The 56,706-nt window shown below is 64.3% G+C and carries 53 protein-coding genes and 1 tRNA gene (2 of these 54 running past the window's edge); 35 read left to right on the top strand and 19 right to left on the bottom strand.

What is annotated here, in order from left to right:
- The 3 genes in view from KBB36_RS02260 to dnaQ are tightly spaced (each overlapping or abutting the next) and all read left to right on the top strand, a layout consistent with a single transcriptional unit that may run on beyond the window.
- Positions 1–158, top strand: the final stretch of a protein-coding gene (locus KBB36_RS02260) for a type II toxin-antitoxin system VapC family toxin (protein WP_290976260.1). The gene continues 214 nt to the left of window position 1, outside the view; 158 of the gene's 372 nt are visible here — the last part of the coding sequence; its start codon lies off the left edge, out of view; the stop codon is at positions 156–158.
- The gene (gene coaE / locus KBB36_RS02255) at positions 155–778 is read left to right on the top strand and encodes a dephospho-CoA kinase (RefSeq protein ID WP_290976257.1); all 624 of its coding nucleotides are present in this window, start codon (positions 155–157) and stop codon (positions 776–778) included. Before KBB36_RS02260 ends, coaE begins: the two co-directional genes overlap by 4 nt.
- Complete coding sequence (dnaQ, locus tag KBB36_RS02250) at positions 775–1,479, top strand: DNA polymerase III subunit epsilon (RefSeq protein WP_290976256.1); 705 nt, start codon at positions 775–777, stop codon at positions 1,477–1,479. The genes coaE and dnaQ overlap by 4 nt, the downstream gene beginning before the upstream one ends.
- Positions 1,480–1,756: 277 nt before the next feature.
- Here dnaQ and KBB36_RS02245 read toward each other — a convergent pair whose 3' ends face one another.
- Complete coding sequence (locus KBB36_RS02245; protein ID WP_290976253.1) at positions 1,757–2,404, bottom strand: PAS domain-containing protein; 648 nt, start codon at positions 2,402–2,404, stop codon at positions 1,757–1,759.
- 35 nt (positions 2,405–2,439) lie between these two features.
- Here KBB36_RS02245 and KBB36_RS02240 point away from each other — a divergent pair, with 35 nt between their 5' ends.
- On the top strand, positions 2,440–4,569 hold the full coding sequence (locus KBB36_RS02240; protein ID WP_290976250.1) for a hybrid sensor histidine kinase/response regulator: 2,130 nt from the start codon (positions 2,440–2,442) through the stop codon (positions 4,567–4,569).
- 18 nt (positions 4,570–4,587) lie between these two features.
- Here KBB36_RS02240 and secB read toward each other — a convergent pair whose 3' ends face one another.
- The gene (secB, locus tag KBB36_RS02235) at positions 4,588–5,043 is read right to left on the bottom strand and encodes a protein-export chaperone SecB (RefSeq protein ID WP_290976247.1); all 456 of its coding nucleotides are present in this window, start codon (positions 5,041–5,043) and stop codon (positions 4,588–4,590) included.
- Between the two features lie 176 nt (positions 5,044–5,219).
- Between secB and KBB36_RS02230 the strand changes: the two genes are divergently transcribed.
- Positions 5,220–5,888, top strand: coding sequence for a Tim44/TimA family putative adaptor protein (locus KBB36_RS02230; protein WP_290976245.1), 669 nt, complete (start codon positions 5,220–5,222; stop codon positions 5,886–5,888).
- A gap of 6 nt (positions 5,889–5,894) precedes the next feature.
- A complete protein-coding gene (locus KBB36_RS02225; RefSeq protein WP_290976243.1) occupies positions 5,895–7,133 on the top strand; it encodes an MltA domain-containing protein in 1,239 nt (412 codons plus the stop codon).
- Here KBB36_RS02225 and KBB36_RS02220 read toward each other — a convergent pair.
- On the bottom strand, positions 7,079–8,554 hold the full coding sequence (locus KBB36_RS02220; RefSeq protein WP_290976240.1) for an oligosaccharide flippase family protein: 1,476 nt from the start codon (positions 8,552–8,554) through the stop codon (positions 7,079–7,081). The two genes, KBB36_RS02225 and KBB36_RS02220, sit on opposite strands and share 55 nt — an antisense overlap.
- Positions 8,555–8,709: 155 nt before the next feature.
- On the opposite strand from KBB36_RS02220, the gene KBB36_RS02215 reads away from it, so the two are divergent.
- Positions 8,710–9,309: a DUF2239 family protein gene (locus tag KBB36_RS02215; RefSeq protein ID WP_290976237.1), complete on the top strand. Its 600-nt coding sequence runs from the start codon at positions 8,710–8,712 to the stop codon at positions 9,307–9,309.
- Positions 9,306–9,818, top strand: coding sequence for an ATP-binding protein (locus KBB36_RS02210; RefSeq protein ID WP_290976234.1), 513 nt, complete (start codon positions 9,306–9,308; stop codon positions 9,816–9,818). The genes KBB36_RS02215 and KBB36_RS02210 overlap by 4 nt, the downstream gene beginning before the upstream one ends.
- Here KBB36_RS02210 and KBB36_RS02205 read toward each other — a convergent pair.
- From KBB36_RS02205 to KBB36_RS02195, 3 genes are all read right to left on the bottom strand, one after another.
- Positions 9,800–10,330, bottom strand: a complete 531-nt coding sequence (locus tag KBB36_RS02205; RefSeq protein WP_290976231.1) for a PAS domain-containing protein — start codon at positions 10,328–10,330, stop codon at positions 9,800–9,802. The genes KBB36_RS02210 and KBB36_RS02205 overlap by 19 nt on opposite strands.
- A gap of 107 nt (positions 10,331–10,437) precedes the next feature.
- The gene (locus KBB36_RS02200; protein ID WP_290976229.1) at positions 10,438–10,968 is read right to left on the bottom strand and encodes a GNAT family N-acetyltransferase; all 531 of its coding nucleotides are present in this window, start codon (positions 10,966–10,968) and stop codon (positions 10,438–10,440) included.
- Between the two features lie 3 nt (positions 10,969–10,971).
- Positions 10,972–11,841, bottom strand: coding sequence for a hypothetical protein (locus KBB36_RS02195; protein WP_290976226.1), 870 nt, complete (start codon positions 11,839–11,841; stop codon positions 10,972–10,974).
- A gap of 223 nt (positions 11,842–12,064) precedes the next feature.
- Between KBB36_RS02195 and KBB36_RS02190 the strand changes: the two genes are divergently transcribed.
- The 11 genes from KBB36_RS02190 (at position 12,065) to gltB (ending at position 25,509) form a co-directional block, all read left to right on the top strand.
- Complete coding sequence (locus KBB36_RS02190; RefSeq protein ID WP_290976224.1) at positions 12,065–12,874, top strand: (Fe-S)-binding protein; 810 nt, start codon at positions 12,065–12,067, stop codon at positions 12,872–12,874.
- 9 nt (positions 12,875–12,883) lie between these two features.
- Entirely contained in the window at positions 12,884–14,317 is a 1,434-nt protein-coding gene (locus tag KBB36_RS02185) for a LutB/LldF family L-lactate oxidation iron-sulfur protein (RefSeq protein ID WP_290976586.1), read from the top strand.
- Between the two features lies 1 nt (position 14,318).
- Positions 14,319–15,026 (top strand): lactate utilization protein, encoded by a 708-nt coding sequence (locus KBB36_RS02180; protein WP_290976221.1) that lies wholly within the window; start codon positions 14,319–14,321, stop codon positions 15,024–15,026.
- Positions 15,007–15,597, top strand: coding sequence for a Smr/MutS family protein (locus KBB36_RS02175; RefSeq protein WP_290976218.1), 591 nt, complete (start codon positions 15,007–15,009; stop codon positions 15,595–15,597). Before KBB36_RS02180 ends, KBB36_RS02175 begins: the two co-directional genes overlap by 20 nt.
- A gap of 3 nt (positions 15,598–15,600) precedes the next feature.
- Positions 15,601–16,446, top strand: coding sequence for an alpha/beta hydrolase family protein (locus KBB36_RS02170; protein WP_290976215.1), 846 nt, complete (start codon positions 15,601–15,603; stop codon positions 16,444–16,446).
- Between the two features lie 71 nt (positions 16,447–16,517).
- Positions 16,518–17,483, top strand: coding sequence for a complex I NDUFA9 subunit family protein (locus tag KBB36_RS02165; RefSeq protein ID WP_290976212.1), 966 nt, complete (start codon positions 16,518–16,520; stop codon positions 17,481–17,483).
- A gap of 36 nt (positions 17,484–17,519) precedes the next feature.
- Positions 17,520–17,885: a hypothetical protein gene (locus KBB36_RS02160; RefSeq protein WP_290976210.1), complete on the top strand. Its 366-nt coding sequence runs from the start codon at positions 17,520–17,522 to the stop codon at positions 17,883–17,885.
- Positions 17,886–18,253: 368 nt separating this feature from the next.
- Positions 18,254–19,699 (top strand): NAD(P)-dependent oxidoreductase, encoded by a 1,446-nt coding sequence (locus KBB36_RS02155; protein ID WP_290976207.1) that lies wholly within the window; start codon positions 18,254–18,256, stop codon positions 19,697–19,699.
- A 13-nt stretch (positions 19,700–19,712) separates the two neighbouring features.
- A complete protein-coding gene (locus KBB36_RS02150; protein ID WP_290976204.1) occupies positions 19,713–20,258 on the top strand; it encodes a DUF2059 domain-containing protein in 546 nt (181 codons plus the stop codon).
- Positions 20,259–20,327: 69 nt separating this feature from the next.
- Positions 20,328–20,870, top strand: a complete 543-nt coding sequence (locus KBB36_RS02145) for a hypothetical protein (RefSeq protein ID WP_290976203.1) — start codon at positions 20,328–20,330, stop codon at positions 20,868–20,870.
- Positions 20,871–20,964: 94 nt separating this feature from the next.
- Positions 20,965–25,509, top strand: a complete 4,545-nt coding sequence (gene gltB, locus KBB36_RS02140) for a glutamate synthase large subunit (RefSeq protein WP_290976201.1) — start codon at positions 20,965–20,967, stop codon at positions 25,507–25,509.
- Between the two features lie 277 nt (positions 25,510–25,786).
- On the opposite strand, the gene KBB36_RS02135 is transcribed toward gltB, so the two are convergent.
- Both KBB36_RS02135 and KBB36_RS02130 read right to left on the bottom strand, forming a co-directional pair.
- A complete protein-coding gene (locus KBB36_RS02135) occupies positions 25,787–26,176 on the bottom strand; it encodes an MAPEG family protein (RefSeq protein WP_290976198.1) in 390 nt (129 codons plus the stop codon).
- Entirely contained in the window at positions 26,173–26,799 is a 627-nt protein-coding gene (locus KBB36_RS02130; protein WP_290976197.1) for a TetR/AcrR family transcriptional regulator, read from the bottom strand. Before KBB36_RS02130 ends, KBB36_RS02135 begins: the two co-directional genes overlap by 4 nt.
- A 105-nt stretch (positions 26,800–26,904) precedes the next feature.
- Here KBB36_RS02130 and KBB36_RS02125 point away from each other — a divergent pair, with 105 nt between their 5' ends.
- The 5 genes from KBB36_RS02125 to KBB36_RS02105 all read left to right on the top strand — a co-directional run bounded on the left by KBB36_RS02125 (position 26,905) and on the right by KBB36_RS02105 (position 32,196).
- Positions 26,905–27,303 (top strand): RidA family protein, encoded by a 399-nt coding sequence (locus KBB36_RS02125; protein WP_290976194.1) that lies wholly within the window; start codon positions 26,905–26,907, stop codon positions 27,301–27,303.
- A gap of 191 nt (positions 27,304–27,494) precedes the next feature.
- Positions 27,495–28,790 carry a hemolysin family protein gene (locus KBB36_RS02120; RefSeq protein WP_290976191.1) on the top strand — a complete coding sequence of 432 codons (1,296 nt, stop codon included), beginning with the start codon at positions 27,495–27,497 and terminating at the stop codon, positions 28,788–28,790.
- Between the two features lie 348 nt (positions 28,791–29,138).
- A complete protein-coding gene (locus tag KBB36_RS02115; RefSeq protein WP_290976188.1) occupies positions 29,139–29,300 on the top strand; it encodes a hypothetical protein in 162 nt (53 codons plus the stop codon).
- 12 nt (positions 29,301–29,312) lie between these two features.
- Positions 29,313–31,229 (top strand): asparagine synthetase B family protein, encoded by a 1,917-nt coding sequence (locus KBB36_RS02110; protein ID WP_290976185.1) that lies wholly within the window; start codon positions 29,313–29,315, stop codon positions 31,227–31,229.
- Positions 31,222–32,196 (top strand): aspartyl/asparaginyl beta-hydroxylase, encoded by a 975-nt coding sequence (locus tag KBB36_RS02105; protein WP_290976182.1) that lies wholly within the window; start codon positions 31,222–31,224, stop codon positions 32,194–32,196. Before KBB36_RS02110 ends, KBB36_RS02105 begins: the two co-directional genes overlap by 8 nt.
- Positions 32,197–32,442: 246 nt before the next feature.
- On the opposite strand, the gene KBB36_RS02100 is transcribed toward KBB36_RS02105, so the two are convergent.
- A complete protein-coding gene (locus tag KBB36_RS02100; RefSeq protein WP_290976180.1) occupies positions 32,443–33,390 on the bottom strand; it encodes a hypothetical protein in 948 nt (315 codons plus the stop codon).
- Between the two features lie 89 nt (positions 33,391–33,479).
- Here KBB36_RS02100 and KBB36_RS02095 point away from each other — a divergent pair, with 89 nt between their 5' ends.
- A complete protein-coding gene (locus KBB36_RS02095) occupies positions 33,480–33,764 on the top strand; it encodes a PqqD family protein (protein WP_290976178.1) in 285 nt (94 codons plus the stop codon).
- The gene (locus KBB36_RS02090) at positions 33,761–34,678 is read left to right on the top strand and encodes a putative 2OG-Fe(II) oxygenase (RefSeq protein ID WP_290976176.1); all 918 of its coding nucleotides are present in this window, start codon (positions 33,761–33,763) and stop codon (positions 34,676–34,678) included. The genes KBB36_RS02095 and KBB36_RS02090 overlap by 4 nt, the downstream gene beginning before the upstream one ends.
- Here the strand turns inward: KBB36_RS02090 and KBB36_RS02085 are convergent.
- From KBB36_RS02085 to fabI, 5 genes are all read right to left on the bottom strand, one after another.
- Positions 34,666–35,445 (bottom strand): class II aldolase/adducin family protein, encoded by a 780-nt coding sequence (locus KBB36_RS02085; RefSeq protein ID WP_290976174.1) that lies wholly within the window; start codon positions 35,443–35,445, stop codon positions 34,666–34,668. The genes KBB36_RS02090 and KBB36_RS02085 overlap by 13 nt on opposite strands.
- 414 nt (positions 35,446–35,859) lie before the next feature.
- Positions 35,860–37,071, bottom strand: coding sequence for an EAL domain-containing response regulator (locus tag KBB36_RS02080; protein WP_290976171.1), 1,212 nt, complete (start codon positions 37,069–37,071; stop codon positions 35,860–35,862).
- A gap of 113 nt (positions 37,072–37,184) precedes the next feature.
- Entirely contained in the window at positions 37,185–37,799 is a 615-nt protein-coding gene (locus tag KBB36_RS02075) for a peroxidase-related enzyme (protein WP_290976168.1), read from the bottom strand.
- Positions 37,800–37,866: 67 nt separating this feature from the next.
- Positions 37,867–38,979 (bottom strand): chorismate synthase, encoded by a 1,113-nt coding sequence (gene aroC, locus KBB36_RS02070; protein ID WP_290976165.1) that lies wholly within the window; start codon positions 38,977–38,979, stop codon positions 37,867–37,869.
- Positions 38,979–39,839: an enoyl-ACP reductase FabI gene (gene fabI / locus KBB36_RS02065; protein WP_290976162.1), complete on the bottom strand. Its 861-nt coding sequence runs from the start codon at positions 39,837–39,839 to the stop codon at positions 38,979–38,981. The genes aroC and fabI overlap by 1 nt, the downstream gene beginning before the upstream one ends.
- A 303-nt stretch (positions 39,840–40,142) precedes the next feature.
- On the opposite strand from fabI, the gene KBB36_RS02060 reads away from it, so the two are divergent.
- Positions 40,143–42,317: a methyl-accepting chemotaxis protein gene (locus KBB36_RS02060; protein WP_290976160.1), complete on the top strand. Its 2,175-nt coding sequence runs from the start codon at positions 40,143–40,145 to the stop codon at positions 42,315–42,317.
- Positions 42,318–42,450: 133 nt separating this feature from the next.
- Here the strand turns inward: KBB36_RS02060 and KBB36_RS02055 are convergent, their stop codons facing one another.
- Positions 42,451–43,677, bottom strand: coding sequence for a hypothetical protein (locus tag KBB36_RS02055; RefSeq protein WP_290976157.1), 1,227 nt, complete (start codon positions 43,675–43,677; stop codon positions 42,451–42,453).
- A 4-nt stretch (positions 43,678–43,681) separates the two neighbouring features.
- Positions 43,682–44,200, bottom strand: a complete 519-nt coding sequence (locus tag KBB36_RS02050; protein WP_290976154.1) for a TIGR00645 family protein — start codon at positions 44,198–44,200, stop codon at positions 43,682–43,684.
- Positions 44,201–44,341: 141 nt separating this feature from the next.
- Between KBB36_RS02050 and KBB36_RS02045 the strand changes: the two genes are divergently transcribed.
- From KBB36_RS02045 to KBB36_RS02010, 8 genes are all read left to right on the top strand, one after another.
- Positions 44,342–44,704 carry a carboxymuconolactone decarboxylase family protein gene (locus KBB36_RS02045; protein ID WP_290976583.1) on the top strand — a complete coding sequence of 121 codons (363 nt, stop codon included), beginning with the start codon at positions 44,342–44,344 and terminating at the stop codon, positions 44,702–44,704.
- Positions 44,705–44,715: 11 nt separating this feature from the next.
- Positions 44,716–45,534: an enoyl-CoA hydratase/isomerase family protein gene (locus KBB36_RS02040; RefSeq protein WP_290976151.1), complete on the top strand. Its 819-nt coding sequence runs from the start codon at positions 44,716–44,718 to the stop codon at positions 45,532–45,534.
- Positions 45,535–45,562: 28 nt separating this feature from the next.
- Entirely contained in the window at positions 45,563–47,044 is a 1,482-nt protein-coding gene (locus KBB36_RS02035; RefSeq protein ID WP_290976148.1) for a HAMP domain-containing sensor histidine kinase, read from the top strand.
- A complete protein-coding gene (locus tag KBB36_RS02030) occupies positions 47,034–48,458 on the top strand; it encodes a hypothetical protein (protein ID WP_290976145.1) in 1,425 nt (474 codons plus the stop codon). Before KBB36_RS02035 ends, KBB36_RS02030 begins: the two co-directional genes overlap by 11 nt.
- Entirely contained in the window at positions 48,455–49,960 is a 1,506-nt protein-coding gene (locus KBB36_RS02025; protein WP_290976140.1) for a sensor histidine kinase, read from the top strand. The genes KBB36_RS02030 and KBB36_RS02025 overlap by 4 nt, the downstream gene beginning before the upstream one ends.
- 135 nt (positions 49,961–50,095) lie before the next feature.
- The gene (locus tag KBB36_RS02020; protein ID WP_290976138.1) at positions 50,096–51,334 is read left to right on the top strand and encodes a pentapeptide repeat-containing protein; all 1,239 of its coding nucleotides are present in this window, start codon (positions 50,096–50,098) and stop codon (positions 51,332–51,334) included.
- A gap of 87 nt (positions 51,335–51,421) precedes the next feature.
- Complete coding sequence (locus KBB36_RS02015; protein WP_290976135.1) at positions 51,422–52,204, top strand: response regulator transcription factor; 783 nt, start codon at positions 51,422–51,424, stop codon at positions 52,202–52,204.
- Positions 52,205–52,246: 42 nt separating this feature from the next.
- Positions 52,247–53,002 carry a hypothetical protein gene (locus KBB36_RS02010; RefSeq protein WP_290976132.1) on the top strand — a complete coding sequence of 252 codons (756 nt, stop codon included), beginning with the start codon at positions 52,247–52,249 and terminating at the stop codon, positions 53,000–53,002.
- Between the two features lie 73 nt (positions 53,003–53,075).
- Here the strand turns inward: KBB36_RS02010 and KBB36_RS02005 are convergent.
- From KBB36_RS02005 to KBB36_RS01995, 3 genes are all read right to left on the bottom strand, one after another.
- Positions 53,076–53,152: transfer RNA gene (locus KBB36_RS02005), tRNA-Arg, on the bottom strand.
- A 165-nt stretch (positions 53,153–53,317) separates the two neighbouring features.
- Positions 53,318–56,251 carry a helicase-related protein gene (locus tag KBB36_RS02000; RefSeq protein ID WP_290976130.1) on the bottom strand — a complete coding sequence of 978 codons (2,934 nt, stop codon included), beginning with the start codon at positions 56,249–56,251 and terminating at the stop codon, positions 53,318–53,320.
- On the bottom strand, positions 56,248–56,706 hold the 3' portion of the coding sequence (locus KBB36_RS01995; protein ID WP_290976127.1) for a PaaI family thioesterase. Its footprint extends 15 nt past the window's final position; only the last 459 of its 474 coding nucleotides appear in the window; its start codon lies off the right edge, out of view; it ends in the stop codon at positions 56,248–56,250. The genes KBB36_RS02000 and KBB36_RS01995 overlap by 4 nt, the downstream gene beginning before the upstream one ends.

Genomic DNA, 56,706 nt, shown 5'->3' with positions numbered 1-56,706 from the left:
TAGAGCTGCCGCATATTGCCGCCTTGCAGACCTTGCCGCCCATCCACCGCGATCCGTTTGACCGCATGCTGGTGGCGCAGGCACGGGTGGAAGCGCTGATCCTGGTGACCAATGATGCCAATATGATGCGTTATGATGTGAAAGTGATGACGGCATGAAGATTGTGGCACTGACCGGCTCGATCGGCATGGGCAAATCCACCGTGGGCGCCATGCTGCAACAGCTCGGCATTCCGCTCTTTGATGCCGATGCCAGCGTGCATACGCTATATGCCCCGGGTGGTGCAGCCGTGGCGCCGCTGGCGGAAAAATTTCCGCAGGCGCTGAAAGATGGCGGCATTGATCGCAGCGTGCTGGCCGCCGAAGTGATCCGCGATCCGGCCTGCCTGAAGCAGATCGAAGCCATCGTGCACCCGCTGGTCGGTGGCATGCGGCAGGATTTTCTGGCCACAGCACGGCAGCGTGGCGAAAGCCTGGTGGTGCTGGATATCCCGCTGCTGTTTGAAGGCCTAAAGGCGCGCGGCCATCGCGCCAGCGATGAAGGCATCGATCATGTGCTGGTGGTGAGTGCGCCGGCCGAGCAGCAAAGCCAGCGTGTGCTGGCGCGGCCCGGCATGAGTGCGGAAAAATTTGCCACCATCCTGGCCAAGCAGGTGCCGGATGCAGAAAAGCGCCAGTTGGCCGATACTGTGATTGATACCGGCACCAGCCTGGCGGATACCGAGGCGCAGCTGCGCGCTGTGGTGCAGCAATTGCGCGGTCAGGAGATAATGCCATGAGCGGCAAGCGCGAAGTGGTGCTGGATACCGAAACCACCGGTTTCCGCGCCGACCAGGATGATCGGCTGGTGGAAATCGGCTGTATCGAACTGATCAACCACCTGCCCACCGGGCGGGTGTTTCACCGCTATATCAATCCCGAACGCGACATGCCGGAGGAAGCCTTCAAGGTGCATGGCCTGTCGAGCGAATTCCTCGCCGACAAGCCACTTTTCGCCGCCGTGGTGGATGAATTCATGGCCTTCATCGGCGATGCGCCGCTGGTGATCCACAATGCCACATTCGATATCGGCTTTCTGAATGCCGAATTGAAACGGCTCGGCCGCCGCGATTATGCCGCCGGCATCCCGCTGGAACGCGCCATCGACACTGTGCGCATTGCACGCGGCAAATTCCCCGGTGCGCAGGTTTCACTGGATGCGCTCTGCCGCCGCTTTGAGATCGATAATTCCGCCCGCACCAAACATGGCGCGTTGCTTGATGCCGAATTGCTGGCGGAAGTCTATCTCGAACTGGTGGGCGGCCGGCAGCAGGGTTTCAGCCTCGCCGGCCTGGATGGCGATGGCGAGGCGGTGGCGGCTTTGCATGCGCCACGCGGCCCGGCCCGCCCGCCGCGCCCGCATCAGCCCAGCGAAGCCGAACTTGCCGCCCATGCCAAATTCGTCGCCAAGCTGAAAGAACCGATCTGGCTCAAGGAGTGAAGCGGGCCGGTTGTGTAGAAGCCGCCAGTAAACTTGTCCTGATCGGCGCCGGCCTCCGATATCTGGTTCAATCAGATCGCCTGGTATCGCCCGCCGAAATCGTCATACCCGCGCAAGCGGGGATCTCATTTTTGTTAAACTTCCTGTAAAAATGGGATGCCCGGGTCTAGCGCCCGGGCATGACGAGTGAGGGGTGTTCGGGCTGAGAGTACCAAGCCGGTTTTTGATATCCGGGCAAATGAATACTGTGTTGCGCAAACCACCAGAAACGCAAACCTCAAGCCGGGTCGACATCGATGATGCAGAACACCATGTCGACATTTGTGCCATCCGAGGATAGCGGCAGCAGCAGGGTGCCGCGTTCATGCAACTGGCCGATATCAAGCGAGCCGACATCCAGCGCCGGGCCGAGAAACTTGTTGTTGTCGTAAACGAAACTGCGTTTGCCGATCACGATCCAGTAATTCAGCAACACCTCGTTGGTGGTATCCACGGCAAGGTGGCGGCCGATGTGATTGCCGGCCACCGGCTTGCCGGTCGGATCGATGCCGCGCATCTGCACCTGGCGGGTGCCCACCAGCCGGTAGCGCAGATAGGGTGGCTCGTTCAGCACATCGGTCAGCACGATATAGGGCAGCAGGTCGGGGATTTCGCTCGGGTTGATATCGCTGCGGGCCGGCATGGCGCGGCCGGCGCGTTTCGCGTCCCAATAAGTATAAGCGCGGCGAATACGCGCCGAGCAGACGGTCAGGAAATCCAGCGTCAGCAGGCGCGGATGGCGCGAGCGCTGGATCATGTCGTCCAATTCCTGGCCCATGCCGGGCAATTCCTGGGTCATGCCTGGATAAAACGCCGGATTTGGCCCCGGCTCAAGCCCTGCCGACAACCTTGGCAGCGGCATGGCTTCCGCGTTTTGCTGCAACATGCTACTTTTTTAAGGTTGCAACTTGTCGGTATCCGATGCGGCTCCCGCGTTTTATTCTGAATTTCGCCATGCTGGCGATCCTGCTGCTGGCGGCGGCCTTGAACGGCTATGTGCATGTTTTCCTGCGCGCCGATGCCGAGGAAGAGGAAATTGCAGTGATGGAGCGGCTGGCCCGCATCCATGGCCAGGATATTGAAAGCACCCTGGCCTCGATCCGCTACTCGCTGGAAAAGGCCGCCCTGCTGCACCGGATCGAAAGCCAGGATGGCCAAGCCTATCATATCGAGCTGAAGCGGCTGGAAAACGAACTGAGCCATGTGCGGGCGATTGGCATCGCCGACATGACCGGCAAGGTGCGGCATTCCTCGCGCAGCTATCCGCCGCCCAATGTGTCGCTCGCCGACCGTGACTACGTCTCGTATTACATCAAGGGCGGCAATCAGCCGTATTTCCTCAGCAGCCCGGTGCGCAATATTGTGGATGGGGGATGGCAGATCAGCATGTCTGTGCCATTGCGCGATGCCGGCGGCCAGACCATCGGCGTAGCCACGGCAGTGATTGATCCGCAGCAATTCGGTCGTGAATTCGGTGCTTCCGCCGCGCAGGGTGATACTGTCACCCTGCTGGATCGCAATTTCCGCATGATCGCCCGCCACCCCTGGCGCGAGGCAGCTATCGGGCAATCCTTTGGCGATATTCCAGCCTATGCCCGCATGCATGCCAACCCGGCCCTGGCCACCCAGAGCGGCCTGTTCAGGAATCCCTTTGTTGGCGACATGCGTTATGCTGCTGTCCGCCGCATCCAGGATGGCGCCCTGGTGGTGTCCACCTCGCGTGCGCAGGCGGTGGCACTGAAAGGCTGGCGCCAGCTGGCCTGGATGATCGGCCTGGCCTCGGCTGCCATTGTATTGCTCGCCATTGCCGCCACCTGGCAGGCGCGGCGCCGGCTTGAAAGCGAAGCGCGCAAGACCGCGTCGCTCGGCTCGCTGAACCGGCAATTGCAGGAACAGACCAACCATGCTGAAAGGCTGGCGGCGGCAAAGAGCGAATTCCTCGCCACCATGAGCCATGAAATCCGCACGCCGATGAACGGTGTGCTGGGCATGGCGCAGGCGTTGCAGGCGATGCCGCTGGATCCGAAGGCGCGCGAAGCCGCCGAGATCATCACCGAAAGCGCCACCAGCCTGCTCGCGGTGATCAATGATGTGCTGGATTATTCGCGGCTGGAGGCCGGCAAAGTGGCGATAACGCCGGCCGCCTTCAAGCTCCGGCCGTTGCTGGCCGGGGTTGAGGCATTATTCACCTCGGCCGCCCAGGCCAAGGGGTTGGAGCTGCGGTTTGACCTGGCGCCCGATGTGCCGGCCGCCATTGTCAGCGATGAATCGCGGCTGCGCCAGATGCTGGTCAATCTGATCGGCAATGCGGTGAAATTCACCGAAACCGGCTTTGTTGCGGTTGGCGTGACCTGCGCCGCCGGCCCGGCCGGTGCAGCGGTGCTGCGTTTTGCTGTGCGCGATAGCGGCCCGGGCATCGCCGCCGAGGCGCAGGCGCGGATTTTTGATCGCTTCACCCAGGAGGATGCTTCCACCAGCCGACATTTTGGCGGTGCCGGCCTGGGGCTGGCGATCACCCGCCGGCTGGCCGAACTGCTCGGCGGCCGCATCGGTTGCGACAGCCGCAAGGGCGAAGGCGCGCTGTTCTGGATCGAATTGCCGCTGCAACCGGCCGAACAGCAGGCAGTGAGCGATGGTCCTGCCGGCGCCCGGGGCCAAACTATACCGGCTGCGTCAGAGGCCACACCCGGCGCGGCGCGGCTGCTCTGTGTTGACGATAATCTGGTCAATCGCCGCACCTTGCAGGCGCTGCTCCAGCCTTTTGGCTTCCAGATCACGCTGGTGGAGAGCGGCGAGGCAGCCCTAGTGGCGGCGCGCAGCAACCGCTTTGATCATGTGCTGCTGGATATCCATATGCCGGGCATGGACGGGTTTGAAACCCTGCGCGCCTTGCGCAAACTGCCCGGCACAGCCAATGCCCGTATCCTGGCGATGACCGCCGATGTGATGCCGGAAGCAGTTTTGCGCTACGAAAGCGCCGGCTTCCATGGCGTGGTGGCGAAGCCGCTGATCATCAAGGATCTGATCAGCGCCCTCGCCCAACCGGCCTGATTATAGCCTGGTCCGGCCTTACGCCTGGCCGCCCTGCTGCGCCTGCAATTCCTTGCTGCGCTGGTATTGCGCCACGAAATCGATCGGATCGAGCATCAGCGGCGGCACGCCGCCATCGCGGGTCACATCGGCAATGATGCGGCGGGCGAACGGGAACAGGATGCGCGGCGCTTCCACCAGCAGCAGCGGCTCAACATGCTCCTCGGGGATGTTTTGCAGCGTGAACAGGCCGGCATAATGCAGGTCGGCCACAAAGGCGGCTTCCTCGCCATGCTTGGCTTCCACCAGCACCCGCAGAACCACTTCAAACAGGTCGTCGGTGACCTTCTGCGCCTGGGTGCCGATATTCACCCCGATCTGCGGCGCTTCGTTGATGGTGAAGGTGCGCGGCGCCATCGGGTGCTCGAAGGACAGATCCTTCACATATTGCACATTGACGCTGAAACGCGGCGCCTGATCGGGTACTTCGCTCATCGTATGGTGTCTCCAGGTTGAGGCGGTGAGCGCTAACATGAATTTGCCGGCCCCACAAGCCGCCCCATCTGCTACAATCCCTCTTGGCGGATTGCCGCGTAAAACCTACATATAGGTTATTCCCGGTGGCCGCTGGCCTGGACCGGGTCCGGCAGAGCGGATAGACTTGAAAAATCATGGGCGATAGCGGTTTCCAGTTTCTCGACATTCTCCTGCTCGGCGCCATTGCCGTGTTCATCGCCCTGCGCCTGCGTGCCGTGCTTGGCCAGCGCACCGGGCATGAGCAGCAGCGCCGCGGCCCGCTGGCCGGCGGCAACGAAAGCCCGGCCGAAAGCGGCGACAATGTGATCGCCCTGCCGCGCCGCGATGGCGCGGAAGAGGCAGAAGCCACGCCGCCTGATGCCAAGGAGGCGCGCATCCGCGCCGCCGATCCCAGTTTCCGCAGCGACGATTTCCTCAAGGGCGCTGCCTGGGCCTATGAAATGGTGGTGGGCGCCTTCGCGGCTGGCGACAAGCCGGCCCTCAAAGGCATGCTGTCGCGCGATGTGTTTGCCGATTTTGAAAAGGTGATCGACGACCGCGCCCGCCAGGGTCAGACCCAGGAAACCACCTTTGTCGGCCTGAAGAATGTTGAGATCGTTGATACCGCGCTGAATGGCCGCACTGCCGAAGTGACGGTGCGGTTCCAGAGCGAACTGATTTCCGCCACCCGCGACCGCAACGGCGCGGTGATTGCCGGCGACCCGCAGGCAGTGGAACAGGTGACCGATATCTGGACCTTCGCCCGCGACACCCGTTCGCGCGATCCGAACTGGACCCTGATCGCCACCTCCAGCCCGGGCTGAGCCGGCTTGCTGCGCAAAACCGCCTTTCTTGCGCTTGCCCTGCTGGCGGCAAGCTGCGCGCCGCGTGTGCCGCAGCAGCAACAGCCGGGTGCTGCCCCCGAACCGCCGAAAGCCCCGGCCATTGCCTTTGCCCCGGCCAGTTTCGCCGATCTGCCCGGCTGGCAGGGCGACCGGCTGACCGAGGCCTTGCCGGCAATCGCCGCTTCCTGCCCGCGCATCCTGGCCCAGGCCGGCAAAAGCGGCCCGGATGGTTTTGCGGTTTATGGCCGGCCTGAGGAATGGCGCCCGTTCTGCGACGCGGTGGCGCGGCTCAAACCGGCTGATGAAGCCAGCCTGCGCCGCCTGATCGAGGCGGAATTGCAGCCGGTGGCGGTGCTCGGCGACGGCAAGGCCGAGGGCCTGTTCACTGGCTATTACGAACCCAGCCTGAAAGGCAGCCGCCAGCGCCGCCCGGGTTATGACGTGCCGCTCTATCGCCTGCCACCCGATCTGGTGCAGGTTGATCTGGGCCAGTTCCGCCCGGAATGGCGTGGCCAGCGCACCGCCGGGCGGGTCGAAAACGGCTTTCTCCGGCCCTATGACGACCGCACCGGCATCGAGGCCGGCAAACTGGCCGGGCGCGGCCTGGAACTGGCCTGGGCGGCCGATCCGGTGGCAGCGTTTTTCCTGCAAATCCAGGGTTCAGGCCGTATTGAACTGGCCGAGGGCGGGGTCATGCGGGTCGGTTTTGCCGGCCAGAATGGCCATGCCTATACCGCCATTGGCCGGGTGCTGATCGAGCGCGGCATCATGAACCGCGACGAGGTGTCGATGCCGGCCTTGCAGGCCTGGCTGAAGGCCAATCCGGCCGAGGCGCCGGCTTTGCTGCGTGAAAACCGCGCCTATATATTTTTCCGTGAATTGCCGGCGCCGGCCCAGGCTGGTGACGGCCCGCCCGGCGCCCAGGGCCTGGCGCTCAAGCCGGGCCGCTCGCTGGCAGTGGATCGCAGCCATGTGGCGCTTGGCCTGCCGCTCTGGCTTGCCGCCAGCTATCCCGCTGCCCAGCCGCCGCATGCCGATCTGCCGCTCAACCGCCTGATGGTGGCGCAGGATACCGGCGGCGCCATCCGGGGCGGTGTGCGCGGCGATGTGTTCTGGGGCCATGGCGCGGCGGCCGAGGCGATTGCCGGCCGCATGAAACATCCGGGCCGCTATTGGTTCCTGCTGCCACGATCCGTGGCGGCGCGGCTTGGCAATCCGGCATAACGCCACAGATCGGCCAGCAGCCGGCGGAACAGCAGGCCGTAAACCAGCGGCAGGCACAGGCCGCAGGCGGCAATATCCAGGCCCAGCCGCCAGGGCGCCGCCAACTCACCCGGCAGCAGAGGACGCAGCGCCAGCAACGCGCCGGCACAGGCCAGTGCCGCCACTGCCCCGGGCAGCAGCCAGAGCAGGATTTTGCCCGGCGCTATGTGCAGCACGTGCACAGCCAGCCGGACATGCAGCAGCAGGAATAGCAGCGCCCCCAAAGCCGCCGCCGCCGCCGCGGCGCGCAGGTCAAAGCGAACCGCCAGCAACAAGGCGGCGCCGCTCACCAGCAGGGTGAAACACTGAATCCGGAATCGTTCGCGCAGCCGCAAAGCGGCTTCATTTAGCATGGCGAAAAAATGCCCGATCATCGCTGCCGCGCCGCCCAGGCAGAGCCAGGGGATAAGCGGCACAGCGGCGTCCCATTGCGGCCCCAGCAAGGTGGCGACCAGTTCAGGGGCCGCCAGCGCCATGCCGGCACAGACCGGCAGCACCACAGCGGCACCGGTTTCCACCAGCGCGGCGGCGGCGCGGCGCAGCCGGTCCAGGTCATGGCGCCATTGCGCCAGGCCGCCAAACAGCACCTTGGTCACCGTGGTGGCCGGCACTTCCAGCGGCAATTGCACCAGCAGATAAGCCCGGTTGAACAGGCCCAGCGCCACCTCGCCCAGGCCCAGGCCGATGATGGCGGCGGGCAGCCGGGCATGCACCACTTCCAGCACAGATGTGCCAGATAGCGACAGGCTGGCGCGCAGGATCGGGTGTGCCGCCGGCAGGTTCAGGCGCCAATGGGGTTGGTGGCCGGCAAACCAGGCCAGCAGCAGGGTCTGCACCGCGCTTTGCGCCAGCATGCCGGCCACGATGGCATAGGCGCCCCAGCCCTGCACAGCCGCCAGGATGGCCACCAGGCCCGGCCCCAGAAACTGGCTTGCCAGATCGGCGGCAGCCAGCCGGCCAAAGGCAAAATGCCGCCGCAGCAAGGCGCGATACAGCGCCGCCAGCGCGCTGCCGGCCAGCAAAGGCGTGCAGGCCAGCAGGATGCCGGCCAGTTGCCCCTGGTAAAAACCGGCCAGGCCCAGCCCGGCCAGCCCGGCCAGGCCGATGGCGCCCAGGCCAGCCAGGCCCAGGCTGCCCCAGAACACGGCGTCCAGCGCGGTTTCCGGCAGCGTGTCTTGCAGCACAAGGGCGCGTTCCAGGCCACCGAACAGGATCATGCTCAGCGGCGCCACCAGCACCAGCGCGCCGGCCACCAGGCCATACTCGGCCGGTGTCAGCAGGCGGGCCATGATCACGGTGGTGCCGACCTGCAACAGGCCGGAGAGCAACGTGGCCATAACGCTGACCCGCACAGCTTTGATGGTCTTGTCGGCGATGCTCAAGGGCCTGCCAATCGCTTGCAGATGAAGCCTTTACCTAGCAGCGCTGATGCAGCATCGGCAATGTGAAACTCCGATGCCTCAAAATAATACCCGGATATAATTGACACGTGATTTTTATCCGGGTAATAACTGCGGCGGATTTCCTGGAGCAGCAGATGACCACCGAACCAACACCAACCTGCACCGCCTTTGTCGGCAACCGCCGCCTGGCCGGTGGCGACCATGAAAGCGTCGCCCTGGCTTTATGGGCTGAATTGCAGCGTGATCCGACCATGCAGCCGCTGGTTTTTGATGATCAGACCAGCGCGCCGCTGGAATTTGACTTGCGCGGCAGCGAGGCCGAGATGCTGGCCCGGCTGCGCGCCGCTGCTGCCGCTGAAACCGCGCCGGTAGCACGGCCGGGTCCGGGCCGGCCCAAACTTGGCGTGGTGGCGCGTGAAGTCACCTTGCTGCCGCGTCATTGGGATTGGCTCAATGCCCAACCCGGCGGCGCCTCGGTGGCGTTGCGCAAGCTGGTGGAGGAAGCCCGCCGCGCGACAGAGGGCGCCGAAAAGCTGCGCCGCGGCCGCGATGCCGCCTATCGTTTCATGGCCGCCATGGCCGGCAATGCACCGGATTATGATGAGGCGGCGCGCGCCCTGTTTGCCGGTGATGCCGCCGGTTTTGCGCGCCGTATCGAAGCCTGGCCGGCCGATATCCGCGCCCATCTGCAAAAACTCGCCCAGGCCGCCTTTGCTGTTGAGAGCAAGCCATGACCCAGCCCCCCACGATCCCGCCGACTTTCCACCTGATCTGCGGCGCTACCGGCGCCGGCAAGACCACCTATGCCCTGCGCCTGCAAGAGCGTATCGGCGGGCTGCATTTCAGTATCGATGAATGGATGGTCGGGTTGTTCAGCCCGGACAAGCCGGCCAGCATGAGCATTGCCTGGATGGTCGAGCGGGTGGCGCGCTGCGAGGCGCAGATTCTGAAGCTTGCCCTGCAATCGGGCCGCCAGGGTCTGCCGGCGATCCTTGATCTCAGCTTCCTGCGCGCCGAATCCCGCGCCCGTTTCACCACGGCTGCTGAACAAGCCGGGCTGGGCTGCGCCCTGCATGTGCTGGATGTGCCGGCTGAAACCCGCTGGCAGCGGGTGGAGCAGCGCAATGCCGGCAAAGGCGAAACCTATTCGCTCCAGGTCACCCGCCCGATGTTCGATTTTATCGAAACCCTGTGGCAGCCGCCCGGCCAGGCCGAACGCGCTGCCTATCCTGCCTTGCCATAATCAAACACCGCCGCGCCCAGGATCATGTCCACCTGGCGGCCATCGCTGGCCAGCGGGGCGTGGAAACCTTCGAAGGCGATGAAGTCGGCATTGCGCCACCAGAAAATCCGGCCTTCGTTGCTGTAGCAGCGTGGTGCCAGGCAAATCTGGTCATACAGCGTGGTGAAAACCGGCGCATAATCGCCGAACATATCCTGCAAGCGTTTGCCGACATGGCCATCGCCATAGATGCCGCTATGCGCCGTGCCCATCAGGCGCACGCGGTAATCATGGCTGCCATCGGGCAGCAAAGCAGCGTCGATCAGGAAAATCTGCGGCAACAGGCCGCGTAATTCCAGCGGGTCGATGGCGGCGCGGCCGGGCAATTGGCCATCGGGGCCGCATTTGCCCTGCCAGTAATCCCGCAACTGCACCAGCAAGGGATGCCGGGGGGCCTCGATCAAGCGTGCCCCACGCAAAGCTGGCGGGGTTACTGCCAGGCCGGGGCGGCGGCCATCCTTGTCGCTGCTCATGCCTGCCTGCCCACTGCGCCTTGCCGAAACATTTCGGTTTTCCCGGCCATGAAAATTACGGGACAGCCTATCAGGCAATCATGAACAGAATCACACGGGAATATTGTTCATACAGGCGGCGTGGTGTCGCCGGCACCGAGCGGCCGCTGCATCAGCACGGAATCCACCCAGCGGCCGAATTTGAAGCCGATGCTGGGCAATGTGCCGATGGTCTGGAAGCCGAAGGCGGCATGCAGCTGGATCGAGGCGGCATTGGCGCTGTCGCCGATCACCGCGATCATCTGGCGATAGCCGCGTGCCGCGCTGGCCTCGATCAGTGCCGGCAGCAGCCGGCGGCCGATGCCGCCGCGCCGCAGATCGTGGCGCACATAGATCGAATTCTCCACCGTGAAGCGATAGGCCGGGCGGGCGCGATAGGCGCCGGCATAGGCATAGCCCAGGATGGCGCCGCCCTGTTCGGCCACCAGATAGGGATAGCCGGCTTCCAGCAGGGCATCATGCCGGCGGGTCATTTCGGCCAGATCGGGCGGGGTTTCCTCAAACGAGGCCAGGCCGGTGGCGACATGATGCGCATAGATGGCCTGGATTTGCGGCAGGTCGGCCGGCGCCACCGGGCGCAGCCTGATGGTTTCGGACACGGCTCAGACATCCTCGTTATGCAGCGGCGCGCGCTCGAAGCTCGCGGTATAGTTCACCATCTGCTCGTCGCGGATCGCCTGCGCCAGCTCGGCCGGCCGCTCAAATTTCAGCGCATGGCAGAAATCGCTGCGATAGCTGTTGCCCAGTCCATCCTGATAGGCCACTGAACCAACCAGATAAAGCCGGTTCTGGCGGCCTTCAATCAGCCCGGCCAGCATATCGGGCGGAAACGGCCCGCCCGGCGCCTGGCTGGCCAGACTGGTGCCGGGGCCGATGGCCGGCAGCGTGGTGTAGGGCCATTCCTCTTCCTCGGTGAAGGCAAAATGCTCGGTGATCGGATAGGGCAGCACTTTCAGCGCCGCGCTTTGCTGAAGCTGCAAGGCCGGGCTGGCGCCGCGGTTGCGCAGGATGAACTGCCCGCTCACCGGGATATAGGGGCCAAGATTGGCAAGCCCGACCGGCTCGATCACCAGGAAAGGCCGTTGCAGCCGCACCAGGCTGTGTTCCAGCTTGTGCAGGGCTTGCAGCAGGTTTTCGGCCTGCTGCTGCGCCTGCCGGCGGCTTTGCCGCCAGGCCAGATAGCCGGCCGCGCCGCCGCCGCCCAGGGCAGCCATCATCAGCAGCAGCCCGGCCCCGCCGAGCCACCAGATCGCCCGCTGCTGGCTCTGCTGTGCCGCCAGCAAAGCGGCGGCATCGGCCCGCGCTGCCAGGTCAGCCGCCTTGATCTGTTCATCCAGTTGCAGCCCCAGCGCCAGCAGGTCGAGGGTGAAATCCTGGCTGGCATTCTGCGCCCATGTTTGCCGGCTGGCAGCAAAGCCCAGCAAAACAACAGCCAGTAAAGCGGCAAAAATCAGGCGAGAAAATCCAGACATCCTGTGCAGTGCATCCCCCGGTAGCAAGGCCACGATAATATTGTGCCGGCCGGCGCTTGTCTTGCTTGCCGTGGCGAAAAAGCGGTGCCGGCCCGGGCTTGCCGCCAGACTTGCATTTTTGCCGCTGCTGGCCGACAACCAATGCAAACGGCGCGGCAATGTTTCAGCCGCCCGGCAGCCCGGGAGTGCCCCACACCATGCCCGCTTACGCCGAGTATCTCTGATGACCCAGCATGCCTTCCCCGCCGCGCCGGCCGAGCGGCCGCAAAATCCGCGTGTGGCGCTGTTTGTCACCTGCCTAGTTGATCTGTTCCGGCCCAGCGTCGGCTTCTCGGCGGTGCAGTTGCTGGAAAATGCAGGCTGCCGGGTTGAAGTGCCGGAAGCCCAGGTCTGCTGCGGCCAGCCGGCCTATAACAGCGGCGACCGCAAGGACACGGCGGCGATTGCGCGCCAGGTGATCCAGGTTTTTGAGGGTTATGATTTTATCGTGGCGCCCTCCGGCTCCTGCGCCGGCATGCTGCGTGAACATTATCCGGCACTGTTTGCCGGCGATGCGGCGCAACAGGCCCGTGCCGAAGCCTTTGCCGCCAAGGTGTGGGAATTGACCAGCTTCCTGGCCGATGTGCTGCGGGTTGAGGCGGTGGCGGCCAGCCTGCCGGGTGAAACCCGCATCGCCTATCACGATTCCTGTTCCGGCCTGCGTGAACTCGGCATCAAGGCGCAGCCGCGCCAGCTTCTGGCTGGCGTGACCGGGGCCAATCTGGTGGAACTGGAAGGCGCTGAAACCTGCTGCGGCTTCGGCGGCACTTTCTGCGTCAAATATGGTGAAGTCTCGGCCGATATCGCCGGGCGCAAGACGGCGCAGATCGCAGCCAGCGGCGCCGACCTGCTGCTGGCCGGCGATATGGGCTGCCTGATGAACATGGCCGGCAAGCTGAAACGTGAAGGCAGCCGGGTGCAGGTGCGCCATGTTGCCGAGGTGCTGGCCGGCATGACCCAGGCGCCGGCCATCGGCGAAGCCAGTGAGGGCTGAAGCATGAGCATGCAGATCACTTCACCGGCCTTCAAGGATAATGCCAGCAAGGCGCTGAAAGATCCCAATCTGCGCAAGGCAATGGCGATCATCGGCGGCCCGATGGCCAGCCGGCGGGTTGAAACCGCGCGTGAATTGCCGGAATTCGAGGCGCTGCGCGATCAGGGCATGGCGATCAAGCAGCATGTCATGGCGCATCTTGATCTGTATCTGGAGCGCTTTGAGCAGGCGGTGACGGCCAGGGGCGGCCATGTGCATTGGTGCCGCACGCCGCGTGAGGCGCGCGAGACCATCCTGGCTTTGTGCCGCAAGCGCGAAGCCAAGACGGTGACCAAGGGCAAGTCGATGGTCACCGAGGAGATCGGCCTCAACGCCTTCCTGGAACAGCATGGCATCCAGCCGATCGAGACCGATCTGGGCGAATACATCATCCAGCTGGCGCATGAGCCGCCGAGCCATATCATCGGCCCGGCTTTGCACAAGACGCGCGAGCAGGTGGCCGATCTGTTCGAGGAACATCACCCGGATTACGCGCCCAACGGCATCAAGCCGGGCAAACGCTCGACCGAGCCGCAGACTTTGGTGAGTGAGGCGCGCAGCGTATTGCGTGAAGCCTATTTCAAGGCCGATGTGGGCATCACCGGGGCGAATTTCCTGATTGCCGAAACCGGCGCCACGGTGATCGTGACCAACGAGGGCAATGGCGATCTGACCCAGAGCCTGCCGAAGATGCATATCGTTGTTTCAAGCATCGAAAAGGTGATGCCGAATCTGGAGGATGTCAGCACCATCCTGCGCGTGCTGGCACGTTCCGCCACCGGCCAGGAAATGAGCTGCTACACCACGCTGTCCTGCGGCCCGAAGCGGCCGGATGACGTGGATGGGCCGGAGGAATTCCATGTTGTGCTGCTGGATAACGGCCGCAGCGAGATGCTCGGCTCGCCGCTGGAAGACCTGATGCGCTGCATCCGCTGCGGCGCCTGCATGAATAATTGCCCGGTCTATCATTCGGTCGGCGGCCATGCCTATGGCTGGGTTTATCCCGGCCCGATCGGCGCCGCACTTGATCCGCATATGATCGGCCTGGAAGCGGCCCAGCATCTGCCCAATGCTTCCACCTTCTGCGGCAAATGCGAGGAAGTCTGCCCGATGCGGATTCCTTTGCCCAAGATCATGCGGCATTGGCGCGAGCTGGCGCATGACCAGCAGATCACGCCGCCGTTGCAGCGCTGGGGCATCGAGGCCTGGGCCTGGCTGGCGCGGCGCCCGGCTTTGTATCACCTGGCCACGCGGCTCGGCATCGGCCTGCTGGCCGCGCTCGGCCGTCGCAAGGGGCGTTTCGCCAGCCTGCCACTGGCCGGCGGCTGGACCGCAGCGCGGGATTTCCCGGCGCCGCAGGGCGATACGTTTATGGCGCAATGGAAAAAGCGCAAGGGAAGCTGAAATGTCGACAGCGCGCGAGAAGATATTCAGCACCCTGCGCCGTGGCCTCAAGCGCGGCCAGGAAGATGCCGCCAGCTATGATGCTGCCGTGGCCCGGGTCAACCAGCGTATCGGCGCACCACAGCGCAATCTGGTGCCGCAGCGGGCGCAATTGCCGCAGCCGCAGCAGGTGGAATTGTTCATCCAGAAGGCCACGGCGCTCACTGTGACGGTGGATCGGGTGGCGGCGCCGCAGGATGTGCCGGAAGCCATTGCCAATTACCTGGCGCAGCGCAACCTGCCCACCACCCTGCGGCTGGCGCCGCATCCGGATCTGCAGGCGCTGCCCTGGGCCGACAAGCCGTTGCTCAGCATCGAGGCTGGGCCGGGCCGCAGCCGCGATCTGGTCAGTGTCACGCCGGCCTTTGCCGGCATTGCCGAAACCGGCACGCTGATGCTGCATTCCGGCAGCCAGACCGCCACCACGCTGCATTTTGTGCCCGACAACCATATTGTGGTGATGCGCTCCAGCCAGATCACCGGCAGCATGGAAGATGCCTTTGCCAAGCTGCGCCAGAGCATCGGCGGGGTGCAGAACTGGCCGCGCAGCGTCAATCTGGTCACCGGCCCGTCGCGCACCGCCGATATTGAAGGTGTGCCGGTGCTGGGCGCGCATGGTCCGCGCCAGCTGCATATCGTGCTGATCGACGATGCCGCCCAAGAAGGCTGACGCGCGGCCTATCCCCCTGGTTCCCGATGGCGAGATCTGGTCCGCCGTGGCGGCGCAGGCCCGGCCATTGCCGCGCCGGCATGAAAAGATGGTGCCGGATTTGCCGCCGTTGCCAAAAATCCTGCGTCCGGAACGGCCCGGCCCGGCCGATTTCGCCCGCGCCGAAAACCTGCGCAAAGGTCCGGTCAAGCCGGCCGGCAAGGCGGCGCCTAAACAATTGCCGCAGATGGATGGCCGGCTCAAGCAAAGGCTGATCCAGGGCCGCATCCCGGTGGAACAGCGGCTGGATCTGCATGGCCTGACCCTGAAAGAGGCCGAACGCGCGCTTGACCGGCTGTTACGCGAGGCGGTGGCGCGTGGCCAGCGCGGCCTGCTGGTGATCACCGGCAAGGGCCAGCGCGGCAATGACGAGCCGCCGCCGATCTTTGAGCGCCGTGGTGTGCTGCGCGCCTGGCTGCCGGATTACCTGCGCCATGGCCCCTGGCGCGACCAGATTCTCGGCCTGGCCCCGGCACGCCAGGAACTCGGCGGTGCCGGCGCCTTCTTTGTGCTGCTGCGGCGCCAGAGGTAGCCCTTGCTGAAACTGCCCGCCGTTCTGTTATCCCTGCTGCTCCTGCTTTCAGGTTTGCGGTTCGCTTCAGCCGGTGAAATCCAGGCGCATGATTTTGCTGCACCCAGCCTGGGCCGCACGATCCCGGTCTATGTCTATCTGCCGGATGATTATGCCCAGTCCGGGCAGACCTATCCGGTGCTGTATCTGCTGCATGGTTATGGCGGCAGCGAAAGGGACTGGGCCGAACGCGGCGCCTTGCTGCGGGTGGTGGATGACCTGATCCTGCGCGGCGCCATGCCGGCGGCGGTGATCGTGATGCCGGCAGGGGGCGTGTCCTGGTATGTCGATGCCATGGAAAACGCCCTGATCCACGACCTGCTGCCGGCGGCTGAGGCGCGGTTCCGGCTGCGGCCCGAGCGCCAGGCGCGGCTGATCGGCGGCCTGTCGATGGGCGGTTTCGGTGCCTTGCGGCTGGCGCTGAAATACCCGGATTTGTTTGGCGCTGCCGCTTTGTTCAGCCCGGCGATCTACGATCCGGCGCCGCCGGCCAATTCCTCGGCGCGCAAGCCCGGCGTGTTTGCCCCGGCGGGCGGTGCCGATTTTGATGCAAAAATGTGGCAAAAGCAGAATTATCCGCCGCTTCTGGCCGATTTCCTGAAAACCGGCCGGCGCCTGCCGGTCTTCATCGCGTCCGGCGACGATGACGAATACCAGATCGAATTCCAGGCCGCGCTGCTTTACAGCCGGCTGCGCCAGGCCGGCCAGCCGGCCGAATTGCGCATCCTCAATGGCCGCCATGCCTGGCCAGTCTGGGAAGCTGCCCTGCCCGAGGCGCTGAGCTATATCTTCAAGGCGGCCGGCGAATAGCCGGCGTAAAGGTTGGCTCGGCGGCAGGATTCGTTATAGTCCGGGCGATATTTCCAGCCCAGAGGCGCCCCATGCTGCTCCGCAACAAGCTTGTCACCGTCTTCGGCGGGTCCGGTTTCATCGGCCGTTATGTGGTTCAGAAGCTGGTGGAACAGGGCGCCCGGGTGCGGGTGGCGATCCGCCGTCCGGATGAGGGCCTGTTCCTCAAGACCATGGGCGTGGTTGGCCAGATTGAACTGGTGCAGGCCAATATCCGGGTGCCGCGCTCCATCGCCGCCGCGCTCAAGGGCGCCGACATGGCAGTGAATTGTGTCGGCATCCTGGCCCAGGGCGGCAAGCAGAGTTTCCAGGCGGTGCAGGCTTTTGGCGCCGAGGCGGTGGCCAAGCTGGCCGCCGATGCCGGCCTGGCGCGGCTGGTGCATGTCTCGGCCATCGGCGCCGATGCCGACAGCACCTCCGGCTATGCCCGCAGCAAGGCGGCCGGCGAGGCTGGCGTGCTGAAACATTTCCCCAGCGCCACCATCCTGCGCCCCTCGGTGGTGTTCGGCCCGGAGGATGATTTTTTCAACCGCTTCGCCACAATGGCGGCATTCAGCCCGGTTTTGCCGCTGATTGATGGCGGCCATACCCGCATGCAGCCGGTCTATGTCGGCGATGTTGCCGAGGCGGTGCTCGGCGCCCTCACCAACCCGGCCGCCGCCGGCCAGGTTTATGAACTGGGCGGGCCGCAGGTTTACAGCTTCAAGGAACTGATGCAGCTCACCCTGGCGCAGATCGGCAAGGCGCGGCTGCTGCTGCCGGTGCCGGGCATGGCGCTCAAGCCGCTGGCCTTTATGCTGGAAATCCTGCCGCTGCCCTTCCAGGTGCCGATCACCCGTGACCAGATCGAATTGCTGAAAACCGATAATGTGGTGGCCGAGGGCGCCAAGACCCTGGCCGATCTCGGCATCAAGCCGCGCGCCACCGAAGCGGTGCTGGAAACCTATCTCTACCGCTTCCGCCGTGGCGGCGGCAAATTCACGCCGCGATTTAGCTAGGGTGGCATCTTGCCGGGGCTGCGCCATCTCGCCCTGGTGATCGCGCTGCTGCCGGCCATGCCGGTCATGGCTCAGGATGACATCGGCTATGCCAGTGCCCTGGATGCCCTGGCGGCATTGCGCGCCATGCCGGGCGCCGGCACATTGTCATTGTCTGGCGCCAATAACACGTTTTTCCTTATCACCGAGCCGGGCGGCGCAGTCACTTGGCGTTTCACCACGGAAACCGACCCGGCTCACCCCGCGGCGATCCGGATGTCGACGGAGACACGGGATGGGCAGCGGTTTCGCCTGCTGCGTTTCCGCTGTGACGGGGCTGAAGCTGCCTGCGCGCAGTTGATCCAAAATTTCACTGCCGAAGACGCGCGCCTTAACCCGCGGGCGCAGCGCCTGAAAGAATAGCCATTCCGGTTGGATGGCGCCCGGGAATTGTCTTTAAATGCTGGAAAACAGGCATAAAAAATAGTACCGTTTCGGTATTATTATATTGGCCGGTTTGGTTCGCCTCGGGCTGTCATCCGACTTGCTGACGGCGAAATAAAATTATTAGTCATAAATGCTGACCTATTGGCGTTTTTATGCTTGCAGACTCCCTCCTCGCACAATAAAAGAAGTGCATAGCCTCGCTTTGTCCAGATTATCGGGACGGTTCCCGATCCGGATGGCGGGGCTTTTGTTGCCCCGTTTTTATGCCCCCAGCGGGCTTTGCCCGCCGCTTAAGACCACCCCCGGCGGGCTTGGCCCGCCGCCTTAGACCAGGAGTCCCGGCCATGGCCGAGAAGATGCTGAAATTTGTTTCGCTGGCGCAATCGACCCCCGACAAGCGGGCTGCGGCGGAACGGGCCAAGGACTTCGACGAGATTTACCGTGAGTTTGCTGCCGAAAAGGCCGGCCAGCAGGCCTCGCGCTGCTCACAATGCGGCGTGCCGTTCTGTCAGGTGCATTGCCCGCTGCACAACAATATCCCCGATTGGCTGCGCATGACCGCCGAGGGCCGGCTGGAGGAAGCCTATGAGCTGTCCTCGGCCACCAACACCTATCCGGAAATCTGCGGCCGCATCTGCCCGCAGGACCGGCTCTGCGAAGGCAATTGTGTCATCGAGCAATCCGGCCATGGCACCGTCACCATCGGCTCGATTGAAAAATACATCACCGAAACCGCGTTCAAGAATGGCTGGGTCAAGCCGCCCAAGCCGACCGGCGCGGAACGGCCGCAGAGTGTCGGCATCATCGGCGCCGGCCCGGCTGGCCTGGCTGCCGCCGACCGGCTGCGCCGGATGGGTTATGCCGTGCATGTCTATGATCGCTACGACCGCCCGGGCGGTCTGCTGATCTACGGCATCCCGAATTTCAAGCTGGAAAAGGATGTGGTCGAGCGCCGCAACAAGCTGCTCGCCGATGCCGGCGTGATCTTCCACCTCAATTTTGAGGTTGGCCGCGATGCCAGCCTGGAAGAGCTGCGCAAGCAGCATGATGCCGTGCTGATCGCCACCGGGGTCTACAAGGCGCGCGACATCCAGGCGCCCGGCGTGGGCCTGGGCAATATCGTGCCGGCGATGACCTATCTGACCGCCAGCAACAAGACCGGCCTGGGCGATACTGTGCCGGAATACCAGAGCGGCGCGCTCAATGCCCAGGGCAAGCGTGTGGTGGTGGTGGGCGGCGGCGACACCGCGATGGATTGTGTGCGCACCGCGATCCGCCAGGGCGCTGAAAGCGTGCATTGCCTGTATCGCCGCGACAAGGCCAACATGCCCGGCTCGCTGCGCGAAGTGAAGAATGCCGAGGAGGAAGGCGTCGAATTCGCCTGGCTCACCCTGCCGCGCGCTTTTCATGGTGAAGGCAATGTCACTGCCGTGCGTATCGGCAAGATGAAGCTCGGCCCGGTGGATGCCTCCGGCCGCCAAAGCCCGGTGGAAATTGATGGCGCCGATTATGATCAGCCGGCCGATCTGGTGGTCAAGGCGCTTGGCTTTGATCCGGAAGATCTGCCGGCCTTGTTCAAGGCGCCCAATCTGGAAGTGACGCGCTGGGGCACGGTGAAGGCCAATGCCCGCAGCCACGCCACCAGCCTGCCCGGCGTGTTCGCCGCCGGCGATATCGTGCGCGGCGCCAGCCTGGTTGTCTGGGCGATCCGCGATGGCCGCGAGGCGGCGGATTCGATCCACAGCTATATCCAGGCCAAGGCGGCGCCGGCCGCGCAGGCAGCGGAATAAGGCGGGCTATGCGATGCGCATCTTTCATGCCCTGATCCTCGCCGCGACACTGACACTGCCGGCGGCTGTTCAGGCCCAGCCCCAGCCCCAGGCCCAGGCCCAGGCCCAGGCCCAGCCTGGTGTCGCGCCGGCGATCAACCCCGAGGCGCTGGCGGCGGCGCGGCGCCTGATGGAAGTGTCCAAAATCCAGGCGACGATGGATCAGATGGCCGGTCAGATGCTCGGCATGCTGGGCCAGGCATTAGGCCAGGCCAATCCCGGCAAACAGGCTGAAATCAATCAGGCGATGACCGAGCTGTTCCTGCCGGAATTGCGCGCCAGTCTGCCCGGCCTGCTCGACGAGATGGCCAAACTTTACACGCTGCATCTCAGCGCCGAGGAATTGCGCCAGATCGTCGGGTTTTACGAAACCCCGGCCGGGCGCAAGGTGATCGAGATCATGCCGGCCATCATGCAGCAAAGCATGCTGATGGGCCAAAGCTGGGGCCAGCAGGTGGCGCAGCGCGCGTTGCAAAAGCATGCCGACACGCTGCGCCAGCGCGGCATCACGAATTTGTAAGGTCATCTAACCATGCGATCATTTGCTGCCATAACTTTCTTCTGTGCTGCAACGGCATTGCAGCCCGCAATGGCCTATGCGCAGCCAGCGGTTACTGGCAGCAAATTGCTAGAAGCCTGCGGCCAAAAACAAAAGCAGCAGATGGCTGGCCAAGTGGCGAGTCAATTTGCGCAATATAAGCAAATGCTGCGCAACAAGGCGCCGGATCGTGCCGAAGAGGCAGCAAAACTGGTTGATGCCACCTTCGCCGATTTGGCGGTTGAAATAGTGAGTGAATATAACGCCATCACGGCGGACATGTATGACCGCATTTTCACGCCGCAGGAGCGCGCAAGCCTTGCTGCCCTGTACGACACGCAAGCTGGCTGCCAGTATCTCTGGACAGGTAATGTCTCCGACAGCGCGGAATTGGATAAATTGAAAGCCAACCCTGCCTTTCCGCTGATCAAGCGCCATGTCGATACGATATTTGGCCGCGTTTCCGATCCGATATCGCAGCAAAAAGCTGCTGAATTTGCGCAGAAGCTCAAACCCAAGATGGTTGAAGCGCTGATGAAGAAACGCAGCGAGTGGGAAGTTTTCGGTGCTGATATCGAGGCGTTGTTCCGATGATGCCTAGAGCAGACTGAGCGTCCCTGAAACTACCGGTTACAAAATCTATTGCAGCGCCGATGCGCAATTCAGTTTCCTATGAGGAGTTCACACCATGACCAGCAGCAAGAATAGCGGTGAAAACTTCGTTGCGCAGTTCCAGGCCGAAGCCAAGCGCCTGGCAGCCGAAGGCATGTATCGCGCCGAAGATGAGCGCGATGCCTGCGGTGTCGGCCTGGTCACCTCGCTGGACGGCACGCCGCGGCGCGATGTGGTGGTGGCCGGCATCAAGGCGTTGAAGGCGGTGTGGCATCGTGGCGCGGTGGATGCCGATGGCAAGACCGGCGACGGCGCCGGCATCCATGTGCAGATCCCGCAGGATTTTTTCCGCGAGCATGTGCGCCGCACCGGCTTTGAGCCGGGTGAAGCCAAGCTCGGCCTGGGCCAGGTTTTCCTGCCCAAGACCGATCTGGCGGCGCAGGAAACCTGCCGCACCATTGTTGAAACCGCCATTCTGGACCACGGCCATGGCATCTATGGCTGGCGCCAGGTGCCGGTGAATGCCAGCATCATCGGCGAAAAGGCCAATGCCACCCGGCCTGAAATCGAGCAGGTGCTGATCGAAAACCGGCTCGGCCATGACGATGCGGCTTTTGAGCGCGACCTGTTCCTGATCCGCCGCCGCATCGAAAAGGCGGTGCTGGCGGCGCATATCACCGAATTCTATATCTGCTCGCTGTCCTGCCGCAGCGTGATCTACAAGGGCATGTTCCTGGCCGAGCAGCTCGACAACTTCTATCCCGACCTCAAGGACGAGCGTTTCATCTCGACCTTTGCCATCTATCACCAGCGCTATTCCACCAACACTTTCCCGACCTGGAAGCTGGCGCAGCCTTTCCGCATGCTGGCGCATAACGGTGAGATCAACACCGTGCGCGGCAATGTGAACTGGATGAAGAGCCACGAGATCAAGATGGCCTCGGATGCCTTCGGCGAATATTCCGCCGATATCAAGCCGATTGTGCAATCCGGCTCATCCGATTCCGCTGCGCTGGATGCGGTGTTTGAGGTGCTGGTGCGCGCCGGCCGCACCGCGCCGATGGTCAAGACCTTGCTGATCCCGGAAAGCTGGTCGAACAAGACCACCATGCCGCAGGCGCATCGCGACCTCTATTCCTACGGCAATTCGGTGATGGAGCCGTGGGATGGCCCGGCGGCGATCTGCGCCACCGATGGCCGCTGGTGTGTTGCCGGCCTGGATCGCAACGGCCTGCGGCCTTTGCGCTACACCATCACCAGCGACAAGCTTTTGGTGATCGGCTCGGAAGCCGGCATGGTGCCGGTGGCGGAATCCAAGGTGGTTGAGAAGGGCCGCGTCGGCCCGGGCCAGATGATCGCGGTGGATCTCAAGAAGGGCCGGCTGTTCAAGGATCGTGAGATCAAGGACCGGCTCGCCGCCGAGCATCCCTATGGCGAATGGGTCAAGGGCATCTCGACGCTGGAAGCGATCAAGGAAGCCGCCCCGGTGGGCCCGAGCTTCGACCGTGACGGCCTGCGCCGCGCCCAGCTCGCCGGCGGCCTGACGCTGGAAGACATGGAGCTGATCCTGCATCCGATGGCGGAAGATGCCAAGGAAGCGGTTGGCAGCATGGGCGACGACACGCCGATTGCCGTGCTGTCTGAACAATATCGCGGCCTGCATCATTTCTTCCGCCAGCAATTCAGCCAGGTGACCAATCCGCCGATCGACAGTTTGCGCGAGAAGCGGGTGATGAGCCTGCGCACCCGCATGGGCAACCTGTCCAATGTGCTGGACGAGGATGCGCAGCAGGTGAAGATCCTGCTGCTGGAAAGCCCGGTGCTGACCAATGCCGATCTGGCCCGGGTGCTGACCTATACCGCCAACACCACAACGCGGATCGACACCACCTTTGCCGTGGATGGCGGTCCCAGCGCCCTGCGCGATGCGATCAAGCGTATCCGCACGGAAGCCGATACGGCGGTGCGTGGCGGCGCGGCACATCTGGTGCTGACCGACGAGGCGCAGAGCGCCGAACGGGTGGCGATCCCCACCATCCTGGCGGTGGGTGCGGTGCATAGCCATCTGGTGCGCGCCGGCCTGCGCACGTTCACGTCGCTCACCGTGCGCAGCGGCGAATGCCTGGATGTGCATTACTTCGCCGTGCTGATCGGCGTTGGCGCCACGGCGATCAATGCCTATGTGGCGGAAGCCAGCCTGGTGGATCGGGTCAAGCGCGGCCTGCTCGGCAAGCTTTCGGCCGAGGAAGCCGTGACGCGCTACAAGGAAGCGGTGGATGGCGGCCTGCTCAAGGTGATGTCGAAGATGGGCATCTCGGTGGTCTCCAGCTATCGCGGCGGCTACAATTTTGAGGCGCTGGGCCTGTCACGTTCGCTGGTGGCAGATCTGTTCCCGGGCATGCCGTCGCGCATTTCCGGCATCGGCTATGATGGTTTGCAGAAGAAGGTGCTGGAGCTGCATCGCAAGGCATTCCGCCAGGATGTGGTGGCCCTGCCGGTGGGCGGCATCTACCGCTATCGGCGCGGCGGCGAGGCGCATGCCTGGGAAGCCAACCTGATCCACATGCTGCAAACCGCCGTGGCAAGCGAGAATTACGCGCTGTTCAAGAAGTATACGCTTGGCCTGCGCGACCTGCCGCCGATTTCACTGCGCGATTTGCTGGAATTGAAGCCGGCCGGGCAGAAGATTCCGATTGAGCAGGTTGAGAGCGTCACCGAAATCCGCAAGCGGTTTGTTTCGGCGGCGATGTCGCTCGGCGCGCTCAGCCCGGAAGCGCATGAAACGCTGACCATCGCCATGAACCGCATCGGCGCCAAGTCGGATTCCGGCGAAGGCGGCGAAGCGCCGGAGAATTTCAAGCCGCGTCCGAATGGCGATAATGCCAATTCGGCGATCAAGCAGATTGCCTCAGGCCGCTTCGGTGTCACCGCCGAATACCTGACCAATTGCCGCGAGCTGGAAATCAAGGTGGCGCAGGGTGCCAAGCCCGGCGAAGGCGGCCAGCTGCCCGGCTTCAAGGTGACCGAGCTGATCGCCAAGCTGCGCCATTCCACGCCCGGCGTGATGCTGATCTCGCCGCCGCCGCATCACGATATCTATTCCATCGAGGATCTGGCGCAGCTGATCTACGATCTGAAGCAGATCAACCCGGAAGCCACGGTCTGCGTCAAGCTGGTGTCGGAAGCCGGCATTGGCACCATCGCGGCCGGCGTCGCCAAGGCCAAGGCCGATGTGCTGATGATCTCGGGCCATGTCGGCGGCACCGGCGCCTCGCCGCAAACCAGCGTGAAATATGCCGGCACGCCGTGGGAAATGGGCTTGAGCGAAGTCAACCAGGTGCTGACGCTGAACAAGCTCAGGCACCGCGTCAAGCTGCGCACCGATGGCGGCCTCAAGTCGGGCCGCGACATTGTCATCGCCGCCATGCTCGGCGCCGAGGAATATGGTGTCGGCACCGCGGCTTTGGTGGCGATGGGCTGCATCATGGTGCGGCAATGCCATTCCAACACCTGCCCGGTCGGTGTCTGCACCCAGGCCGAACCGCTGCGGCAGAAGTTTGATGGCTCGCCGGAAAAGGTGGTCAACCTGTTCAGCTTCATCGCCGAGGAAGTGCGCGAAATCCTCGCCTCGCTCGGCGTGCGCAGTCTGAACGAGATCATCGGCCGCACCGATCTGCTGACCCAGGTCAGCCGTGGCGGCGCGCATCTGGATGATCTGGATCTCAACCCGATCCTGGCCCAGGCCGATGCCGGCGATTATGCGCGCTACTGCACGCTCCAGGGCCGCAACGAAGTGCCGGATACGCTGGATGCACAGATGGTGAAGGATGCCGCGCCGGTCTTCGGCCATGGCGAGAAGATGCAGCTGGCCTACAATATCCAGAACACGCATCGCGCCATCGGCACCCGGCTGTCGTCGCATATCACGCGCAAATTCGGCATGAAGGGGCTGAAGCCGGGCCATATCACGGTGCGGCTCACCGGCTCGGCCGGGCAGTCGCTCGGCGCCTTCGCGGTACAGGGCCTGAAGCTGGAAGTGTTCGGCGATGCCAATGATTATGTCGGCAAGGGCCTGTCCGGCGGCATGATCGTGGTGCGCCCGGCGCCGTCCTCGCCGCTGGTCGGCCAGACCAGCCGCAACACCATCATCGGCAACACGGTGCTGTATGGCGCCACCGGCGGCAAGCTGTTTGCTGCCGGCCAGGCCGGTGAACGCTTTGCGGTGCGCAATTCCGGCGCCACGGCGGTGATCGAGGGCTGCGGCTCGAATGGCTGCGAATACATGACTGGCGGCCGCATCGCCATCCTGGGTGCCGTGGGCGACAACTTCGCCGCCGGCATGACCGGCGGCATGGCCTTCGTCTACGATCCGGAGAATACGCTGCCGATCTCGATCAATGACGAGAGCGTGGTGTATCAGCGCATCGCCTCCAGCTATTGGGATGGTGTGCTGCGCGGCCTGATCGAAGAGCATGTGCGCGAAACACAATCGGCCTATGCGGCAGACCTGTTTGCCGACTGGGACAATGTGCGCGGCCGTTTCTGGCAGGTCTGCCCGAAGGAAATGATCGCCCGCCTGGAACATCCGCTATCGGATGCCCAGGCCGCCAAGCGGGCGTAAGCGCCGATAAGATCGCCGGCCTCACCACTCCATAATCGTCATGCGCGGACTTGATCCGCGCATCTCGCTTTTTCTCAATTTTGCTTGAATTATCGAGTAAGGAGAGATGCGCGGATCAAGTCCGCGCATGACGAGGGGGGAGAAACCGGTCTGAAAAACGGTTGAAATTTAAACCGGATAGCCGTGGGTCACGCCCGGCATTTGACGCGCTGAACTGGACAGCCCGTCGCCAGAGCGGAATTTGACGACGGGCCGGCAGCTCAGGCCATTCAGTGGCTCAGGCCAGGATGCGCCACAGGATCACCAGCATGCCAACCACGCCGCCGAAATAGGCGATGGTGCGCGCCCAGGGGATGCCGGCGGTGTAGACGATGGCGTGGCCCAGCCTGGCCCAGAAGAAAAGCTGCGCGCCGGCGGCGGTCATCGCATCATTCTTGCCGGCCAGCTGCGCCACCAGCACCAGGGCGGCAAACGGCACCAGATTTTCCACCATGTTGAGATGGGCGCGATGCGAGCGGCCGATCCAGCCGCCGGCAGCGGGAAAATCCTCGCGGTTGCCGGCCACGCTGTAGAGGCCGCGCTGGGCGATGAAGCCGAGCGTATAGGGGAAAGCGAGCAGCAGGCAGAGCAAAGCCGACCAGGCCAGCATGGAAAGTTCGATACTCATGGCGATAACCTTTCTTCGTGGGTGAGGATGACAGCAGGATCGGGTTGCAGGATGCCGGCGCCGAGCCGGGCAATATCGCTGAGCGCAGCGCGGTCGGCGCCGCTTTTTGCCGCCACGATCAGGCCGTTGGCCATGCCAACCAGGAAACGCGCCAGGTTTTCCGGCGCTTCCGGGCTGGCGATCTCGCCCCTGGCGCGGGCAGTGCGCAAAGCGGCGGCGAAAGCCTGTTCCATGCCCTGCCAATGCGCCCGGGCGCGAGCAGCCACGGCGGCATCATGCGGCGCCATTTCCATCGCCGAATTCACCATCAGGCAGGCGCGGCGCTCGGGAAAGGCGAGCAGGAAATCAATCAGCGCCACACTGGCCTGATGCAAAGCCGCCAGCCCGGCGCCGGGTTGCAGCAATGGCGCGAGCAGATGCGCTGCCAGGTCGGCGCAATAACGGTCGAGTGCGGCCAGAAACAGGCGGTTCTTGTCGCCATAGGTGTCATACAGGCTCTGGCGGCTGATCCCCATCACCGCCACCAGCTGGCTCAGCGAGGTGGCGGCGAAACCCTGGCGCCAGAACAGCTCCATGGCGCGCAGCAGGGCGGTTTCAGCGTCAAATTCCTTCGGTCGGGCCATGGCGCCACCCTGCCAATTATGGACCGATCAGTCAATAATTATTTTTCTTGCGGTTGCGAGCGCTTTGTCGCAACTTACGGTTAACCATAACCAGGGGAAAGCAGAATGCTTAAAGCCCATAACCCGCGCGACGCGATGTTGCCGGTCGGTGCCTATGCTCAAGGTATCGAAATTCCTGTCGGCAAGCGCCTGCTCTATATCTCGGGCCAGGTCGGCGTTGATCCCACCGGCCGCTGCGGCATCGGCATCCTGGAACAGGCGCATCTCGCTTGGGCCAATATCGGCGCCATCCTGCGCTCGGCCCAGATGGAGCCGAAGGACCTGGTCAAGCTGACCATCTTCTACAGCAAGGCGCTGGACCTGAATGATGCCATGCGCTCGGCGGTCAACGACATCCGCAAACGTTTCCTGGGCGAGCATCAGCCGGCCTCCACGGCGGTTTTTGTCGACCGGCTGATGCGGCCGGAATGGCTGATCGAGATCGAGGCGGTGGCTGCGCGCTGATATTATTTGGATTTCCGTCAAATTCAATGATGTGTGGTAGCCCGATACGGCCCCTTGGTTTGGCCCCGGGCTTTCCGGTATAATGCCGCCACCATGCCAAATGATGATGCGCCAATATTCTCGCCGGCGGCAGGCAGCCTAAGCGCCCCGCCGGCCATTCACCCGATTTCCCTTTCCAGTAGTGCGCCGCCATGCCGCTAGCGGCAGAGCTTGGGCTGCTGGTGGCCCTGATCCTGCTCAATGGCGTGCTTGCCATGTCAGAGCTGGCGGTGGTGTCGGCGCGCAAAAGCCGGCTGCAATTGATGGCCAGCCGCGGCGATCTCGGCGCCGAGGCGGCGCTCAAGCTGGCCGCCGATCCGGGCCGTTTCCTGTCTTCGGTGCAGATCGGCATCACCCTGGTGGGTATCGCCGCCGGCGCATTTTCCGGCGCCACGCTGGCTGAGCGGCTCGGCCTCTACCTGCTGGAACAATTCGGCTGGAGCGAAGCCCTGGCCGATGGCATCGCCTTCGCCCTGGTGGTCACGCTGGTGACCTATCTGTCGCTGATCGTTGGCGAATTGGTGCCGAAGCAGCTTGCCTTGCGCAATGCCGAGCGTATGGCCAGCCTGGTGGCAAGGCCGATGACCCAGGTGGCGCGTTTTGCCTCTCCGGCCGTCTCGCTGCTCGATATCTCGGCCAAGCTCTGCCTGCGCCTGTTTGGCAGCAGCCACGACACGGCCGAGCAGGTCACCGAGGAAGAGATCAAAAGCCTGGTGGCCGAGGCCGAAAGCGCCGGCGTGGTGGAGCCGGCCGAACGCGCCATGATCGCCGCCGTGATGCGGCTGGGTGATCGCCCGGTGCGCTCGGTGATGACCCCGCGCACCGAACTGGACTGGATCGACCTGGATGCGCCCCTGCCGCGTCAATTGGCCACCCTGCGCGGCAGTATGCATGCCTGTCTGCCGGCCGGCCATGGCGGCATCGATCATATCGACGGCATCCTGCTGGTGAAGGATGCGCTGGATGCGGTGATTGATGGCAAGCCGCTGGAACTGCGCCCGCTGGTGCGGCCGGCGCCGGTGGTGCCGGAAACCGCCGATGTGCTGGAAGCGCTGGAGCAATTGCGCCATTCGCCCACCGGCATCGCCCTGGTGGTGGATGAATTCGGCAGCCTGCAAGGTGTGGTCTCGGCCGCCGATATCCTGGAATTCATCGTCGGCGAATTGGCCACGCCGGAAGGCCCGGTGGAACCCTGGCTGCTGGCGCGCGAGGATGGTTCCTGGCTGGTGGATGGCCTCACGCCGCGCCACCATATGGCTGAAACGCTGGGTTTCACCCTGCCGGATGACGAGGATGATTACGACACGGCGGCCGGCTTCGCCCTGGCCCGCTTCGGCGCCATCCCGCAAACCGGCGACCGGGTGGATTGGAATGGCTGGCGTTTTGAGGTGGTGGACATGGATGGCCGCCGCATCGACAAGCTGCTCGCCAGCCGGCTGGATGGCTAGCAAATCCAGCCCCCTCACCGTCGTCATGCCCGGGCTTGACCCACGGCTGTCCGGTTTAAATTGCACCGGCCTGCACCGGACCGGTTCCTGCCCCTCTCGTCATGCCCGGGCTTGACCCGGGCATCCCATTTTCCCAGGAATTCAGACATATTTTTCCAAACGGGATGCCCGCTTTCGCGGGCATGACGACTTTCCGGGGGCGCAAAAGCGCCATCCGATTGACCCGAACAGCCGTGGACCCGCATCCTTGGTCTGGCCCGACTTCTGCTTGCCTGCCAGGCCAAGCGGCATTATTTTGCAACATTGCCGGGTTCGCCCCGGCTGGTCCGGAATGACGGGTTTGTGATGATGACTGATATAAATATACCTGAAATCCAGGAAAACGCTGATCGGTCAGACAACCAGCGCCTGCCCTGGTCCACACCCAAGCTGCGGCTCTATGACGCCAGCGCGCTGACCAAAGGTTCCAGTGACCAGTCCTCGGATGGCTTCATCAACACCCATTCCTGACCAAGCCCGGTGATGTTTCTGGCAGCGACCGGGGCGGCCGCGCAGTCTATCCTGCGTCGTTGCCCGGCCGGCATGGCCATCACCGGCCTGTATCAGGATGCCGATTGCGCCATGCTGCGGCTGGATCATGCCACCGCGCCGGCAGCGCGCCGCCCACCCCAGCGTAACCTGGCGCCAAGCCGTCTGTCTGGCGGCGCCTCGGGCACAATAACCCTGCTCAGCGGGGCCTTGTACAATATCCCGCATCTGGCTGCGGCGCTGGGGCGTGATCCGGCGCTTTCAGCGTCTCTGCTGGCCGATGCGGTGCTCGAACGCTGGGGCATGGCGGGCCTGGCCCGGCTGAATGGCGATTATGCCCTGGCGCAATGGCAGCCGCAGCGCCAGGCCTTGCTGCTGGCCAGTTGCCCGATGGGTTGGGGCAGCCTGCATTATGCGCAAACCCCGGATGGCCTGGTGGTGGCCAGCCGGCCAAGCTGGCTGCTGGCCTTTCCCGAGGTTGATCCGGAACCCGATCTGGATGCGCTGGCCCTGCGGCTGGCCAAGATGGATTATCGCCTGGGCGATCGCACCGCCTGGCGCCAGATTCGCCGCCTGCCGCCGGGCGAAGCGCTGGAATGGCGCAAGGGCCATGGCGTATCGCAAGCCGCGCCCTTCTGGTCGCCGCTGCCGCGCCAAAGCCTGCGCCTGCGGCGCGACGAGGATTATGTTGAAGCGGCGCGTGAATTGCTCGACCGCGCCGTGGCGGCGCGGCTGCCCAAAGGCGAGCCGGTCTTGTGCCTGCTCTCGGCCGGGCTGGATTCCCCCGCCGTGGTGGCCAGCGCCGCGCGGCAGCATGATGCGGCGGTTCATAGCCTCACCGTGCGCAGCGACCCCACGGCGCGGCTGCTGCAACCCGATGCCGGGCATTTTGCCGATGAATGGCAGCGGTTGCAGCCTTTCCTGGCGCAATATCCGGGCCTGGTCGCCCATGTCGCCGATGCCAGCCTGCCCGATCTGGCGCTGGAAACCCCCGGCAGCCTGCTGCAAAGCCGCGACTGGCCGTTCAAAAGCCCGCATCAGGTTTCCTGGCTGATGCTGCCGCTGGAACACACCATGCGCCAGCAGGGCATTGCCACGGTGCTGAGCGGTGATGCCGGCAATGTCACGCTGAGCTATACCGGCCGGCATGTGGTGGCGGATCAGCTGCTGGCCGGGCGCTGGCTGGCGGCATGGCGTAACGTCATCCCGTTCCGCCCGGATTGGAGCGGCCGGCCGCGTTCATTGTGGAATCAGGGCCTGATGCCGCTGCTGTCGCCGGAAATGCAGCGGCGGGTGCGCCGCCTGCGCGGCCAGCGCGATTACTGGTGGCAGGAATGGAGCACGTTGCGGCCGGATGTGGCGCAACGGCTGGAGCTGGATGATCATGACCGGCCGCTGCTGCGCACCGGCTCGCCCGACCTGGATGCGCAGATTCTGATTCTGGACCGGCATCGCCATACCAATGCGCAGTTTGCGCATTTCCTGCAAGGCCAGAGCTGGGCCTGGCGGGATCCCTATCTCGATCTTGATCTGGTGGAATTCTGCCTGGCGCTGCCGCGTGAACAATACCGCTGCAATGGCATGGATCGCCGGCTGGCGCGCCGGCTGCTGGCGGGTCAGGCGCCCGACAATATCCGGCTGGAAACCCGCATCGGCCTGCAACATGCCGATTGGTACGATTGGATGGATCGCCGGCGCGACTGGATGGCGGCGGAACTGGCGCGGATCGAACGCTCGCCGCTGGCCGGCGCCATCCTGGATACGGCGCAGATGCGTGCCATCCTGGATGCCTGGCCGGCCACGCCGGAACAGGCCGGGCGGTTTCCCACCTCGCATCGTCTGCGCAAGGGCCTGGGCGAAGCGTTGCGGCTCGGGCAGTTCATCCTGATGCAGGAAGGCCGCAATGACTGAAGTTGCGCCGGCTTTGATGCCGGTGCGGGCAGTGCCGTCGGGCCAGGGCGGCGATTTTGTTTTGCGCCCGATAGCCGGGCCGGCGGATTTTCTGTTCGGCCTGCATGGCCGCCCGCCGGCTGGCGATCCGGCAGCGGCCGGGCTGCAAACACTCCCGATCCGCGCCTTTCAGCCGGGCCGGCCGGCCTTGCCGCCGCTGCTTTCGATCTGGCATCTGACGCGCTGCGGCTCCACCTTGACCGCGCGGATGCTGGCCTGCCTCCAGGCTTTGCAGGTGACGGATGAACCGGGCGCGCTGGTTGATATCTGCGGCGCCTTCTGGAGCCTGGTGCCGGATGCCGAACGGCTGGCGGCGCTGGATAAAACCCTGCTGGCGCTGGGCCAACCGCTGCACCACGCGGCGCGCCATCTGGTGGTGAAACAATCTTTGCGCGCCGGTCTGGAGCCAGACCTGTTCACGCGCCTGCATCCCGGCATGCAGAGGCTGCTGCTGATCCGCGATCCGCTGGAAATCCTGGTATCCAATCTGCGCGGCAAACCGGGCTGGCTGCATTTGCGCCACATGGCCTGGTCGCCGCTGCTTTCGGGCCTGGCGCTGGACCGGCAAAGCCGCCTCAGTGATGCGGAATTCATCGCCCATTGCCTGGGCCGCGCCTTCAGCATCCTGGCCGACCGCGTGGCGCAGAATCCCGCCGGCTGGCTGATCCTGGATTATGCGGAATTGCCGGATGCCATCATCACCCGGCTGCTGCCGCGCCTGGGCATCACGCCCGGCCCGGATGAACTGGCGGCGATGGCCGAGGTGACAAAATTGCAGGCCTGGAACCGCGCCGGCCGCTTGCCGTTCAGCGATGATCGCGCCGAAAAGCAGGCTGCCGCCAGCCCGGAAATCCGCGCCTTGTGTGACCAGTTTCTGCGCCCACCCTGGCACAGGCTGGCGGCTTTGCATGCCGGCCAGCTTGGCTGAATGATGGTTATGGCGCTTGCCCGCCTCATCCTCACTCGCCATGCCCGGGCTTGACCCACGACTGTCCGGCATAACTTCTGACCGACTGAGTCTCCCCTCCGTCGTCATGCCCGCGGAAGCGGGCATCCCGTTTTTGCCAAAAATATGGCTAAATTCCAAGGAAAATATGATGACCGGGTCAAGCCCGGGCATGACGACGGTGAGGGTGATGGATTTGAGCGCCGCGATATTTCAGCAGCGCTGATTTCATGTCTGGTCAAGGCACGCCCGGGCATGACGAGTGAGCGGGGGATGCCGGGCCGCCAGGTTTTCCACGGTTGCCACAAGGGCGGGCAGATCGGCCAGATCGCCGCTGCGCTCCAGCCGGTAGAGCGGCACAGCGCCGGCCAGGGCCACGCTGCGCTGGAAAGCAATGCGCGCCAGTTTGTCGCCCCGGCTGAATTCCGGCCGATACAGGTGACGCAGCAAAAGCGTTGCAGTCTCCGGCCCCTTGGCCCGCTCCAGCCTTTGCCCATTTGCGCCGGGCGACAATACCAGCACCAGCGCCAGGGGCAGCGGCTGTGGCCGAAAGCTTTGCGGCATCGGGATATAGTATTTATCCAGTCCTTCGCGCACGCGCAGCGCTGGCTGCACCCTGTCGCCGGCCATAACCGCTGCGCCCTGCCATAGTTTCATGGCTGGAAAGCCTGGCTGCACCAGCCGGGCTTCGGCATCGATCACCGCCTGATCGTCGGTTATCAGGCCATGGCCACGGGCGATCAGGGCGCGGGCCAGGGTGGATTTGCCAGCACCGCTATCGCCCGCCAGCGCCACCGCCGCCGCGCCGATCTGCACCACACAGGCATGCAGCGGCGGCTGGCCGCGCTGGCACATCAGCCAGCCCAGCGGCGGGCCGCAGAGCAGCGCGTGCAATTCTGCCGCAGGCGTGTCGGGCGGCAGGTCTATGGTGATTTCGCGGCCGTCGCGGATCAGGAAACGCGCGCCGCGCAGGGCCTGAAACAGGCCGCTGCCATCAGCATGGATTGCCAGCCGGCGCGCCTGGCGCAGCGGCGGCATGGTCGGGATCGCCACCGGGGCAAAGTGCAGCAGGATATCGGCGGCACGATCCGCATCGGGTTCCGGCCATAGCAGCGGCAGCGGCCGTGGGCTGCGCAGGGTCAGGCCATAGATCCGGTAGCGATGCTCACCGGTCATTCATAAAACCCCGAACGGCAATATTTGCACGGCCGGCGGGCCTCTGCCATAAAAGGCGGCCTATCGTCTGACAATAGCCAACACACAGCATGACTTTCGCACCGGAAACGCTTTTCCACCGTTCGCCCAAGCTGCTGGCCACCGAGGTGGATGGCGAACTGGTGATGATGGATGTTGAAAGCAGCAGCTATTTTAACCTTGATCCCATCGGCACCGCCATCTGGCAGCGGCTGGAAAATCCGGTTGGCTTTGAACCGCTTTGCCTGGATTTGCAGCAGCGCTATGACGCGCCGCTGGACCGCATCCGGCAGGATGTTGCCGCTTTGCTGTCTGAATTGCTGGCGCACAAGCTGGTGCAGGCCAGCAGGCCATGAGCGCCGTGCCGGGGCCGGAGCTTATCCCCCTGGCCAGGCAGGCGGCCTTCCTGCTGCTCCAGGGCCACGCCGCCGCCGCCGCCGAACACTGCCGCCGCTTGCAGGCTGTCGATGCCAATATGGACTGGTTCGGCGGCTTTACCGACATGCTGGCCTGGGCGCTGCCGCGGCCGCGGCTATATCCGCTGGTCCGCGCCCTGGTGGATGCCGGTTTTGCCAATGCGCGCAGTTTTGATCTGCTGGCCGCCGCCGCCATCTGGGCCGGCAATTCACAGGCCGCCCGCGCCTTGACCGATCCTGAGCGGTTTCTCCATATCACCGCGCTGCATGGGCCGGACGATCCGGTGCTGCCCTTGCTGGCGGCGGAATTGAGCCGCGATCTGGAGCATTTTCAGCAGCCCAGTTCCCGCGCGATCCGCATGGGCTGGCGGCGCAATCATCTGGAGCAGGATGAAAGCCCGCTGCTGCGCCAGATGTTTCAGCGCTTGCAGGCGATGGCGCTGGATTACATCGCGCGCCTGCCGGATGATCCGGACAATGCCTTCCTGCGCGCCCGCCCGGCCCGGCTGGGTCTGCGTGGCTGGAGCGTGGTTTCTGGCGCTGAAACCCATCATGTGTCGCATCTACATTCCAAAAGCTGGATCAATGGCGTGTATTATGTCGCGGTGCCGGCCGTGGTGGCGGATGCGGTGGAAAAGCCCGGCTGGCTACGAGTTGGCCCGGCGGTTGAGCGAGGTTTCAACGCCGAAAACGGCTGGGATGAACGCTGGATCCAGCCGCAGCCCGGCCTTGTGGTGCTGATGCCGAGCCATTTCACCCACGAAACCCGGCCGCTGAATCAAGCAGATGAGCGCCGCATCTGCGTGGCCTTTGAACTTTATGACCAGGCTGCCGGCCCGGTTCAGCTCTTGTAGCCGGGATCAAGCCGTTCCAGCTTGCGCAGCAAGGCCGGCCAGACCAGCCGGCCGCCGCCGCCATGGGTCACCTGGCGCGCCTGTTCCATGATGCCGCCAACAATCTCGGGCGCCACAGCGCGTAAGGCAGCGCCGCCGGCCTGGGCCAGCACCTGGGTGGCGCAGGCGCGTTCCAGCACATAGATGCCCAGGAAGGCATCGGCCACGCTGGGGCCAAGCGCCAGGGTGCCGTGATTGCGCAGAAGCATGGTGTTGCAGCGGCCCAGATCGGCTACCAGGCGCTGCTTCTCCGCCGGATTCAGCGCCACGCCTTCGTAATCGTGATAGGCCAGATTGGCATAGGGAAACAATGCCGTCTGGCTGATCGGCAGCAGCCCGCCTTCCTGAGCCGAAACTGCCACGCCGGCCGGCGTATGCAGATGAATCACGCAGCCGGCATCGGGCCGCGCCTCATGCACGGCGGAATGGATGGTGAAGCCGGCCGGATTGATGCTGTTCGGCTCGTCATCCACCACATTGCCGTGCAGATCCACTTTCACCAGGCTGGAGGCGGTGATTTCCTCAAACATCAGGCCGTAACGGTTAATCAGGAAATATTCCGGCGCCTGCGGGTTGTCCTGCGGAATGCGGGCGGAAATATGGGTGAAGATCAGATCATCCCAGCCGTAATGCGCCACCAGGCGATAACAGGCGGCAAGATCAACCCGCAGGCGCCATTCGGCATCTGACATGGCGGCGCGGTTATTCAGGTTGGCGATCTGGCCCATGATTTTTCCTCCCAATTATTGTTTGCAGTGTGAGCCGAACTGCGAACAAAAAAAAGGGGCCGCATCACCGATGCGGCCGCACGGCAGGCTTCGGCCTGCCGCAGACAAAAAAAGGGGCCGCATCAGCGATGCGGCCCAAGTCTAGGGAGGAAACGCCCGAGAAGGGCATGCAGCAAGCCGGGAAGCGTTGCTGCGATGCACAATGTAGCGGGATGAATGGTGCAGTGCAAGAGGAAAGTTATAAAAAAATGCTCATGGCTCAAGTTATTGTTTTTAAGGGTATATATGGCCCGCGCCGCACCTGTTGCTGATATGTCACAGGCTGCATAAATATTGCGCCCGCGAAGGCGGTAGCCGGAAAACACATATGTAAGCGAATAGTTTAGCCCTCACCAGGGCAAAGCCGCTTCTGCCTTATTTCCAGGCAGAGAGCCAGGCAGGCAGTTTTTCAGGCGGCATCGGTGCGGCGATCAGGTAGCCCTGCACCACATCGCAGCCCAGGCGCAGGGCGCAATCCCAGTCGGCTTGGGTCTCGATTCCCTCGGCCACGGTGCCGATGCCCAGGCTGCGCGCCAGCCGGATTGATGAAGCCATGATGGCGCGCGCCGAGGCATCGCTGGCGGCGCCGGTGACAAAGCGGCGGTCGATCTTCAATTCGTCAAACGGAATCCGCTGCAATTGCTCCAGCGAGGAATAGCCGGTGCCAAAATCGTCAATCGACAGGCCGAAGCCCTTCAGCCGCAGCCGGGTGACCACTTCCAAAGCCGGGGCCAAATCCTGGATTAACCGACTTTCGGTTACTTCAAGCAGGATATCCTCCGGCACCAGGCCGTGGCGCAGGGTGGCTTCCGCCACCTGATCCGGCAGATGCAGCCGGGTCAGGTCGGGCGCCGAGATATTGATGGCGATTTGCAGCCGGTGGCCCTGGCGATGCCAATCCACCAGGCTGGCCAGCGCCTGTTCCAGCACGGCGGCAAAAAGCGGCTCGGCAGCTTTGCCGGCTTCCGCCACCGGCACAAAATCCACCGGTGACACCATGCCCCGGCTGGGATGATGCCAGCGCGCCAAGGCCTCCACCCCCACCACGCTGCGGTCGCGCAGATTGATCTTCGGCTGCACCGCGATGCCGATCTGGCCGGCGGCGATGGCAGCCAGCAATTCCGCCTCGCTCACCGGTATGGCCGGGACTGCCGGCAGTGCCGCCGGCAGCTCATTGGGATTGCGCAGCGGCGCCAGCCGGGTCAGCAGGGCATCAAATTTGGCTGCGGTCAGCGGTTTTTCGATCACGCCGATGATATTCAGTTCATGCGCCCGGGCCAGTGTCTCGGCAGTGCGCAGCAGGCGGGCATTCTCGCCGCTGATCAGCGCCAGTTGGCCGTCATAGGCGCGTTCGGCCAGATGGCGCAGCACTTCGATGCCATCCATCACCGGCATGTTGAGGTCGAGCAGGATCAGATCCACCGGCCGGCTTGCCGCCGCCAGCGCTGCCAATGCCTCGCGGCCATCGGCATGCGCGGTGCAGTGCAGAAAGCCGTAGCGGCGCAGATAGGCCAGCGCCACGTCGCGCATCAGCTTGGTGTCGTCCACCACCATGACCGACATAGAGGCGGGATCGAACCCGGACAAACCACACTCCCCCGAAACGGAAAAGTGTAGTGTGCTGGCCGCAGGGCCTACGTCAAGTCGTCTGTTGGCAGGATGCTGCGCCGATCGCTCAAAACCCTGCCTGTCACGCCGCCTTATCGTGCCGCATTGTGATATTCGTCATTCGGCATCATCTCGATGGCGGCGGCCATGCGGTTCGACATGTTGAAGAAACTGGCAGTGGCGGCGATGTCCCAGATATCGCGGTCACTCCAGCCGGCCTTGCGCAGCGCGGCGCGGTCGGCTTCCACCATCTTGTCCGGGCTTTCGGTCAGCTTGGCGGCAAAATCCAGTGCGGCGCGCATTTTCGGCGTCAGATCGGCCACGCGGTAATTCATCACCATCTGCTCGCCCAGCTTGGGATCGCCGGAAAGCGCCCGCACCGCCGCACCATGCGCGGTCAGGCAGTAATAACAATGATTGATGCTGCTCACCGCCACCGCGATCATCTCGCGTTCCAGCTTGGACAGGCCGGAAGGCGCCAGCATCAATTCGTTATACATTTCCGAAAAGCCGCGCAGCTTCTTGGCATCGAAACTGTAGCTTGCCAGCACATTCGGCACATAGCCCAGCTTCTCGTCGCATTTGGCGAAATAGGCCTGCGTATCGGGATCGAGCTTGGCGCGCGGCGGCACCGGGATATCCAGCGCATGCGGCTTCGGCGCTTTCGGTGCCTTGGTCTTGGCGGCGGCTTTTTTGGTCTGGGCCATGTCCGGTCTCCTCCTGGAATCCGGCAAGCCTAGAATCTTTCCGCTGCGCGCGGAAGCGGCGGGCAGTTCAGGTCTTATCGAACCCGTCGCGGAAGCCGCCGACCTGGCCGCGATGGCGCAGCAGGTGATCGGCGAGCACGCAGGCCAGCATCGCCTCGCCCACCGGCACGGCGCGGATGCCGACGCAGGGGTCATGGCGGCCCTTGGTCAGAATCTCGGTTTCCTGGCCGAAGCGGTCGATCGTGGCGCGTGGATTGAGGATTGAGGAGGTCGGCTTCACCGCGAAACGCACCACAATATCCTGGCCCGAGGAAATGCCGCCCAGGATGCCGCCGGCATGATTGGCATTGAAATGTGGCTGGCCATCGGCGCCAAGGCGCATTTCATCAGCATTCTGCTCGCCGGTCAGTTGCGCGGCAGCCATGCCGGCGCCGATCTCGACGCCCTTCACGGCATTGATGCTCATCATCGCAGCCGCCAGGTCGGCATCCAGCTTGCCATAGATCGGCGCACCCAGACCGGCCGGGATGCCGCTGGCCACCAATTCCACCACGGCGCCGACGCTGGAGCCGTTTTTGCGGATGCCGTCGAGATAATCCTCCCACTGCATCGCCGCCTCTGGATCGGGGCACCAGAACGGATTCTGTGTCACACTGTCCCAGCGCCAGTTGGCACGGTTGATCTCCAGCTCGCCAATGCGCACCAGGGCGCCGCGCAGCATCACGCCCTGGCCCAGGATATGGGCCAGCACCTTGCGCGCCACCGCGCCGGCAGCGACCCGGGCGGCGGTTTCACGCGCCGAGGAGCGGCCGCCGCCGCGATAATCCCGCACGCCGTATTTTTTCCAATAGGTGTAATCGGCATGGCCGGGGCGGAACTTGTCCTTGATCTCGCCGTAATCCTTGCTGCGCTGATCCTGGTTTTCGATCAGCAGCGAGATCGGCGTGCCGGTGGTGACGCCTTCGAAGATGCCGGACAGGATCTTCACTTCATCCGGCTCGCGCCGCTGGGTGACAAAACGCGAGGTGCCGGGTTTGCGCTGATCCAGCCAATGCTGGATATCGGCTTCGGCAAGCGGAATGCCCGGCGGCGTGCCGTCAATCACACAGCCCAAAGCGGGGCCATGGCTCTCGCCCCAGGTGGTGACGCGGAAGAGCCGGCCGAAGCTGTTATCCGACATCAGTCCGCTTTCTTGCCGCCGAGGCTTTGCAGCAATTCGGCCACCGCCGGGGCCTGGTCCACCGCCACCATGCCGACGCTGTGATAGCCGCTATCGACATGATGCACTTCGCCGGTGACACCGCCGCCCAGCGGGCTGAGCAGATAGAGGCCGGCGCCGCCCACTTCCTCGATGGTGACATTGCGGCGCAGCGGCGCGTTCAGTTCATTCCACTTCAGGATATAGCGGAAATCGCCGATGCCGCTGGCGGCCAGGGTCTTGATCGGGCCGGCCGAGATGGCGTTGACGCGGATGCCGCGCGGGCCGAGATCGGCGGCCAGATAGCGCACGCTGGCTTCCAAAGCCGCCTTGGCCACGCCCATCACATTGTAATGCGGCATCACCCGCTCGGCGCCGAAATAGGTCAGCGTCACCGCCGCACCGCCTTCGCTCATCAGCTTTTCGGCGCGCGCCATCAAAGCCGTGAAGGAATAGCAGCTCACATTCATGCTGAGGGCAAAATTCTCCGGCGAGGTGTCGACATACCGACCCTTCAGCTCTTCCTTGTCGGCATAGGCGATGGCATGCACCAGGAAGTCGAGCTTGCCCCATTCGCGGCCCAGGGTTTCAAAAACCGCATCCATCGACGCGGCATTGGTGACATCACATTCCATCACCAGCTTGGCGCCGATCTGCGCCGCCAGCGGTTCAACGCGCTTTTTCAGCGCATCGCCCTGATAGGTGAAGGCCAGTTCGGCGCCCTGGGCGGCCACCGCCTTGGCAATGCCCCAGGCCAGCGAGCGGTCATTGGCCACGCCCATGATCAGACCGCGACGGCCCTGCATCAGGTTACCGGCATACGGGGCTTGCGGCTGCGGCATGGAGCTTCCTCAATCTGGCAAAAAAGAACAAATCGCGCCAATCCGGGGCGCCGGGCAGGCGACAATAGCCGAAAACCGCCCGCCGCGCCAAGCATCCGGCTTGATACAGGTCAATTCCCTGGCGACCGGCCCAAGCTATAGCCCTGTTAGCAAAAATTCATCCGGAAGCCGATTGGTTGCACAGCCGCTTTGTGCATTTATCGCATCCGGCGCGAATCCGGCGGGCATCTATACTCGCCTCTCTTTATCTTCCTGGGGGTAGTCGTGAAGGCAGGTTTTGGTATTCCGGTGATGGTGCGGATCATGGCCATCATAGGCGTGGCGATTGCCAGTCTGGTGACGCAGATGCTGCTCGATGAGGCTGACCAGCGCCAGCATGTCATCCAGGAACGCCGCAGCGACCTGCGCCATCTGGTGGAAGTGGCGCATGGCATCGTGGAAAGCCATGCGCGCCAGGTTGCCGCCGGCAAAATGAGCGAAGCCGATGCCAAGTTGGCTGCCCTGGCCCAGCTTGAAGCCCTGCGCTACGAGAAGAACGAATATTTCTGGGTCAACGACATGGCCCCGGTGCTGCTGATGCACCCGTTTGCCAAGCAGCTTGTCGGCAAGGATGTGTCGGCTAATGCCGATCCCAATGGCAAGCGCCTGTTTGTTGAATTCACCCGGGTGGTGCGCAGCGAAGGCGCCGGATTTGTGGATTACCTGTGGCCCAAGCCGGGCCATGACAAGCCGGTGCCGAAAATCTCCTATGTGAAAGGCTATGCGCCCTGGGGCTGGGTGATCGGCACTGGCATCTATATCGACGATGTGGAGGCCGATGCCGCCGCCTCGCTGCGCGATGCCATTATTGGCGTCACCATCAACAGCCTGGTGCTGGTGCTGTTCGGCTTTTTGCTGGCGCGCAGCGTCGCCAAGCCGTTGCGTGACCTGACCGGCGCCATCCTCAAACTGGCTGAACGGCAATGGCAGACCCTGGTGCCGTATACCGCCAAGCGCGACGAAATCGGCGCCATCGCCCGCTCGGTCGAGGTGTTCAAGCATAATGGCCTGGAAAACGAGCGTTTACAGCAGGAGGCGGAAGCCGCGCGGCAGGAACGCGAGGCGGCCCGGGCGCTGCGCGAGCAGCGCGAGGCCCATGCGGCGGCGCAGATCGCCGAACTGGTGGAAGCCGTGTCGCAGGGCCGGCTTGATCGCCGCATCGAGGAGGGCGACAAGGAAGGTTTCCAGCTTACCGTCAGCCGCCAGCTCAATGGCCTCACCGCCACCTTGCAGGGTGTTACCGGCGAATTGGCCGAGGTGATGCACGCCCTGGCCGATGGTGAAGTGACGCGCCGTATCCGCGGTGATTATCGCGGTGTCTATGGTGAATTGAAGGATTCCGCCAACAGCATGGCCGAGCGTTTGAGCGAATTTGCCCGCCGCCTGGCCGCTTCAGCCAATCAGCTGCGCGATGCGGCGGCGGATATCTCGGCCGGTTCGGAAGACCTGGCCGGGCGCACCGAAAGCCAGGCCGCGACGCTGGAGGAAACCGCCGCAGCGATGCATCAGGTCACCTCCACGGTGCGCCAGAATGCCGATAATGCCCTGGCTGCCGACCGGCTCGCGGCCGAGGCGCGGCAGACCGCGCAGCGTGGCGGCCAGGTGGTGGGTAATGTGGTTGGCGCCATGGACAAGATCGAGGATGGCGCGCGCAAGATTTCCGATATTGTGACGCTGATCGACGAGATTGCCTTCCAGACCAATCTGCTGGCGCTGAATGCCTCGGTCGAGGCGGCGCGCGCCGGCGAAGCCGGCAAGGGCTTTGCGGTTGTGGCGCAGGAAGTGCGCGCCCTGGCGCAGCGTTCCGCCAATGCCTCGAAGGATATCAAGAGCCAGATTTCGGCTTCCAATGCCCAGGTGCGCACCGGTGCCGAACTGGCCAGCCAGGCCGGCGGGGCGCTGGAGGATATTGTCGGCGCGGTGCAGAAAGTCACCAGCATCGTGGCCGAGATCGCCTCGGCCAGCGGCGAGCAATCGCGTGGCCTGGATGAGGTGAACAAGGCGGTAAGCAACATGGACGAGATCACCCAGCGTAATGCGGCGCTGGTGGAACAGACCCATGCCTCGGCCCAGGCGCTGGCTAACCAGGCGCAGGAACTGACCGAACTGGTCGGCTTCTTCAAGCTGGCGCAGCAGAGCTTCGAGCAGCGCACCGCGCGCCGCATGGAAACCACGGCGGCTGATCATGTGATCTATAACGGCGAGCAATTGCCTTTGCGCAACTGGAGCCGCATCGGCCTGATGTTCGGCCCCTGCCGGCAGATGCCGAAACTCGGTGCCAGCCTGTCGCTCACCGTGGTGGTGAATACGCCGGCCCAGGTATTCCGCTTTGCCGCCGAGGCCCAGGTGGTGCGCATTGATGGCAACTATGCCGGCGTGCGCTACACCTGCGCCGATGCCGACACGGCCGAGGAAATCCGCACCTATTTCGCCCGGTAGAAGGTCAAGGTCGGAGAAAGTCAGCCCGCAAAAACGGGTCATGGTACGCGAAGGCGTACCATCCACGTTTTTTACCGCCTTAGAAAAGTACTCGTGGATGGTCGGCCTGCGCCGACCATGACGGCTTTTGCTCTTACGGCGTCAGCCGGTAGATGCGCACGGCATGGGGCGGGAAATCCTCCTCGAAGCCGCTGCCGCCGGCCAGCAAGGCCGGCGGCGCATCGGTGTCAAACCAGCGCTCGATGCGGCGCATGGGCTGCGGCAGGCTGACCGCCAGGCGCCAGCGTTGCGGCGTCAGGTTCACTGCCAGCAGGGTGAAGCGGCCATCAAAACTTTTCAGCAGCAGGCGCAAAGGCGCCGAGGCATCGGCTTCGGCGGTGGCCAGCAAGGAAGCGGCGCCGGGTTCCAGCGCCAGCAGCCGCACCTGATAGTCAAAGGCTGCGGTTGGGCTGAGCAGCGCCGGGGCCAGCCGGTCGATCTCGCGGTTCAGCCGTGCCACGGCCTGCCACAGCCCGGCTGCGGCAGCGATGGCGCCGGGCGTGGCTTTCATGTCGTCGCGGCGGTGGCCGTCAAAAACCTGGATGCCGTAATCTAGCACCGGCACCGGGGCGATGCCGATGGCGCCGCTGCTGCGCCCGGCATAACTATCCTCGGCGAACCAGACCAGCCCGCTGGCGCCTTCGGCCAGGGCGCCATAGGCCAAGGCACGCGCCTCGGCCGGGCTGGGCAGGCGGCGCCGCTCGTCGGGCGCAGCCGTATTATCCAGGGTGCCAAAAACTTGCAGCATGGCCCAGACCGGCAAGGGCCGTGTCTGGCCGGCCTGTTCGGCCAGCATCTGGCGCAGCGCGCGCAAGCCGGCTTCGGCCGCTGCGGTGGAAGCCGGGCGCAGATCGGCCGGGCCGGGATCGCGGAATGGCAAGGCGCGCGCCAGCCGGATGCCGGCAGGATCAAACCAGGCCGAGTTGTCCGCCGCGTCATCGCTGTCCTCGGCATCCGCTTTGCGCGCCGGCATCACCGCCAGCAGGCGGGCGCCGGCAGCGGCTTCCAGCACCGCGTCTCGCGGCTGCTCGGCCCAGGGCGCCACGGCATTGAAGCCGGCATTGGCGGCTGCGGCAAAACCGAAGCGCAGGCCGCGCTGGTAATCCACCATGGCATTGTCCAGCACCAGCGGCAGCAGCGAGCGCGCCGGGTCCAGGCTGTGGCGTGTCAGGCCAAGGCGGTCGGTATGCGGCACGCCGCCGCGATGCAGTCGCACCACGGCATCCGGGCTGTCGCGCCAGGGCAGATCAGCCGGCGCGGGCGGGGCGGCGGCACAGCCGGCCAGCAGAAACAGCCATGCTGCCGCCGCCAGCCGGGTCATGGGATCAGCTATCAGCCTTGTAGCTGGCCTTGTGACCATTTTCGGTCAGCCGATCCATCCAGGCCAGCAGCACGCCGGATACCACAAATGCCATATGGATGCCGACCAGCCAGGCCAGTTCAATATGATCAATGGATTTGATGTTCATGAAGGCGCGCAGCAACTGGATCGCTGAAATCGCCACGATGGAAGCCAGCAGCTTGAGCTTGAGGCCGGAGAAATCCACCTTGCCCATCCATTCCGGGCGGTCCTTGTGGTCGGCCACATCGATCTTGGAAACAAAATTCTCATAGCCCGAGAAGATCACCAGCAGCAAAAGATTGCCGGCCAGCGACAGGTCAATCAGCGCCAGGATCGACAGCACCACATCGGATTCCGACATGGTGAGCACCGCCGGGGTGACATGCAGCAATTCCTGGCCGAACTTGACCAGCAGCAGCACCAGGCAGAAGGCCAGGCCGAGATAAAACGGCGCCATCAACCAGCGGCTGCCGAAGATGATCTTTTCGACCAAGTGTTCCATGAAAACTTTCCGGGCGGGGGGAGAACCAGGCCACAGCATAGCGAAAGCCGGCCAAACCGGCCAGTGCTGGACCCAGCCGGCAAGCTGCGCCAGTATGCAGCGTAACAGCGATAAACAAAGCACGGAGCAGCAACCATGAGCATGGAAGATTGGAATGTCTACCGGAAGGAACTGGCCCAGGCGGTCGGCAATCTGACCCAGCTCAACCCCGACATGATCGCCGGCTACCGGGCGCTGAGCGGTGCCGGCAAGCAGGTCGGCCCGCTCGGCGATAAGGTGCGCGAATTGATTGCGCTGGCCGTGGCGGTCACCACGCGCTGCGATGGCTGCATTGCGGTGCATAGCGCAGCGGCGCTCAAGGCCGGCGCAACGGATGCCGAAATCGCCGAGGCGCTGGGCGTGGCGATTTCGGTCAATGCCGGCTCGGCTTTGGTCTATTCCGCCCGGGTGATGGATGCGGTGGGCCAGGGCCGCGCGCATCAGGCCACCAAGGCCGCCGGCTGAGGGCGGCGCAAATGCAACAGCCAGATCGTTACGCCAGCTATAGCAGCCTGCGCTTCAATCGCCCGGCCGAGCGTGTGCTGGAAGTGGTGATGGCCGGCAAGGAAGGCCGGCTGCCCACCACCGACCATGTCATGCATCGTGAACTGGCCGAAGTGTGGCGCGATATCGATGCCGATCCGGATGTGGCGGCGGTGATCCTGCGCGGCGAGGGCAAGGGCTTTTCGGCCGGCGGCGATTTTTCGCTGGTGGAAAGTATGGCGGGTGATTTCAATGCCCTGACCCGGGTGTGGAAGGAAGCCCGCGACCTGGTCTACAACGTGATCAACTGCTCAAAGCCGATTGTGTCCGCCATGCATGGTCCGGCAGTGGGCGCCGGCCTGGTGGCCGGTCTGCTGGCGGATATCTCCATCGCCGCCAAGACCGCCCGCATTATCGATGGCCATACCCGGCTTGGCGTGGCGGCCGGCGACCATGCCGCCATTATCTGGCCGTTGCTCTGCGGTATGGCGAAGGCGAAATATCATCTGCTGCTGTGCGAGCCGGTGAGCGGCGAGGAAGCCGAGCGGATCGGCCTTGTCTCGCTCTGTGTTGACGAGGCGGATTTGTTCCCCAAGGCATTGGAAGTGGCGCAACGTCTGGCTGCCGGTTCGCCCACCGCGATCCGCTGGAGCAAATACGCACTCAATAACTGGCTGCGCCAGGCCGGGCCGACCTTCGATGCCTCGCTGGCGCTGGAGATGCTGGGCTTCAACGGGCCTGACCTGCGCGAAGGTGTGGCCTCGCATCGTGAGAAACGGCCACCGGATTTCGCCAAGACCGTGCCTTTATAGGCCGGCCCGGGCGCGGCTGGAGATTGCATTGCTCGATATCCGCACCCTGCTGATTGTCACCTTCGCGCTCACCCTGGCGCTGGGCGTGGCTTTGCTGATCGTGTGGCGCGGGCAGTCGTTCATTCCCGGCACGCGGCTGCCCGGCGTGCCGTATTGGGCCTTTGGCTGCTTGCTGGTTGGCCTTGGCCTGCTGCTGCTGTCGCTGCGCGGCCTGATCGACGATTGGCTTTCGGTGGTGCTGGCCAATGTCATCGTCATTGTCGGCCAGGGCCTGATGGCGCTCTCCATCGCCGATCTGCTGGATTGGACCCGGCGGCGGGTGCGGCTGCTGATTTATGCCACAATCATCCTGGCGACGGTGTTCTGGCCGCTGGCGCTGCTGCTGGTGCCGCAGAATATCGGCTTGCGTGTCACTGTTTATGCCGTGATCGTGATGGTGCAGTTCATCGTCATGCTGTGGCTGCTGCTGCGCGCCGATACCCTGCCGCGCCTGCAACGCTGGACCTTTGCCATTGTAGTGGCGCTGCATATGGCGGCGGTGGTGTTGCGCGGCATTTCCGGCCTGTATATTCCGGCCGGCGATGCCTATTTCAGCCGCAACTTGCTCAACACAATCTGGGCATTGGAGAATATTGTCTCGGTGGTGGCTTTCACGGTCTGCTTTGCGGTGTTGCTCGGCGCCCGGCTGATGCGCGATGTGGAACGCCAGAATGCCGCCCTGGGCGAAGTGATCGGCACCCAGCGGCTGCTGCAAATGCAGCTCCGCACGGCGCTGGATCAGGAAGCCGCCATGCGGCAGGAACAGCAGCTTTTTATCAATCGGATTTCGGCTGATTTTGACGTGCCGCTGCGGTCCATCGGCCAGCGCGTCGAGCGGCTGCGCGGGTTGCCGCCGCCCTTGTGTGACAGCGCTGCGCCCAGGCTGGATGCGATTGGCGGCGCGGCAAGCCGGCTGCGGCTGCTGATCGACACGTTTCTGCTGGATCGCCGCATCCAGGGCGGCATGGCCGAGATGCGGCAGGAACCGGTGGACCTGAAGGCGCTGCTGGCTGAATTGTTGCAGGAGCAGGCGCGGCCCGGGGCGCGGCCGGGTGCCGAATGGCGGCTGCAATTCACTGCCCCGGATGCCCCGGTGATGGCGCGTGGCGATGCCGCGATGCTGGCAGTGGTGTTTGGCAATCTGCTGGATAATGCGCTGAAATATTCCGCCCCTGAAGCGCCGGTGCAGGTGACGCTGGCGCGGGTGGGTGATGAGGCGGTGGTGACGGTGACGGATCGCGGCATCGGCATTCCGGAACGTGATCTGGGCGCCATCGGGCAGCGCTTTTTCCGCGCCGGCAATACCGCCGCCGTGCCGGGCACCGGCCTGGGTCTGTTCAGTGCCGGACGACTGATCCAGTTTCATGGCGGGCGTTTCACGGTGGATAGCCAGCCCGGCCGGGGCAGCAGTTTCAAGGTGCTGCTGCCGCTGGGCGAGGCGCTGGTTAAGGAGGCGCCGGGTGTTTCTTGATCAGCGCACCCTAGCCGTGGTGCTGGCCACAGTGCTGCTGTTGCAGGGCATCGGCTGGCTGCTGATCTGGCGCAGCCAGCCACACACCGCCGGGGTGCGCACCGCCTGTATTGCCGCGTTGATGTTTGTGCCCGGTTTGCTGCTGGTGTCGCAGCGCGGCCAGGTCAATCCCTGGATCAGCGAGGTGGTGGCGAATTACTTCAGCGTTGGCGGCCTGCTGCTGACCCTGCTGGCGCTGGCGCAGATGGTGGAACGGCCTTTGCCGCTGCGCGCCGGGCTTGTGCTGTATGGCGTCAACCTGGTGATGTGGCCGGCCTATGTGCTGCTGGTGCCGGGCCATCCCGGCTGGATCGCCTTGCTGGGCGCGGTGCCGGGCCTGGGTTATGCCCTGCTCTGCGCCCGCGAAGCCTGGGCGGCGCGGCAGGTGCCGCAGGTGATCCGGGGCCTGGTGACGGCGCTGAACCTGATCCATGCCGCCGTCGCCGCCTTGCGCCTGCTGGATGGCGCGCAGCATGTGCTGACCGGCCGGGGCGTGTTGCCGGCCTCGGCCAGCAATATCTTCTATCTGGAATTCATCCTTTATGCCGCCTTCTTCTTTATCGGCATCATAGCCCTGCTGGGCAGCCGGCTGGCCTATGCACAGGTGCAGCAGAATGAGATGCTGCTGCGTGAGGCCGATCAGCGCCAAAAGCTGCAGGCCGAACTGGCGGCGGCCTTGGCCGAGGAAAGTGCGGCGCGGCGCGAACAGCGCCATTTCCTTGACATGGTGGGGCATGAATTCCGCACCCCGCTGGCGATTATCGACCGCGCCGCCGAGATGGTGGCGATCAGCCTGGAAGGCAGGAAGGCTGCGCCCTATCAGGCAGCGTTGCGGGAAGTGGCCGACCTGCGCAGCGAAGGCCAGCGGCTGCGCCTGATGATTGATGCCTTCCTGGCGCAGGAACGGCTGCAAAGTGGCCTGGGCGATGCACGGCGCGAGGTGGTGGACCTGGTGGCTTTGTTGCAGGATCTGCATAACCGGCTCGATCCCTGCCAGCGCGCCCGGGTGGATCTGCAATTGGCGCCGGCCTGCCTGGTGCGTGGCGATCCTGATCTGCTGCGCATCGCCCTGGCCTGTTTGCTGGATGCCGCGCTGCCGGCACCAGGGGCTGAGGTGTCGGGGGCTGAGGCGGCTGGAACGGATGCGGCCGGTATCGTGCTGCGGCTGGAGCCGCGGCCGGGCCGTGCCGAACTGACCCTGCTGGGCAGTGCCTGGCGCCAGACGGTGGCGGCGGATGATGATACGCTGGGGCGTGCCACGGCGCGGCGCTTGCTGGAGGCGCAGGGCGGTGCTCTGCTGCTCGGCGCGCTGCCGGGGCGGCTGGCCTTGCTGCGGCTGCCGCTGGCCGAGGCGGTCGGCATGGTGGCGCCATGAAAGTGGACCTGCTGACGCTGAATTTCCTGCTGCTGATCCAGCTTGGCATCCAGGCAGCCGGTTGGGTGGCGCTGCATCGCGGGCTACGCGCCCTGCCCGGCATCCGCAACATCATGCTGGGCTCGGTGGCGGCGGCGTTGGGTACCACGCTGCATCCGATGCGCGCCTTCCTGCCGCCTGTGCTGGTGATCAGCTGCGCCAATCTGCTGATCATGGTCGGCTATGCCGTGGTAATGGTGGGCTTGGCGCAATTCACCGGCCGCCCGCCCCAGCGCTGGCTGGCCTGGCTGATGGTGCTGTTCACCGCCGCGATCTGGCCGGCCATGCTGCTGCTGGCACCGGATGACGTGTCGCTGCGCATCATGGCATTTTCCTTCATCGTTGGTGTGCTGGCCACTGCCACCGGGCTGAACATGATCGGCGCCAAGGGCGCGCCGCCGCTGCTGCGCTGGTTTCTGGTCGGGCTCAACCTGGCGCATGGTTTGTCGTCGCTGCTGCGCGCGGCAGAGGCCGGGCTGGCGCCGCCACGGGATTATTATCTGGCCGAGGATGCGGCGCAGATCATGTGGTTTCTCGGCACCATTCTTTATGTCGGGCTGCATTTCATCGCCCTGGTGGCGCTGGTCGGCAGCCGCCTGCTGGCCGAACTGACCGAGCGCAACCGCGCCCTGGCAGAGGAAGTGGAAGCGCGCCGCCGATTGCAGGAACAGCTCAGCACGGCGCTGGACCAGGAAAGCGCCATGCGGCGCGACCAGCGCCTGTTCATCGATATGGTGGGGCATGATTTCCGCACCCCGGTGGCGGTGATCGACCGCGCCGCCGAGATGCTGGAAACCCTGCTGCCCGGCGCGCCTCTGGCCATCGCCCAGCGGCTGGCGGCGATCCGCGCTGCCGGCCGCCGGTTGCGCCGGCTTTTGGAAACCTTCCTGGCCACCGAACAGCTTGAGGCCGGGCTGAAAGCCGGTCGCCGCGAGCCGGTTCTGCTGCTGCCGCTGTTGCAAGGTCTGCAAGCCGAATTGCCGGCGGGCGAAGCGGCCAGGCTGCGTTTTGAACTGCCGGATGCAGCAGCCCAGCCTATCGCAGCCCGGCCTATCGCAGCCCAGCCCATCGCAGCATTGGGCGATGCCGAATGGCTTGGCGCGATCTGTGCCAACCTGATCGACAATGCGCTGAAATATTCCGCCCCGGATGGTGTGGTGCTGCTGCGCCTGGACCGCGAGGCGGATATGGCTTTGCTCTGCATCGCGGATCAGGGCATCGGCATCCCGCCGGCCGAACTGGCGCAGATCGGCAGCCGGTTTTTCCGGGCCAGCAATGCCGGCATCGCCAAGGGCACCGGCTTTGGGCTCTATGCGGCGCGGCGCCTGATCGAAGCCCAGGGCGGCAATTTCAAGTTGTTTAGTGAGGCGGGTGCCGGGACGCGCGTCGAATTACGCCTGCCGCTGGCGCATTCTGACCAATTGCTACAAATCCCGACAAATCCCGCCGCCGCCAGTAAATAAGCCGGCAATAAAAGCAGTGTCACAATTGAATAATACTTGCCGCATAGATTTCAATTTTGAATATTGAATCGGCTATGGCATTGGAATCGATGCCATTTTCAATACACGCAGTTCGCGAGAAAGCTGGTTCGATTTATGGCCATCGGGCAGGAATCCTTGGGCGAAGCAGCGCCGCAAAGCCTGAATCCGAATTTGCGCGTGTTTCTCAAGGCGGCGGCTTTGCATGCCCGCTTCACCTCCAACCTGCCCAATGGCCAGCGCCTGATCATGCGCACGCTGGATATTTCCGGCCTGGGCGGGCTGAATCTGGATCTGCGCGGCGCGGTGCTGACCGGCTGCACCATCACCGATGCCATGCTGCGTGGCGCACGCTGTGATGCCGCCGACCTGTTTGGCGTGGATTTTTCCAATGCCGACCTGTGCGGCGCCAGTTTCATGCGTGCCGATCTGCGCGGCGCCAATCTGGCCCATGCCAAGCTGAATGATGCCGTGCTACGCGATGCCGATCTGCGCCCCGGCCAGGTGGTGAAATGGACGAACGGCCGCGAGGAAAAGGAAGAGCGCGCCACCAACCTGTCGAATGTCTCGATCGACCGTGCCGATTTCTCCGGCGCCGATCTGAGCAATTCGACATTGAAGCTGTCTTCCGCCAAGGGGGCGAATTTTGCCCGCGCCAACATGTTTGCCGTCAACCTGGCCGGCGCTGACCTGACCGGGGCGGATTTTTCCGGCGCCCGGCTGCGTGAAGTCACACTGATCGGCGCCCAGATCAACGGTGCCAAATTTGTTGGCGCCGACCTGACCGGCGCCAATCTGCGCAATGTTGATCTGGCGCGCGCCGATTTTGCCGGTGCCGATCTCAGCGGCGCGATCCGCCGCCGCAACAGCGCCGACCTGCCCGACTGGCTGGTCCCGCTGATTGATGAACACAGCCTGTGGATCAACACCAATGGCAGCGGCGGCACCCGGCTTGATCTCGGCGGCCGCTCGCTGATCGGGCTTGATCTATCCGCTTCCGACCTGCGTGCCGCCATGCTGCGCGGCGCCGATCTGCGTAATGCCGTGCTGTCGGAAGCCGATCTCACCCTGGCAGACCTGTCGGATGCTGACCTGACCGGCGCCTATCTCGATGGCTCGGTGCTGGATGGCGCCAATCTGGCCGGGGCGGTGCTGCTGCGCTGCAAGGCGCGCGGCGCGCGTTTCCTCTCGGTGCCGCTGCGCGATCCGGCCGGCAAATATACCGGCCGCACCTGGCCGGCCAATCTCAGCCGGGTCAATCTCAACGAATCCGACCTGCGCGGCTCGCGCTTTGGCGATGCCCGCCGGGATGGCTTGCAGGCGGTTGGCGCCAATACCGCGGGTTGCGATATTTAAGTCTCGTTTAGACATGCCGCAGGTAGTCGACGGACCCGGATTTTTTCTTATACTGACCCAATGCTTCCCCGCGCCGAAGGCAATGCCGTGACCGATCCCACAAAGGTGCTCGTTGTTGAAGACGAACCATCCTTGCGGGTTGATCTGGTGGATTTCCTGCTCGCCCATGGCTACAGCGTCACCGGCCTGGGCGATGCCTATGGTTTCCGCAACCATATCGCCTGGCATGGCGCGCCCGATCTGGTGCTGCTGGATGTCAACCTGCCGGATGGCAATGGCTTTGACCTGGCGCGCGAGCTGCGCCGGCAATCCGATTGCGGCATTGTCATGCTCACCATGCGCAGCGGCGCCGATGATCGGGTGGAGGGGCTGGAAAGCGGCGCCGATGCCTATCTGGTGAAACATGCCAGCTTGCGCGAGATCGAGGCCACGATCCGCTCGGTGTTGCGCCGGCTGGAGCAGAATCGCGGTAACGACGCTGCTGCTGCCGCTGCTGGCGCAAACGAAGCGGATGCCGCCCCAGCCGCCCCCTCCGCCCAGGCCGCGCCCGCTGCATCCGAGCCGGGCTGGGCCTTCCAGCCGATGCAATGGCAGTTGCTGGCGCCCAATGGCGCCGTGATCCGCCTCACCGGCAGCGAAGTGGCGTTTCTCTCCGCCCTGGTGGAACGCGCCGGCAAGCCCTGCCCGCGCGATGAAATCGCCCGTGTGCTGTCGCGTCCCTCCTTGCGCGCCGAAGACCGCTCGATTGATGCCCTGGTGCGCCGCCTGCGCCGCAAGATCGAGGAAACCAGCGGCGGCGAAGCCCCGATCAAGATGGTCTACGGCATCGGCTACAGCTTCTCGGCCCCGGTATTGGTGAAGGAAAGCTGAGGCAGTCGGCCCGTATGGGCCGCTGCGATGCGCCGCCCGCCGATGAGCCGCTCGCTGTATCTCTTCACCGAAAGTCGCTTCCCGGATCGGGTCAAGATCGGGCGTTGCCGTGATGCGGCAGCGCTTGATTGCCTGCGCCATGCCAGCAGCTATTCACCGGCGACCATAGCTTGCCACGCAATCTGGCTGTTTGACGATGCCACGCCGGTCGAAACCCGCATCAAGGCGGCTTTGCGGCCATATAATGCCCAGCTTGCTCATGGTGGCGCCGAGGTCTACCGGCTCAGCGCCGCCGCAGCGGTGCCGTTGATTTCCGCTTTGGTTGGCAAAGCCCCGGATGGTGTGCCGGCGCAGCTTGCGGCACGGCCGGATTACGACGATCTGCGCCATCCGCCCAGCCGCAATCTGGATAGCCCGGCCAATCGGCGCTGGCGCCAGGTGGCCTGGCTGTATCAGGAACAGGGTGAAACGGCACGGCTCAAGACCAGCCGCATCAATGATTGGAAAACCCCGCTTGAGCCGCGCAAACGCTACAGCTTTTGCGGCCTCAAGGCGGTGGCCGCTTTCAGCTATGCCGGCCCGGTCTCGCTGGAAGGCAATCGCCAGGTCGATGCGGCAGTGTCTGCCGTTGTGGCGGCGTTTGGTTCAAATACGGGTTCCGGCCATAATCATGGCTGGCTCGCCGAGGCCGCAACAGTGGATGAAGTGAAGCAGCTCTACCGCCGCCATCTCAACGAAATCGACATTGATCCAAGGCTGGTGCCGGAGGGTGTGCGCCGCGCCTATAACGAGGCGTGAAGCAAGCGGTTTGAATGCCGATGCAAACCATCAAACGCCTGATGGAAACATGATTTGCTGTGAGATGTGGAAATGGCGTCCCCGGAGAGATTCGAACTCCCGACCCGCTGCTTAGGACGCAGCCGCTCTATCCAGCTGAGCTACGGAGACGTTGGCGCGGAACCTACCGCGCCCTGACGGCTGAGGCAATGCGGCGACACTTTTTCACGTCGTCATGCCCGGGCGCAGACCCGGGCATCTCGGTCAGGCAGTGAAAGACCCCCGGGTCAAGCCCGGGGGTGACGACGGAATGGAGCGGACGGGTGCGGCCTGCGCCTACCGCTGCTTCAGCTTGGCCAGGGCGGCGAAGGGGCTGTCCTTGATGATTTCGGCTTCGCGCTGGCGCTTTTCCTGCTCGCGCTGGCGCTTGGCCTGGATCGCCTTGCCCGAGCGCACAAACATCTCGATCGCCGGCTGGCCTTCCTCCAGGCTGCGCTGCACCGGGCGATAGCCCAGCTTGATCAGCAGCAGGCGGATCTGCTCCGGGCCGCAGCCGGCCAGGTTCATCCATTCCACTGCCGGCGGGAAAGACCCATCCTGGCGCGGCTTGCGGCGTGCCTGGGCCTGGCCCTGGGCCGGCTTGGCAGTTTCGGCCGGGGTCTCAGCCGGGGCTTCGGTTGCAGCCTCAGCCTGGGCTTCGGCTTCCACCACGGCTTCCAAAGCCACTTCACCGGGCGCCTCGGCTTCCTCGGTGGCCAAAGTTTCGGTCGCCTGCTCGGCAGTGATTTCAGCCGCGGCAGCCGGGTCTGCCGGGGTCACGGGCGCTGCCGGTGTCACAGGCGCCGCCGGGGTCACTGGCGAGATCGAGAACAGGGCCGGCGGATGCTTGGCCTCATGCTCGGCCTTGCGCGCGCCCTCGGCGATGCGCTGCACGATATCGAGCCGGTAGGCGCGGTTCTCCACCTTGAGGAAGCCGGCGGCAAGCCACCAGCGTTCCGGGCGCGGTTCCAGGATGTCGAGCGAGGTCAGGCCGGGCGGCGGCGGCGCCAGCGGCGTGCGTTCATTGTTGATCGAAAACAGCAGGGTCTTGAGCTGGCTCGGCTTCGGCTTGAGCAGCTTGGGCAGGAAGATATGCATCTCGCCAAACGTGACGCCGAAGCGGCGCAAGGGATGCCGCGCCGCCTGGTCCATGGCGCGCAAAAGATCGTTCACATCCTCGCGGAGAACGGTGCCGAAATCGGTGGCAAGCTGGAAGGCCAGGCCACGCGCAGCGCCCTTCAGATCGGCATCGCGCAGGCGGTAGAGGTCGCCTAAATGCAGGCGCAGATGCGCATCCAGCCAGCGTTGCAGGCGGTCTTCCACGGCACGGCGATGCTCCGCCGGCAGCGCTTCATCGGCCAGCAGCACAAGTTTCGGCTCCAACGGCATCGGCCCCTTGGCCAGTTTGGCCAGCGGTGTGCCATGGGCATGGATCGGATCGTCCTTGAGGATGATCGCGCCGTCCGGCGACAGGCCAAAACGCTCATCGCCCAGGCCAAGGATTTCGCGCGCGCGTTCCTCCAGGGCCGGGCCGAGCGCCCGATGCGCGGCGGCGCGCAGGGCGCGCTGTTCCTCGCTGGTCTCGTGCCCGTCCGGGGCAAAGCGCAAACCGACGATCCTGCCGATGCTCTCGCCTTCAACCATGAGCGCGTCATCCTCTGCGATACGAATATCAAGTGTTTTGAAATCACGCAGGTGCCGGGTCAGCACCGTGGCGCGGCGATCAACAAAGCGCTGGGTCAGCCGCTCATGCAGGGCGTCAGACAGGCGATCCTCGATTGCCCGTGTCTTTTCCTGCCAAAGTGCCGCGTCGTCAAGCCAGCCAGCCGATTTGCCGGTTGCCGCCTGGCCGCGATTGGCGACATAGGTCCAGGTGCGGATATGCGCCAGGCGGTTCGACAGCGTGTCGATATCGCCGTCGCTGCGGTCGATGCGGGCCAGCTGGCCGGCCACCCAGTCGCTTGGCAGGCGGCCATCGCGGTCGCAGAGATGGCGGTAGATCTGGCTCAGCAGGCGGATATGGCCATCATGCAGGCTTTTGCGGAAATCGGGGATTTCACACACCTGCCACAGCAGGCCGATGCGGTCGCGGCCCTGGGCGCGGTGCAAGGTGTCGGCATCCTGCATCAGGGCTTTCAGCGCCAGGTAATCATCGGCATCGCGGGCGCGCATCAGGCCGTCGCGCGGCGCCGGCGTTTCCAGGCTGCGCAGCAGGGCTTGCGGGCTGCGATAATCCAGCGCCGCATTGCGCCAGCGTGCCTGCCGGATCGGGTCAAAGCGGTGGTTTTCGATTTTCTCGATGATATCCGGGTCTAGCTGCGGATTGTCGCCGCCATAGGGGTTGTTGGTGGTGCCGAAGGTGCCGTTGCGCATATGCCGCCCGGCGCGGCCGGCAATCTGGCCCAGTTCGGAAGGTGTCAGCGGCCGGATCGAAATGCCATCAAACTTGCTGGTTTCGGCAAAGGCCATATGCTCGATATCAAGATTGAGGCCCATGCCGATGGCATCGGTGGCCACCATCACGTCCACTTCGCGGTTCTGGAACATCGCCACCTGGGCGTTGCGGGCGCGCGGGCTGAGCGCCCCTAGCACCACCGCCGCGCCGCCGCGCTGGCGCCGCAGCAATTCGGCGATGGCATAAACATCGCTGGCCGAGAAAGCCACCACCGCCGAGCGTGGCGGCAGGCGCGAGAGTTTTTTCGGCCCGGCATATTCCAGCGCCGAAAGCCGTGGCCGGGCGATAAATTCGGCCTGCGGCACCAGGCGGCGGATCAGCGCCCGCATGGTATCGGCGCCCAGAAACATGGTTTCCTGCTGGCCGCGCGCATGCAGTAGCCGTTCGGTGAAGATATGGCCGCGCTCGGCATCGCCGCAAAGCTGGATTTCGTCGACGCAGAGGAAATCATAGCCGCGTTCCAGCGGCATCGCCTCCACGGTGCAGACAAACCAGGCGGCATTGGGCGGGATGATCTTTTCCTCGCCGGTGACCAAAGCCACCCGGCCCGGGCCTTTCAGCGCCACGGCGCGGTCGTAAATCTCACGCGCCAGCAGGCGCAAAGGCAGGCCGATGATGCCGCTTTTGTGGCCCAGCAGGCGCTCCACCGCCAGATGCGTCTTGCCGGTATTGGTCGGCCCCAGCACGCAGAGCACACGGCCGTCGGCAGCATGGCCCGCCGCTTGGCTGCTTTCCTGCCGGCCTGTTATGCCGCGTATTGGCGCCTGGGCATTCACGCCGCTGCCTTGCCTCCGCTGCCTGGCGGGTTGGCGGCGCTGATCGCCTTGGTGATGCGGGCCTGGGTGCAAAGCTGACCATCCACATGGCAATCGGCTTCCAGGAAGCCCAGGGCCTTGCCGCGCCTGATCATGCGGCCGGTCAGCACCGCTTCGGCGGCGGCCGGCACCGAACGCAGATGCTGCACATGGATATCCACCGTCACGGCATGTTCGCCGGGCTGTAGCGCGGTGATCAGCGCACCATAGGCGGCGGGTTCCAGCAGGCCATTGAGGATGCCGCCATGCACATAGCCGCCGATCACGATCAGGTCGCCGCCGGCCTGGAAACCCAGCCGGCACAGGCCGGGGGCCAGTTCCTGCAGGCGCAATCCGGCCCAGCGATGAAACGACACGGTCTCGATCAACTGACGCGCCTGGGTGATTTTCCAGGCTTCCAGCGCGGCATCGATATG

This window comes from Ferrovibrio sp. (assembly GCF_017994015.1).
In the GTDB taxonomy this organism is placed as follows: Bacteria; Pseudomonadota; Alphaproteobacteria; order Ferrovibrionales; family Ferrovibrionaceae; genus Ferrovibrio.
This window is presented reverse-complemented; position numbering and strand designations above follow the sequence as displayed.

Excerpts from the sequence above, each read along its gene's own strand:
- coaE (WP_290976257.1), top strand. The coding sequence starts at position 155 with ATGAAGATTGTGGCACTGACCGGCTCGATCGGCATGGGCAAATCCACC.
- dnaQ (WP_290976256.1), top strand. The coding sequence starts at position 775 with ATGAGCGGCAAGCGCGAAGTGGTGCTGGATACCGAAACCACCGGTTTC.
- KBB36_RS02245 (WP_290976253.1), bottom strand. The coding sequence starts at position 2,404 with ATGTTGCAGCAAAACGCGGAAGCCATGCCGCTGCCAAGGTTGTCGGCA.
- KBB36_RS02240 (WP_290976250.1), top strand. The coding sequence starts at position 2,440 with ATGCGGCTCCCGCGTTTTATTCTGAATTTCGCCATGCTGGCGATCCTG.
- secB (WP_290976247.1), bottom strand. The coding sequence starts at position 5,043 with ATGAGCGAAGTACCCGATCAGGCGCCGCGTTTCAGCGTCAATGTGCAA.
- KBB36_RS02230 (WP_290976245.1), top strand. The coding sequence starts at position 5,220 with ATGGGCGATAGCGGTTTCCAGTTTCTCGACATTCTCCTGCTCGGCGCC.
- KBB36_RS02215 (WP_290976237.1), top strand. The coding sequence starts at position 8,710 with ATGACCACCGAACCAACACCAACCTGCACCGCCTTTGTCGGCAACCGC.
- KBB36_RS02210 (WP_290976234.1), top strand. The coding sequence starts at position 9,306 with ATGACCCAGCCCCCCACGATCCCGCCGACTTTCCACCTGATCTGCGGC.
- KBB36_RS02205 (WP_290976231.1), bottom strand. The coding sequence starts at position 10,330 with ATGAGCAGCGACAAGGATGGCCGCCGCCCCGGCCTGGCAGTAACCCCG.
- KBB36_RS02195 (WP_290976226.1), bottom strand. The coding sequence starts at position 11,841 with ATGTCTGGATTTTCTCGCCTGATTTTTGCCGCTTTACTGGCTGTTGTT.
- KBB36_RS02190 (WP_290976224.1), top strand. The coding sequence starts at position 12,065 with ATGACCCAGCATGCCTTCCCCGCCGCGCCGGCCGAGCGGCCGCAAAAT.
- KBB36_RS02185 (WP_290976586.1), top strand. The coding sequence starts at position 12,884 with ATGCAGATCACTTCACCGGCCTTCAAGGATAATGCCAGCAAGGCGCTG.
- KBB36_RS02180 (WP_290976221.1), top strand. The coding sequence starts at position 14,319 with ATGTCGACAGCGCGCGAGAAGATATTCAGCACCCTGCGCCGTGGCCTC.
- KBB36_RS02175 (WP_290976218.1), top strand. The coding sequence starts at position 15,007 with ATGCCGCCCAAGAAGGCTGACGCGCGGCCTATCCCCCTGGTTCCCGAT.
- KBB36_RS02165 (WP_290976212.1), top strand. The coding sequence starts at position 16,518 with ATGCTGCTCCGCAACAAGCTTGTCACCGTCTTCGGCGGGTCCGGTTTC.
- KBB36_RS02155 (WP_290976207.1), top strand. The coding sequence starts at position 18,254 with ATGGCCGAGAAGATGCTGAAATTTGTTTCGCTGGCGCAATCGACCCCC.
- KBB36_RS02150 (WP_290976204.1), top strand. The coding sequence starts at position 19,713 with ATGCGCATCTTTCATGCCCTGATCCTCGCCGCGACACTGACACTGCCG.
- KBB36_RS02145 (WP_290976203.1), top strand. The coding sequence starts at position 20,328 with ATGGCCTATGCGCAGCCAGCGGTTACTGGCAGCAAATTGCTAGAAGCC.
- gltB (WP_290976201.1), top strand. The coding sequence starts at position 20,965 with ATGACCAGCAGCAAGAATAGCGGTGAAAACTTCGTTGCGCAGTTCCAG.
- KBB36_RS02135 (WP_290976198.1), bottom strand. The coding sequence starts at position 26,176 with ATGAGTATCGAACTTTCCATGCTGGCCTGGTCGGCTTTGCTCTGCCTG.
- KBB36_RS02130 (WP_290976197.1), bottom strand. The coding sequence starts at position 26,799 with ATGGCCCGACCGAAGGAATTTGACGCTGAAACCGCCCTGCTGCGCGCC.
- KBB36_RS02125 (WP_290976194.1), top strand. The coding sequence starts at position 26,905 with ATGCTTAAAGCCCATAACCCGCGCGACGCGATGTTGCCGGTCGGTGCC.
- KBB36_RS02120 (WP_290976191.1), top strand. The coding sequence starts at position 27,495 with ATGCCGCTAGCGGCAGAGCTTGGGCTGCTGGTGGCCCTGATCCTGCTC.
- KBB36_RS02115 (WP_290976188.1), top strand. The coding sequence starts at position 29,139 with ATGACTGATATAAATATACCTGAAATCCAGGAAAACGCTGATCGGTCA.
- KBB36_RS02110 (WP_290976185.1), top strand. The coding sequence starts at position 29,313 with ATGTTTCTGGCAGCGACCGGGGCGGCCGCGCAGTCTATCCTGCGTCGT.
- KBB36_RS02105 (WP_290976182.1), top strand. The coding sequence starts at position 31,222 with ATGACTGAAGTTGCGCCGGCTTTGATGCCGGTGCGGGCAGTGCCGTCG.
- KBB36_RS02100 (WP_290976180.1), bottom strand. The coding sequence starts at position 33,390 with ATGACCGGTGAGCATCGCTACCGGATCTATGGCCTGACCCTGCGCAGC.
- KBB36_RS02095 (WP_290976178.1), top strand. The coding sequence starts at position 33,480 with ATGACTTTCGCACCGGAAACGCTTTTCCACCGTTCGCCCAAGCTGCTG.
- KBB36_RS02090 (WP_290976176.1), top strand. The coding sequence starts at position 33,761 with ATGAGCGCCGTGCCGGGGCCGGAGCTTATCCCCCTGGCCAGGCAGGCG.
- KBB36_RS02085 (WP_290976174.1), bottom strand. The coding sequence starts at position 35,445 with ATGGGCCAGATCGCCAACCTGAATAACCGCGCCGCCATGTCAGATGCC.
- KBB36_RS02075 (WP_290976168.1), bottom strand. The coding sequence starts at position 37,799 with ATGGCCCAGACCAAAAAAGCCGCCGCCAAGACCAAGGCACCGAAAGCG.
- aroC (WP_290976165.1), bottom strand. The coding sequence starts at position 38,979 with ATGTCGGATAACAGCTTCGGCCGGCTCTTCCGCGTCACCACCTGGGGC.
- fabI (WP_290976162.1), bottom strand. The coding sequence starts at position 39,839 with ATGCCGCAGCCGCAAGCCCCGTATGCCGGTAACCTGATGCAGGGCCGT.
- KBB36_RS02060 (WP_290976160.1), top strand. The coding sequence starts at position 40,143 with ATGGCCATCATAGGCGTGGCGATTGCCAGTCTGGTGACGCAGATGCTG.
- KBB36_RS02055 (WP_290976157.1), bottom strand. The coding sequence starts at position 43,677 with ATGACCCGGCTGGCGGCGGCAGCATGGCTGTTTCTGCTGGCCGGCTGT.
- KBB36_RS02050 (WP_290976154.1), bottom strand. The coding sequence starts at position 44,200 with ATGGAACACTTGGTCGAAAAGATCATCTTCGGCAGCCGCTGGTTGATG.
- KBB36_RS02045 (WP_290976583.1), top strand. The coding sequence starts at position 44,342 with ATGGAAGATTGGAATGTCTACCGGAAGGAACTGGCCCAGGCGGTCGGC.
- KBB36_RS02040 (WP_290976151.1), top strand. The coding sequence starts at position 44,716 with ATGCAACAGCCAGATCGTTACGCCAGCTATAGCAGCCTGCGCTTCAAT.
- KBB36_RS02025 (WP_290976140.1), top strand. The coding sequence starts at position 48,455 with ATGAAAGTGGACCTGCTGACGCTGAATTTCCTGCTGCTGATCCAGCTT.
- KBB36_RS02020 (WP_290976138.1), top strand. The coding sequence starts at position 50,096 with ATGGCCATCGGGCAGGAATCCTTGGGCGAAGCAGCGCCGCAAAGCCTG.
- KBB36_RS02010 (WP_290976132.1), top strand. The coding sequence starts at position 52,247 with ATGAGCCGCTCGCTGTATCTCTTCACCGAAAGTCGCTTCCCGGATCGG.